Origin of the sequence: Halorubrum kocurii JCM 14978, from assembly GCF_000337355.1 — an archaeon.
GTDB lineage: Archaea > Halobacteriota > Halobacteria > Halobacteriales > Haloferacaceae > Halorubrum > Halorubrum kocurii.
The window spans coordinates 1-55,126 of record NZ_AOJH01000057.1 but is presented as its reverse complement, the minus strand read 5'-3'; the positions used below and the strand labels follow the sequence as shown (position 1 = coordinate 55,126).

General features: G+C 68.3%; 60 protein-coding genes, 2 tRNA genes and 1 pseudogene (1 of these 63 cut by a window edge). 29 read left to right on the top strand and 34 right to left on the bottom strand.

All coding sequences use genetic code 11. The features are described 5' to 3' along the window. Position 1, top strand: a 1-nt sliver of a protein-coding gene (locus tag C468_RS08705) for a YIP1 family protein (protein WP_008848522.1). The gene continues 614 nt to the left of window position 1, outside the view; just 1 of its 615 coding nucleotides falls inside the window; the start codon falls outside the window, past its left edge; only part of the stop codon is in view: it crosses the left edge, with 1 base visible at position 1. Between the two features lie 143 nt (positions 2-144). Further along, positions 145-2,367 carry a DHH family phosphoesterase gene (locus C468_RS08700; RefSeq protein WP_008848521.1) on the top strand — a complete coding sequence of 741 codons (2,223 nt, stop codon included), beginning with the start codon at positions 145-147 and terminating at the stop codon, positions 2,365-2,367. A gap of 44 nt (positions 2,368-2,411) precedes the next feature. Here the strand turns inward: C468_RS08700 and fer are convergent, their stop codons facing one another. Beyond that, positions 2,412-3,068, bottom strand: a complete 657-nt coding sequence (gene fer, locus C468_RS08695) for a ferredoxin Fer (RefSeq protein WP_008848520.1) — start codon at positions 3,066-3,068, stop codon at positions 2,412-2,414. Positions 3,069-3,241: 173 nt separating this feature from the next. On the opposite strand from fer, the gene fen reads away from it, so the two are divergent. The 4 genes from fen (at position 3,242) to gcvPB (ending at position 7,688) form a co-directional block, all read left to right on the top strand. Then, on the top strand, positions 3,242-4,219 hold the full coding sequence (gene fen / locus C468_RS08690) for a flap endonuclease-1 (RefSeq protein WP_008848519.1): 978 nt from the start codon (positions 3,242-3,244) through the stop codon (positions 4,217-4,219). A gap of 182 nt (positions 4,220-4,401) precedes the next feature. After that, positions 4,402-4,785 carry a glycine cleavage system protein GcvH gene (gcvH, locus tag C468_RS08685; protein ID WP_008848518.1) on the top strand — a complete coding sequence of 128 codons (384 nt, stop codon included), beginning with the start codon at positions 4,402-4,404 and terminating at the stop codon, positions 4,783-4,785. 143 nt (positions 4,786-4,928) lie between these two features. Continuing rightward, positions 4,929-6,257: an aminomethyl-transferring glycine dehydrogenase subunit GcvPA gene (gene gcvPA, locus C468_RS08680; RefSeq protein ID WP_008848517.1), complete on the top strand. Its 1,329-nt coding sequence runs from the start codon at positions 4,929-4,931 to the stop codon at positions 6,255-6,257. Further along, entirely contained in the window at positions 6,258-7,688 is a 1,431-nt protein-coding gene (gene gcvPB / locus C468_RS08675; RefSeq protein ID WP_008848516.1) for an aminomethyl-transferring glycine dehydrogenase subunit GcvPB, read from the top strand. Positions 7,689-7,875: 187 nt separating this feature from the next. Here gcvPB and C468_RS08670 read toward each other — a convergent pair whose 3' ends face one another. Continuing rightward, positions 7,876-8,427: a helix-turn-helix domain-containing protein gene (locus C468_RS08670; protein ID WP_241431002.1), complete on the bottom strand. Its 552-nt coding sequence runs from the start codon at positions 8,425-8,427 to the stop codon at positions 7,876-7,878. A gap of 322 nt (positions 8,428-8,749) precedes the next feature. Between C468_RS08670 and C468_RS08665 the strand changes: the two genes are divergently transcribed. The 5 genes from C468_RS08665 (at position 8,750) to C468_RS08645 (ending at position 13,770) form a co-directional block, all read left to right on the top strand. Then, positions 8,750-10,021: a threonine synthase gene (locus C468_RS08665; protein WP_008848514.1), complete on the top strand. Its 1,272-nt coding sequence runs from the start codon at positions 8,750-8,752 to the stop codon at positions 10,019-10,021. Between the two features lie 104 nt (positions 10,022-10,125). Then, the gene (locus C468_RS08660) at positions 10,126-11,043 is read left to right on the top strand and encodes a decarboxylating 6-phosphogluconate dehydrogenase (protein WP_008848513.1); all 918 of its coding nucleotides are present in this window, start codon (positions 10,126-10,128) and stop codon (positions 11,041-11,043) included. 102 nt (positions 11,044-11,145) lie between these two features. Then, positions 11,146-11,934: a helix-turn-helix transcriptional regulator gene (locus C468_RS08655; RefSeq protein WP_008848512.1), complete on the top strand. Its 789-nt coding sequence runs from the start codon at positions 11,146-11,148 to the stop codon at positions 11,932-11,934. Positions 11,935-12,016: 82 nt separating this feature from the next. Continuing rightward, a complete protein-coding gene (locus C468_RS08650) occupies positions 12,017-12,361 on the top strand; it encodes a DUF5802 family protein (RefSeq protein WP_008848511.1) in 345 nt (114 codons plus the stop codon). 479 nt (positions 12,362-12,840) lie between these two features. Continuing rightward, positions 12,841-13,770, top strand: a complete 930-nt coding sequence (locus tag C468_RS08645) for a Vms1/Ankzf1 family peptidyl-tRNA hydrolase (protein ID WP_008848510.1) — start codon at positions 12,841-12,843, stop codon at positions 13,768-13,770. Positions 13,771-16,160: 2,390 nt separating this feature from the next. Here the strand turns inward: C468_RS08645 and C468_RS08635 are convergent. The 4 genes from C468_RS08635 to C468_RS18995 all read right to left on the bottom strand — a co-directional run bounded on the left by C468_RS08635 (position 16,161) and on the right by C468_RS18995 (position 18,388). Further along, the gene (locus C468_RS08635) at positions 16,161-16,589 is read right to left on the bottom strand and encodes a rhodanese-like domain-containing protein (protein WP_008848508.1); all 429 of its coding nucleotides are present in this window, start codon (positions 16,587-16,589) and stop codon (positions 16,161-16,163) included. Beyond that, entirely contained in the window at positions 16,589-16,915 is a 327-nt protein-coding gene (locus C468_RS08630; RefSeq protein ID WP_008848507.1) for a cupin domain-containing protein, read from the bottom strand. The genes C468_RS08635 and C468_RS08630 overlap by 1 nt, the downstream gene beginning before the upstream one ends. Before the next feature lie 42 nt (positions 16,916-16,957). Further along, the gene (locus C468_RS08625) at positions 16,958-17,941 is read right to left on the bottom strand and encodes an alpha/beta fold hydrolase (RefSeq protein ID WP_008848506.1); all 984 of its coding nucleotides are present in this window, start codon (positions 17,939-17,941) and stop codon (positions 16,958-16,960) included. 249 nt (positions 17,942-18,190) lie between these two features. Continuing rightward, positions 18,191-18,388: a hypothetical protein gene (locus C468_RS18995; protein WP_241431001.1), complete on the bottom strand. Its 198-nt coding sequence runs from the start codon at positions 18,386-18,388 to the stop codon at positions 18,191-18,193. On the opposite strand from C468_RS18995, the gene C468_RS08620 reads away from it, so the two are divergent. Then, positions 18,366-19,799, top strand: coding sequence for a sulfatase (locus tag C468_RS08620; protein ID WP_241431000.1), 1,434 nt, complete (start codon positions 18,366-18,368; stop codon positions 19,797-19,799). The genes C468_RS18995 and C468_RS08620 overlap by 23 nt on opposite strands. Continuing rightward, positions 19,799-20,221 carry a GtrA family protein gene (locus tag C468_RS08615; protein ID WP_008848504.1) on the top strand — a complete coding sequence of 141 codons (423 nt, stop codon included), beginning with the start codon at positions 19,799-19,801 and terminating at the stop codon, positions 20,219-20,221. The genes C468_RS08620 and C468_RS08615 overlap by 1 nt, the downstream gene beginning before the upstream one ends. 39 nt (positions 20,222-20,260) lie before the next feature. On the opposite strand, the gene C468_RS08610 is transcribed toward C468_RS08615, so the two are convergent. Continuing rightward, positions 20,261-20,962 carry a TVP38/TMEM64 family protein gene (locus tag C468_RS08610; protein ID WP_008848503.1) on the bottom strand — a complete coding sequence of 234 codons (702 nt, stop codon included), beginning with the start codon at positions 20,960-20,962 and terminating at the stop codon, positions 20,261-20,263. A gap of 219 nt (positions 20,963-21,181) precedes the next feature. Between C468_RS08610 and C468_RS08605 the strand changes: the two genes are divergently transcribed. Then, positions 21,182-22,150: a phosphoribosyltransferase family protein gene (locus C468_RS08605; RefSeq protein WP_008848502.1), complete on the top strand. Its 969-nt coding sequence runs from the start codon at positions 21,182-21,184 to the stop codon at positions 22,148-22,150. Positions 22,151-22,296: 146 nt separating this feature from the next. Here C468_RS08605 and C468_RS08600 read toward each other — a convergent pair whose 3' ends face one another. From C468_RS08600 to C468_RS08585, 4 genes are all read right to left on the bottom strand, one after another. Then, positions 22,297-22,593 carry a DUF3006 family protein gene (locus C468_RS08600; protein WP_008848501.1) on the bottom strand — a complete coding sequence of 99 codons (297 nt, stop codon included), beginning with the start codon at positions 22,591-22,593 and terminating at the stop codon, positions 22,297-22,299. Continuing rightward, positions 22,590-24,035, bottom strand: coding sequence for a lamin tail domain-containing protein (locus tag C468_RS08595; protein ID WP_193788252.1), 1,446 nt, complete (start codon positions 24,033-24,035; stop codon positions 22,590-22,592). Before C468_RS08595 ends, C468_RS08600 begins: the two co-directional genes overlap by 4 nt. Positions 24,036-24,386: 351 nt before the next feature. After that, positions 24,387-25,460 carry a tyrosine-type recombinase/integrase gene (locus tag C468_RS08590; RefSeq protein ID WP_008848499.1) on the bottom strand — a complete coding sequence of 358 codons (1,074 nt, stop codon included), beginning with the start codon at positions 25,458-25,460 and terminating at the stop codon, positions 24,387-24,389. Further along, positions 25,457-25,654: a hypothetical protein gene (locus C468_RS08585; protein ID WP_049912146.1), complete on the bottom strand. Its 198-nt coding sequence runs from the start codon at positions 25,652-25,654 to the stop codon at positions 25,457-25,459. Before C468_RS08585 ends, C468_RS08590 begins: the two co-directional genes overlap by 4 nt. Positions 25,655-25,751: 97 nt before the next feature. Here C468_RS08585 and C468_RS08580 point away from each other — a divergent pair, with 97 nt between their 5' ends. The 3 genes from C468_RS08580 to C468_RS08575 all read left to right on the top strand — a co-directional run bounded on the left by C468_RS08580 (position 25,752) and on the right by C468_RS08575 (position 27,908). Further along, entirely contained in the window at positions 25,752-26,063 is a 312-nt protein-coding gene (locus tag C468_RS08580) for a hypothetical protein (RefSeq protein WP_049912145.1), read from the top strand. A gap of 295 nt (positions 26,064-26,358) precedes the next feature. Further along, a complete protein-coding gene (locus tag C468_RS18060; protein WP_152422902.1) occupies positions 26,359-27,267 on the top strand; it encodes a hypothetical protein in 909 nt (302 codons plus the stop codon). Between the two features lie 155 nt (positions 27,268-27,422). After that, positions 27,423-27,908 carry a hypothetical protein gene (locus tag C468_RS08575; RefSeq protein ID WP_049912144.1) on the top strand — a complete coding sequence of 162 codons (486 nt, stop codon included), beginning with the start codon at positions 27,423-27,425 and terminating at the stop codon, positions 27,906-27,908. Between the two features lie 69 nt (positions 27,909-27,977). On the opposite strand, the gene C468_RS08570 is transcribed toward C468_RS08575, so the two are convergent. The 6 genes from C468_RS08570 to C468_RS08545 all read right to left on the bottom strand — a co-directional run bounded on the left by C468_RS08570 (position 27,978) and on the right by C468_RS08545 (position 32,905). Further along, positions 27,978-28,937, bottom strand: a complete 960-nt coding sequence (locus C468_RS08570; RefSeq protein ID WP_008848495.1) for a hypothetical protein — start codon at positions 28,935-28,937, stop codon at positions 27,978-27,980. Beyond that, positions 28,930-29,769 (bottom strand): hypothetical protein, encoded by an 840-nt coding sequence (locus C468_RS08565; RefSeq protein WP_241430999.1) that lies wholly within the window; start codon positions 29,767-29,769, stop codon positions 28,930-28,932. The genes C468_RS08570 and C468_RS08565 overlap by 8 nt, the downstream gene beginning before the upstream one ends. After that, complete coding sequence (locus C468_RS08560; protein ID WP_241430998.1) at positions 29,766-30,263, bottom strand: hypothetical protein; 498 nt, start codon at positions 30,261-30,263, stop codon at positions 29,766-29,768. The genes C468_RS08565 and C468_RS08560 overlap by 4 nt, the downstream gene beginning before the upstream one ends. Before the next feature lie 41 nt (positions 30,264-30,304). Beyond that, on the bottom strand, positions 30,305-32,056 hold the full coding sequence (locus tag C468_RS08555; RefSeq protein ID WP_241430997.1) for a hypothetical protein: 1,752 nt from the start codon (positions 32,054-32,056) through the stop codon (positions 30,305-30,307). Between the two features lie 85 nt (positions 32,057-32,141). After that, positions 32,142-32,543, bottom strand: a complete 402-nt coding sequence (locus C468_RS08550) for a hypothetical protein (protein ID WP_008848491.1) — start codon at positions 32,541-32,543, stop codon at positions 32,142-32,144. Beyond that, a complete protein-coding gene (locus tag C468_RS08545; RefSeq protein ID WP_049912143.1) occupies positions 32,543-32,905 on the bottom strand; it encodes a hypothetical protein in 363 nt (120 codons plus the stop codon). The genes C468_RS08550 and C468_RS08545 overlap by 1 nt, the downstream gene beginning before the upstream one ends. Before the next feature lie 351 nt (positions 32,906-33,256). Here C468_RS08545 and C468_RS18055 point away from each other — a divergent pair, with 351 nt between their 5' ends. Continuing rightward, positions 33,257-33,592, top strand: coding sequence for a hypothetical protein (locus C468_RS18055; RefSeq protein ID WP_152422901.1), 336 nt, complete (start codon positions 33,257-33,259; stop codon positions 33,590-33,592). 11 nt (positions 33,593-33,603) lie between these two features. Here the strand turns inward: C468_RS18055 and C468_RS18050 are convergent, their stop codons facing one another. The 5 genes from C468_RS18050 to trmY all read right to left on the bottom strand — a co-directional run bounded on the left by C468_RS18050 (position 33,604) and on the right by trmY (position 37,741). After that, on the bottom strand, positions 33,604-33,924 hold the full coding sequence (locus C468_RS18050) for a zinc ribbon domain-containing protein (protein ID WP_152422900.1): 321 nt from the start codon (positions 33,922-33,924) through the stop codon (positions 33,604-33,606). Between the two features lie 136 nt (positions 33,925-34,060). Continuing rightward, positions 34,061-35,884, bottom strand: a complete 1,824-nt coding sequence (locus C468_RS08540) for a hypothetical protein (protein ID WP_049912142.1) — start codon at positions 35,882-35,884, stop codon at positions 34,061-34,063. A gap of 569 nt (positions 35,885-36,453) precedes the next feature. After that, a tRNA-Pro gene (locus C468_RS08535) sits at positions 36,454-36,526 on the bottom strand. A gap of 92 nt (positions 36,527-36,618) precedes the next feature. After that, positions 36,619-37,086 carry a CHY zinc finger protein gene (locus C468_RS08530; protein WP_008848487.1) on the bottom strand — a complete coding sequence of 156 codons (468 nt, stop codon included), beginning with the start codon at positions 37,084-37,086 and terminating at the stop codon, positions 36,619-36,621. Beyond that, entirely contained in the window at positions 37,067-37,741 is a 675-nt protein-coding gene (gene trmY / locus C468_RS08525; RefSeq protein WP_008848486.1) for a tRNA (pseudouridine(54)-N(1))-methyltransferase TrmY, read from the bottom strand. Before trmY ends, C468_RS08530 begins: the two co-directional genes overlap by 20 nt. 50 nt (positions 37,742-37,791) lie before the next feature. Between trmY and C468_RS18580 the strand changes: the two genes are divergently transcribed. Then, entirely contained in the window at positions 37,792-37,935 is a 144-nt protein-coding gene (locus tag C468_RS18580) for a hypothetical protein (protein WP_152422899.1), read from the top strand. A gap of 36 nt (positions 37,936-37,971) precedes the next feature. On the opposite strand, the gene pyrF is transcribed toward C468_RS18580, so the two are convergent. From pyrF to C468_RS08500, 5 genes are all read right to left on the bottom strand, one after another. Further along, the gene (gene pyrF / locus C468_RS08520) at positions 37,972-38,802 is read right to left on the bottom strand and encodes an orotidine-5'-phosphate decarboxylase (RefSeq protein WP_008848485.1); all 831 of its coding nucleotides are present in this window, start codon (positions 38,800-38,802) and stop codon (positions 37,972-37,974) included. Positions 38,803-38,870: 68 nt separating this feature from the next. Further along, positions 38,871-39,656, bottom strand: coding sequence for a class I SAM-dependent methyltransferase (locus tag C468_RS08515; RefSeq protein ID WP_394295472.1), 786 nt, complete (start codon positions 39,654-39,656; stop codon positions 38,871-38,873). After that, positions 39,614-40,381, bottom strand: a complete 768-nt coding sequence (locus C468_RS08510) for a hypothetical protein (RefSeq protein ID WP_008848483.1) — start codon at positions 40,379-40,381, stop codon at positions 39,614-39,616. The genes C468_RS08515 and C468_RS08510 overlap by 43 nt, the downstream gene beginning before the upstream one ends. A gap of 100 nt (positions 40,382-40,481) precedes the next feature. After that, entirely contained in the window at positions 40,482-42,110 is a 1,629-nt protein-coding gene (locus tag C468_RS08505; protein ID WP_008848482.1) for a succinic semialdehyde dehydrogenase, read from the bottom strand. Positions 42,111-42,217: 107 nt separating this feature from the next. Continuing rightward, positions 42,218-43,237 (bottom strand): AI-2E family transporter, encoded by a 1,020-nt coding sequence (locus C468_RS08500; protein WP_008848481.1) that lies wholly within the window; start codon positions 43,235-43,237, stop codon positions 42,218-42,220. A gap of 151 nt (positions 43,238-43,388) precedes the next feature. Here C468_RS08500 and C468_RS08495 point away from each other — a divergent pair. From C468_RS08495 to speB, 4 genes and pseudogenes are all read left to right on the top strand, one after another. After that, a pseudogene (locus C468_RS08495) lies at positions 43,389-44,477 on the top strand (aminotransferase class I/II-fold pyridoxal phosphate-dependent enzyme). Position 44,478: 1 nt separating this feature from the next. Beyond that, positions 44,479-44,760, top strand: coding sequence for a hypothetical protein (locus C468_RS08490; RefSeq protein WP_008848480.1), 282 nt, complete (start codon positions 44,479-44,481; stop codon positions 44,758-44,760). A 116-nt stretch (positions 44,761-44,876) separates the two neighbouring features. Then, a complete protein-coding gene (locus tag C468_RS08485; RefSeq protein ID WP_008848479.1) occupies positions 44,877-45,254 on the top strand; it encodes a translation initiation factor IF-5A in 378 nt (125 codons plus the stop codon). An 8-nt stretch (positions 45,255-45,262) separates the two neighbouring features. Next, positions 45,263-46,093, top strand: coding sequence for an agmatinase (gene speB, locus C468_RS08480; RefSeq protein ID WP_008848478.1), 831 nt, complete (start codon positions 45,263-45,265; stop codon positions 46,091-46,093). A 7-nt stretch (positions 46,094-46,100) separates the two neighbouring features. Here the strand turns inward: speB and C468_RS08475 are convergent, their stop codons facing one another. Further along, positions 46,101-46,352 carry a hypothetical protein gene (locus tag C468_RS08475; protein WP_008848477.1) on the bottom strand — a complete coding sequence of 84 codons (252 nt, stop codon included), beginning with the start codon at positions 46,350-46,352 and terminating at the stop codon, positions 46,101-46,103. A gap of 85 nt (positions 46,353-46,437) precedes the next feature. Then, positions 46,438-48,051 carry an amidohydrolase gene (locus tag C468_RS08470; RefSeq protein WP_008848476.1) on the bottom strand — a complete coding sequence of 538 codons (1,614 nt, stop codon included), beginning with the start codon at positions 48,049-48,051 and terminating at the stop codon, positions 46,438-46,440. 81 nt (positions 48,052-48,132) lie between these two features. Between C468_RS08470 and C468_RS08465 the strand changes: the two genes are divergently transcribed. Further along, entirely contained in the window at positions 48,133-48,582 is a 450-nt protein-coding gene (locus C468_RS08465; RefSeq protein WP_008848475.1) for a universal stress protein, read from the top strand. Positions 48,583-48,626: 44 nt separating this feature from the next. Here the strand turns inward: C468_RS08465 and C468_RS08460 are convergent, their stop codons facing one another. Both C468_RS08460 and C468_RS08455 read right to left on the bottom strand, forming a co-directional pair. After that, a complete protein-coding gene (locus tag C468_RS08460) occupies positions 48,627-48,998 on the bottom strand; it encodes a hypothetical protein (protein WP_008848474.1) in 372 nt (123 codons plus the stop codon). Between the two features lie 70 nt (positions 48,999-49,068). Then, complete coding sequence (locus C468_RS08455; RefSeq protein ID WP_008848473.1) at positions 49,069-50,034, bottom strand: alpha/beta hydrolase; 966 nt, start codon at positions 50,032-50,034, stop codon at positions 49,069-49,071. A 49-nt stretch (positions 50,035-50,083) separates the two neighbouring features. Between C468_RS08455 and C468_RS08450 the strand changes: the two genes are divergently transcribed. Next, on the top strand, positions 50,084-51,496 hold the full coding sequence (locus C468_RS08450) for a DEAD/DEAH box helicase family protein (protein WP_008848472.1): 1,413 nt from the start codon (positions 50,084-50,086) through the stop codon (positions 51,494-51,496). 8 nt (positions 51,497-51,504) lie between these two features. Here the strand turns inward: C468_RS08450 and C468_RS08445 are convergent, their stop codons facing one another. Beyond that, positions 51,505-51,900, bottom strand: a complete 396-nt coding sequence (locus tag C468_RS08445) for a hypothetical protein (protein ID WP_008848471.1) — start codon at positions 51,898-51,900, stop codon at positions 51,505-51,507. Positions 51,901-51,985: 85 nt separating this feature from the next. After that, entirely contained in the window at positions 51,986-52,684 is a 699-nt protein-coding gene (udk, locus tag C468_RS08440; RefSeq protein ID WP_008848470.1) for a uridine kinase, read from the bottom strand. A 211-nt stretch (positions 52,685-52,895) separates the two neighbouring features. On the opposite strand from udk, the gene C468_RS08435 reads away from it, so the two are divergent. From C468_RS08435 to C468_RS08420, 4 genes are all read left to right on the top strand, one after another. Next, on the top strand, positions 52,896-53,540 hold the full coding sequence (locus tag C468_RS08435) for a CBS domain-containing protein (RefSeq protein WP_008848469.1): 645 nt from the start codon (positions 52,896-52,898) through the stop codon (positions 53,538-53,540). A gap of 107 nt (positions 53,541-53,647) precedes the next feature. After that, complete coding sequence (locus tag C468_RS08430; RefSeq protein ID WP_008848468.1) at positions 53,648-54,259, top strand: GNAT family N-acetyltransferase; 612 nt, start codon at positions 53,648-53,650, stop codon at positions 54,257-54,259. Between the two features lie 78 nt (positions 54,260-54,337). Next, a tRNA-Thr gene (locus C468_RS08425) sits at positions 54,338-54,411 on the top strand. 72 nt (positions 54,412-54,483) lie between these two features. After that, positions 54,484-54,687: a hypothetical protein gene (locus tag C468_RS08420; protein ID WP_008848467.1), complete on the top strand. Its 204-nt coding sequence runs from the start codon at positions 54,484-54,486 to the stop codon at positions 54,685-54,687. Positions 54,688-54,841: 154 nt separating this feature from the next. Here C468_RS08420 and C468_RS08415 read toward each other — a convergent pair. Then, positions 54,842-55,126 (bottom strand): CinA family protein (locus tag C468_RS08415; RefSeq protein WP_008848466.1); only part of this gene is annotated, 285 nt, incomplete at its 5' end.

The following is a 55,126-nucleotide window of genomic DNA, read 5'->3' as shown; positions in this document are numbered from 1 at the left end:
ACGCTCTGTGGGGTGGCGCCGTGGGCGATCACCGGCGGCGCCGGAGCGGTCCCCACCTGTACCGCCGGGACGCCCGCATTCGGCCGTTCGCTCCCGCGAGGCTTTCGACAACCGTTTTAAGCCCGAGACTCTCGTTGTACTCAAATGGGATCCTGTATCATTTGTGGCGTCGACGTCGACGGTGGCGGTCGCATCTGTGACCCACACCAAGAGGACGTCGTGTTCGACTTCCGAGGCAATTCCCCGAAGCAGCTCGTTCCGAACAGATTCTACCGGGGCGTCGTCGACGGCTACGCCGAATTCGGCGTGTTCGTCGACCTCGCGCCGGGCGTGACCGGACTCCTCCACCGGTCCGAGCTCGACCGTCGGCTCGACTCCCTCGACTGGGAGCCGGGCGACGAGGTGTTCGTGCAGGTGAAAGGCGTCCGCGACAACGGGAACATCGACCTCGCGTGGTCGATCCGGCAGGCAGACCGCGAGTTCCGCGGCGTGCTCGTGCAGGACGGCGACACCGAATTCCTCCCCGATGAGGACGGCGAGGAAGCCGACGAAGCGCCGGACGCGGAAGCCGACGCGGAGCGGGACGACTCCGACACGGGCGACGACTCAGACGCGATCGACGACGAACTGGCAACGGAGAGCGACGACGAACTGGCAACGGAGAGCGACGACGAACAGGCGGGCGTGGGAGACGATATCGTTTCCGAGGAGCCGACCGAGGCCGGCGACGCGGACGAGGCCGTCTCGGCCGATGCCGAGGTTGATGCCGACGACGCCGCTGTCGACGACGTCGATGCCGACAACGGTGACGAAACCGCCGATGCCGACGACGCAGACGACGAGACCGCCGAAGACGACCTCGCCGACGACCGCGAGCGCGTCGGGATCGGCACCCTCTCAGACGCCGTCGGCGACGCGGTTCGGATCGACGGCGAGGTCGTGAGCGTCCGGCAGACCGGCGGCCCGACCGTCTTCGAGGTCCGCGACGAGACGGGCGTCGTCGACGTGGCCGCGTTCGTCGAGCCGGGCGTCCGCGCGCACCCGGACGTCGAGGTCGGCGACGCGGTGCGGATCGACGGCGAGGTCGAGAGCCACCGGGGCGACGTGCAGGTCGAGTCCGAGGCGCTCGTGCTCCTGGCGGGCGAGGAGGGCAAGGCCGTCCGCCGTCGGCTCGCCGAGGCCCTCACCGCCGAGGCCCGCCCCGAGGGGCTCCAGCCGCTCGCTGGCGACGAGGCGGTCGCGGAGCTCGCCGACGGCCTCCTCGACGCCGCCGAGGCGGTCCGCCGCGCGGTCCTCGAATCGCGCCCGATCGTCGTGCGCCACCCGGCCACCGCCGACGGCTACGTCGCCGGCGCCGCGGTCGAGCGCGCGGTCCTCCCGCTGATCCGCGAGGAGCACGCGAAAAGCGACGCCGAGTACCACTACTTCACTCGTCGTCCGCTCGACGACCCCGTCTACGGGATGGACGCGGCGACGAACGACGCGACCCGCATGCTGCAGGACCGCGACCGCCACGACGAGCAGCTCCCGCTGTTCCTGCTCGTCGGCACCGGCTCCACGGTCGAGTCCGCAGACGGGATCGACCTGCTCTCCGTCTACGGCGTCGACGCGGTCGTCGTCGACGCCGAGGTCGCCGACCCCGAGACGCGCGAGGCCGTCGACACCCTCGTCTCGCCGCAGATCGACGGCGTCGACGCCGACCTCTCGACGGGGGCGCTCGTCGCCTCGCTGGCGTCCGCGGTCAACGACGAGGTCCGCGACGACCTCCGTCACCTGCCGGCGGTGAGCTACTGGGCGGAGACCCCCGAGCGCTACGTCGAGCTCGCCCGCGACGCCGGCTACGACGCCGAGCGCGTCGCGGAGCTCCGCGAGGCGGTCGCCCTGGAGGCGTACTACCAGTCGTACCAGGACAAGCGCGAGCTCGTCGCCGACCTCCTCTTCGAGGACAGCGGTAACCTCGCGGCTCACGTCTCCGAGCAGTTCCGCGAGAAGCTGGAGACGGAGGTCAAGACCGCGACCGAGAACGTCGTCACCGAGGCGGTCGACGGCGTCGAGTTCGCCGTGCTCGACACCGACGGCTACACCCACCGGTACGACTTCCCGCCGACGCCGCTCCTGCTCGACGACCTCCACCGCCGGAACGCGAACGGGGAGGCGTACGCGACGGTCGGGATCGGCACCGACGAGCTGCACATCCGAACGACGGCGGACGTGTCCGTCCGCGGCGTGGCCGAGCGCGCGGCCGAACTGGCGCCGAACGCCGACGTCTCCACGGCCGGCCTCCGCGAGGGCAAAATCGAGTTCCTCTCCGGCGAGCGCGACGCGGTCGAGGACGCGGTCGTCGCGGCCGTCGCCGAATCGTTCTGAAGCCGGTCTGAGGGTTTTTTCGCGAGTCGGACCGCTCCCGGGAGTCACCGCCGCGTGAACGGTCCCGGCGGAAGGATGAGGTCGTCGAGTTCGGGAAGTTGCTTGACGTTGAACACGATTTTCAGCTCGTCGCTGACCGGATACCCGTTACACGAGAGCCGGAACCCTCGCTCCGCCAGGTCCTCGGGCATGATGTGGTCGGTCGGCTGCGAGAGCTCTCCCTCCACGAGGAAGACGGCGCAGTTCGCGCACGCCCCGCCGCGACAGGAGAACGGCCAGGTGAACCCGCGGTTCTCCGCCCCCTCGAGCAGGCTCTCGTCGGGCTGGACCAGCAGCCGGCCGTGCGCCGACTCGTCGAGGTCGGCGTGCGACGCCTTCCGGAACAGGTCGTCGTCGTCGAGGGACCAGCCGTAGTCGTCGATCGCCTCGTAGTCGAGGAACTCGACGCGGACCGGCTGCGGCGCGTCGGCCGCGCCGTCCTCGTCGGTGAGGTCGATGTCGGCGGGGTCGGTCTCGTCGTCGGCGTCGCCGTTCCGCTCCCGCTCGTCGAGTTCGCGGTAGGCGCGCCTGACGAGCTGGAACTCCTCGAGGGTCCCGCCCTGGTCCGGGTGAGCCTCCTTCACGCGGGCGCGATAGGCGCGCTCGATGGTCGCCTCGTCGGCGTCCTCATCGACGTCCAACACATCGAACGGCGAGACCATTCAGTGTCGATTGGTAGTCGACTCAGACACATAAACGCTCCACAAGCCGGCAGGCGGGGCCGTCCGGTGGCCAGCGGAGGCCGCTTCCGGGGTACAGCGAATCGCCGCGGGAACCGGCCGCAGCGTCGCTGTCGAATCGATCTTTTAAGACCCGCGGCACCGACGGATCGGTGATGGGAAACGCGGACCTGCGCGATCTCGCGGCGATCCGCGACGTCGCCTTCACAGAGATTGAGGGAAGCGTCGTCGCGGTCGACGCGCACAACTGGCTGTACCGGTACCTCACGACGACGGTAAAGTGGACGAGCGACGAGGCGTACACCACCGCGGACGGCGTCGAGGTGGCCAACCTGATCGGGGTGGTACAGGGGCTCCCGAAGTTCTTCGAGCACGACCTGATCCCCGTGATGGTGTTCGACGGGGCGGTGACCGATTTAAAAGCCGATGAGGTCGCCGACCGCCGCGAGAAGCGCGAGGCGGCCGAAGAGCGCCGGGCGGCCGCCGAGGAGCGCGGCGACGCCGTCGAGGCCGCGCGGCTGGAGGCCCGCACGCAGCGGCTCACCGACGCGATCCAGGAGACGACCCGCGAGCTGCTCCGGCTGCTCGACGTGCCGATCGTCGAGGCGCCGGCGGAAGGGGAGGCGCAGTGCGCGCACATGGCGGCGACCGGAAGCGTCGACCACGCCGGCAGCGAGGACTACGACACGCTGCTGTTCGGCGCGCCGACGACCCTCCGCCAGCTCACCAGCAAGGGCGACCCGGAGCTGATGGACCTGGCGGCGACGCTCGACGACCTCGGCTTCGACCGGCAGGGGCTCGTCGACGCCGCGATGCTCTGCGGCACCGACTTCAACGAGGGCGTCCGCGGCATCGGGCCGAAGACGGCGGTGAAGGCGGTTCGGGAACACGGCGACCTGTGGGGCGTGCTCGACGCGCGCGGCGCCGAGATCCCGAACGCCGAGGCGATCCGCGAGCTGTTCATGGACCCGCCGGCGACGGACGTCGACGTCGACACCGCGGTGAACCCAGACGTGGACGCCGCCCGCGAGTACGTCGTCGACGAGTGGGGCGTCGCCGCCGACGAGGTGGAGCGCGGGTTCGAGCGCATCGCGGAGTCGCAGGTCCAGACCGGGCTCGACCGGTGGACGTGAGGCCCCGGAGGACCGCCGCGAACATACCTTTTATCTCCTCGTCGTCAGAAAGGTCACGCACGCGTGTCGCGGATCCCGTTTCGACCCCGAACGCCGGCCGTGACCGACCGATCGGTCGGATCTCCCGCCGGCCGCGCGCTCGTGCGCTCGGGCCGGAGGCGGGCCGCGGCGACACCTGACCAATGAGCTTCGACGTACCCGACGACAGGCGGTACCTGGAATCGCACGAGTGGGCGACGACCGGCGGAGACACCGTTCGAATCGGCGTCTCGGACTTCGCGCAGGACGAACTGGGCGACGTGGTGTTCGTCGAACTCCCCGAGGCCGGCGACGAGATCGCCGCCGGCGAGGCGTTCGGCGTGGTCGAGTCGATAAAGGCGGTCTCGGACCTGTACGCGCCGGTCTCCGGCGAGGTCGCCGCCGTCAACGAGGAGCTGTTCGACCGCCCGGAGCTCGTCAACGAGGACCCGTACGGAGACGGGTGGATGCTCGAAGTGAGCCCCACTGAGGGCGGCGACGCCGAGGAGCTGCTCGACGCCGGCGAGTACGACGACCAGATCGCGTAGCGAATCCCACGACCCGAACCCCGGAGCGGGACCCACAGCGGACACACCATCATGAACACCCCACCTTTCGACCCCACGCCACCCTTCGACGGACGACCCGCGATCGGACGACAGAACGACCACGGACGGGGCGAGACACACCGATGAGCGGCACCGACGGGACGCCGTACGCGCCCCACACCGAGGCCGAGACCACGGCGATGCTCTCGGCGATCGGTGCAGAAGATGAAGCGGCGCTGTTCGACATTCCCGAGGCCGTCGCGTTCGACGGCGAGTTCGGGATCGAACAGCGCACGGAGCGCGAGATCCGCGCGGAGTGTTCCCGGATCTTCGCGCGCAACGACGACCTCGTCGAGTTCCTCGGGCGGGGCCACTACGGCCACTACGTGCCGAGCGTCGTCGACCACCTCGCGGATCGCGCGGAGTTCCTCACGAGCTACACGCAGTACCAGCCCGAGATATCGCAGGGGTTCCTGCAGGCGCTGTTCGAGTACCAGTCGATGCTCGTGGAGCTCACCGGGCTCCCGGTCGCGAACTGCTCGATGTACGACGCCGCCACCGCGCTCGGCGAGGCGGCGACGCTCGCGGACCGCGTCCGGTCGACCTCGGGCGACGTGGTCCTCGTGCCCGAACACCTCAGAGAGGGCAAGCGCGCCGTGCTGGACAACTACTGCGCCGGCGCCGGCCTGGCCGTCGAACCGTACCCGATGGCCGACGGGAACGCCGACATCGACGCGCTCGCCGACCGCGTCGGCGACGACGTGGTCATGGTGTTCGCCGAGAACCCCACCGTTCGCGGCTGCGTCGAAGAGGGGCTCGCGGCGATCGGCGACCTCGCGGCCGAGGCCGACGCGCTGTTCACGCTCGGGTCGGACCCGGTGTCGCTGTCGGTGCTGCAGGAGCCGGCGAGCGTCGGCGCCGACGTGGTCGTGGGCGAGGCCGGCGCGCTCGGGCTCCCCACCGCCTACGGGATGGGACTCGGCCTGTTTGCCTGTAGCGACGAGTTCCTCCGGCAGGTGCCGGGGCGGCTCGTCGGCGCCGGCGAGGACGCCGCGGGCGACCGTGCGTTCACGCTGACGCTCCAGACGCGCGAACAGCACATCCGGAAGGAGCGGGCGACCTCGAACATCTGCACGAACCAGGCGTGGGTCGCCCTCCGCGCGGCGATCCACGCGGCGACGCTCGGCCCCGACGGGCTCGTCGAGCTCGCGAACGACTGCGTGCGGGAGGCGGAGGCGCTCGCCGCCCGGATCGACGAGCTCAGCGGCGTGGCCGCACCGGTCCACGACCGCCACCACGTCCGGGAGTTCGCCGTGCGCGTCGACCAACCCGCGGCGGCGATCGCCGAGGACCTCGAGACCGCCGGGTTCGCGGTCCACGCGATCGACGAACACCTCCTGCAGGTGTGCGTCACCGACCTGAACGCGGGGCGGACCGACGGCCTCGTCGCTGCCTTCGAGGAGGTGATCTGAGTGATCCACAATCAGGCCGACTACGCCCGCGAGGACGACGAGGTACACGAGCCGCTGCTCTCGGAGAAGGACGAGACGACCGTCGACGTGCGCGAGGCGTCGCCGCTCCCGGACGACCTGACGCGCGACGAACTCACGCTCCCCGCGCCCTCGGAGCCGGAGATCGCCCGCCACTACACCCGGCTCTCGCAGATGAACTGGGCGATCGACTCCGGGCCGTACCCGCTCGGGAGCTGCACGATGAAGTACAACCCGAAGTTCACCGAGGACGTCGCGGCCGACCCGAACGCGGCGATCCACCCGGACCGCTCGGCGCGGTCCGCGCAGGGGAACCTCGAACTGCAGTACCGGTTACAGGAGTACCTGGGCGACATCGGGGGGATGGACGCGGTCACGCTCCAGCCGCCCGCGGGCGCCGCCGGCGAGTTCACCGGCATCGCCGTCGCGAAGGCGTACCACGAACACCACGGCAACGACCGGTCCGAGGTCGTGATCCCGGCGTCCGCGCACGGGACGAACTTCGCGACCGCCGCGATGGCGGGCTACGACGTGGTCGAGCTCCCCTCGGGCGACGACGGACGGGTCGACGTCGAGGCGCTGGAGGCGGCCGTCGGCGACGACACCGCCGCGCTCATGTTGACCAACCCGAACACGGTCGGGCTCTTCGAGCGCGACATCACGGAGATCGCCGAGATCGTCCATGATGCCGGCGGGCTGCTCTACTACGACGGCGCGAACCTCAACGCCCTGCTCGGCCGCGGCCGCCCCGGAGACATGGGGTTCGACGTGATGCACTACAACGTCCACAAGACGTTCGCGACCCCGCACGGCGGCGGCGGTCCGGGCGCCGGTCCGGTGGGCGTCGTCGACGAGCTCGCCGAGTTCCTCCCCGCTCCGCGGATCCGGGAGGCGGAGGAAGGGAGCGGCTACGAGCCCTTCGAGCCGGCGAACACCATCGGGAAGGTCCACGGGTTCGGCGGGAACTGGCTCGTGCTCGTCAAGACGTACGCGTACATCGCTCGCCTCGGCGACGAGGGGCTCGCGGACGCGGCCGCGAAGGCGGTGCTCAACGCGAACTACCTCGCCGAGCGGATCGACCTCGACGTGCCGTACGGCCCCTTCCACCACGAGTTCGCGGCGACCGCGGGCGACCGCGACGCCGCCGACGTGGCGAAGCGCATGCTCGACTTCGGCGTCCACCCGCCGACGACGAAGTGGCCGGAGATGGTGCCCGAAGCGATGCTGACTGAGCCGACCGAGATCGAGGGCCAGTCGTCGCTGGACGACCTCGCAGAGGCCTTTAACCTCGCGTATGCCGACACAGAGGAGGCGCTCGACGCGGCCCCGAACCGCACCGCCGCCAGCCGGATCGACCAGGTGAGCGCCGCGCGAGACCCGCGCCTCTCGTGGCAGGCGCTCGACGGAGAGTAGCGGGCCCGCGACTCGGCGGTCCCTCGCCTACGATAAACGACCGGCGTCGCCGAGCGCCGCTGGCCTCGACCGATGCCGTCAGGTTAGGATCCGCACTCATCCGGCGCCGTCTGGTCGGAAACCGCACTCGGCTGACGGGGAGTACAGCGCAGAGAAGTCCGCGCGCCTTTTTAAACAACGAACGCCGTCACGGGCCCGGGGCGGCCGCCTCGGCCGACTCCGCTCGGTCGCGCTCGCGGTCCGGATCGGCCTCGTCGCCGATCGCTCGCTCTCCGTCGAGTGCTTGCACGGGGTCGTCGCCAGCGCACTCGCCCGCCACGAAGCGGCGTAACACCTGGCCTTCGGCGCGGTGGAGGGTCTCGCTGCACGTCGACTTCGCGAGGCCGCGCGCCTCGGCGAGCTCCGTGAGCGTGCACTCCCGCGGGGTGTCGTAGTAACCGGCCGCGACGGCGGCGAGGACGAGTTCGCGCTGCGCGTCGGTGAGGACCGGTTCCGCGTCGGCGTCGCTCGCCTTTATCGCCACGGTGATACCCTCCGCCGTGAGCCGCCGGCCGAAGGCGGTGAGCCGCGACCGCTCTCCGACGGCGTCGAGCGACGCGCGCCCGTCCGTCACCGAGACTGGCGCCTCGATCGGAAGGCCGACCTCTCGCGCGGCCGCGACGTGCGGCGGCGGCGCGTCCGAGACGAGCCGCACTCGCGTCGCAGGACCCTCTTTATCGACGACATCGACTCGGTCCACGCGGTCGTGCTCGCGCAGCGCCGCCACCGTCGTCGCCCGGTCGGCGCCGGCGACGAAGAGCGACNCCCTCGACGGCGGCGATCGTCTCGGTCGCGCGGAGGGTCGCGTCGGGGTGCGCCCGCGACACGTCGCCGAACCACGAGCCGCTCGGGAAGTCGAGCCGCAGCGTCAGTCTGGACATGCTCGGGGAGAAGAGCCGCCCGTCCCTCTCGCTGCCCCTTCATACGTTTCAGGTTTAAATAGGGGTCGCGGCGGAACCCCCGGACCCGGAACGCACCCCCGGGACCGGTGGAGCAAAGGCGCGCGTGTGCGATCGCGACCCATGGAAACGACGGACGCGTTCGTCGGCCTCTCGTGTGTCGACTGCGACGGGACGTTCGACCCGGCCACCGCGACCCACCGGTGTCCCGACTGCGGCGGGGTCCTCGACCCGGCGTACGACCTCGATCGGATCGACCTCGCTCCCGACGACCTCGCGGAGCGCCCGTACGAGTCGATGTGGCGGTACGCGGAGCTGCTCCCGTTCCCGGCCGAGGCCGCGGTGTCGCTGGGCGAGGGCGCCACGCCGCTGGTCGACTGTCCGGCGCTCGCGGACGCGATTGGCGTGGGGCGGGTCCTCCTGAAAGACGAGGGATCGAACCCGACGGGGACGTTCAAAGACCGCGGACAATCGCTGGCGATGACGGCCGCGCGCCAGCACGGCGCCGCCGACGTGGCGCTGAACAGCGCCGGCAACGCGGGACAGGCGGCCGCCGCGTACGCCGCGCGGGCGGACCTCGACGCGCACGTGTTCCTCCCGTCGCGGGCGGGGTTCACCCAGACGGCGATGACCGAGGTCCACGGCGCGGACCTGACCGTGACCGACCCGATCGACGGCGACTCGCAGATCGGCGACGCCGGGCGCGCGTACGCGGCGGCGATGGAGGACCACCCCGACTGGTACTCGACGAAGACGTTCGTCACCCCATACCGTCACGAGGGGAAGAAGACCATGGCCTTCGAGCTCCTCGAACGGCTCGACTGGGAAACGCCCGACGCGGTCGTCTACCCCACCGGCGGCGGCGTCGGGCTCGTGGGGATGCACAAGGCCGCCCGCGAGCTCCGCGAGCTGGGGTGGACCGACGAGCTCGTCCCGATGTACGCCGCGCAGGCGGCGGGCTGTTCGCCCGTCGTCGACGCGTACGAGGCGGGCGCCGACCGCCACGAGCCGGTCCCGGACGACGAGATCGACACGGCCTGCAACGGGATCGCGATCCCGGACCCAGGCGCGAGCCCACTTATTCTCGACGCGATCCGGGAGTCGAACGGGGGCGCGGTGGCGACGACGGACCGCGAGATCCTCGACGCCGCGATCGAGGTCGCTCGGGCCGAGGGGCTGGAGGTGGGCGCGACCTGTGCGGCCGCCGCCTCGGGGGCGTTCGCGCTGGCGGCGGCGGGCGAGTTCGGCCCCGACGACACGGTCGTGCTGTTGAACACCGGTGCGGGCAACAAGGACGTCGACGCGCTGCGGGCGCACCTCGGGGAGCGCGAGGTAGACGAAGCGGCGGCGAAGACGGACGGGGCAGGGGGGACGACCGAAACGGCGGGCGAGTGAGCTCGGGGCCGGACCGTCCGACTCGGGGCCGGACCGTCCGATTCGGGGTCTGCGCCGCTGTCCGAACCGGAACCACTACGGCGAGCGGTCGCCACCCCTCGCCCATGGAACTCGGCGTCATCGGACTCGGACGGATGGGGCAGATCGTGGTGAATCGCTCGTTCGACGCGGGCCACGACGTGGTCGCGTTCGACCTCTCGGCGGAAGCGACGGCGACCGCGGCGGAGGCGGGCGCGGAGCCCGCGGACTCGGTCGCGGACCTGTGCGACCGGCTCGACGAGTCGGGCGAGGGCGACGGCAAGCGCATCTGGCTCATGGTCCCCGCGGGCGACGCGGTCGACGCCACGCTCGCGGACCTGGAGCCCCACCTCGACGCCGACGACGTGGTCGTCGACGGCGGGAACTCGCAGTTTCAGGCGTCGGTCCGGCGCGCCGAGGAGACGGACGCCGCGTACCTCGACTGCGGCACGTCGGGCGGCCCGGCCAGCGCCGAGGAGGGCTTCTCGCTGATGGTCGGCGGTCCCGAGTGGGCCTACGAGGCGCTCGTCCCGGTGTTCGACGCGGTCGCGACCGGGCCTGACGGCCACGACCGGATGGGCGCGTCGGGGTCGGGCCACTACGTGAAGATGGTCCACAACGGCGTGGAGTACGCGCTGATGCAGGCGTACGGCGAGGGGTTCGAGCTGCTCACCGAGGGGCGCTACGACCTCGACATGGAGTCGGTCGCGCGCACGTGGAACAACGGCGCCGTGATCCGGTCGTGGCTCCTGGAGCTGTGCGAGGAGGCGTTCCGCGAGGAGGGGTCCGACCTGGGCGACGTGGCCGACCACGTCGCGGGCGGGTCGACGGGAACGTGGACCGTCGAGGAGGCGCTCGAACAGGAGGTCCCCGTTCCGATCATCTATCAGGCGCTCGCGGAGCGGTTCGACTCCCGGAACGAAGGGCGGTTCTCGCGACGGCTCGCGAACCGGCTGCGGTACGGGTTCGGGCGCCACGAGGTCGCGCGGCGCGACGACGCGTAACCCGCCCGAGCGCCGACGGCGTCGGTGCGGTCGCGCCCGTGTGCGGCAAGACCCCTTCGCTTAGCAACACGTATTACTGACGGCAGTCACACGGTTACACCCGTGCTCGACCTCGCCTTCGCCCGTCGGCAGTACCTCGTCCGGCTCTCAGACGGTCCGGCACGGATCCGGGATCTCGTCGAAGAGTTCGAGCACTCCAGGTCGACGGTCAATCGCGCGATCCGGGCCCTCGAAGAGGACCGACTCGTCGAGCGCGGGGCGGACGGCTACAAGACGACGTTCGCCGGTCGGATCCTCTTAGACACCGTCGACGAGGCAACCGCGGTCGCGGAGGCGGTCGAGTCGGCGAACGACGTCCTCAACGAGCTCCCGTCGTCGTTGCGGAACCACCGGTTCCTCGCGGACGCCGAGGTGGTGACGATACCCGATACGTCGCCGGCGGCAGTGCTGTCCCGGCTCCACCGCGTCGCCGAGACGGCCGACCGGTTGCGGGGGGCGTCGATCGCAGCCAACGACGAGCAGTTCGTTTCGTCGCTGTATCGCCGCACCGTCGTCGAGGAGTCGCTGGAGCTGTCGTACGTCGTGACGGAGTCGGTCGCGGACTACCTGGCAGTGGAGAGCCCCGAGCGAGCGCGTTCCGTCGTCGACGCCGGGGTGGACATGAGCGTCGTCGCCGACCTCCCGTTCGCGTGGTACCTGAGCACCGTCGACGATCGGACGACGGCGTACCTCGCGATCCACAGCGACAAGGGCACGCTCCTCGGGTACGCGGCTAACGACGACCCGGGCGCCGTGGAGTGGCTCGCCGAACTGTTCGACGCCCAGCGCGACCGCGGCACGTCGCTGGCGGCGTACTACCGCTCGAACGACGGCGACGCGATCGAACTGTGACGGCCGCCGCGGCCGAATCTCAGGGCGCGTGAGCCGCGGGAAACCCTTATATACTGTCGTGGTAGAGGATATCACGCATAGAATGTTCGAGCGATTCTCAAGCGGTTACTACCTGGGGGAACTGTACGTGGAACCCCATGGCGGCGATCGCGCCGTCATCCAGCGGGCGGACCACGAACACGTCAACGAGCAACTGTACGCGGACGGCGAGGGGGTCGAGCGACTCGACGCCCCGCTCGTGATGAAGGTCGACGGCGGCCACATCCCGGTCGGCGGCGACGACGACGTGCCGAGCGGCACGCTCGCGATTCCTCAGGAACTCGCCGACGAGACGCTCCCGGACCGGCGGAACGTGCTGCTGGCGGACGCGGACCGGGCGGAGACGCTGCTGCGATGGGAAGGGTGGGAACCGTTCGTGAACGCGTGATACGAGGAAAGCCACTCCGTTTTTCTCGTCGATTGTGGCCGCTACTTATAAATGGGCAGTTGGGTACAGATTGAGCGTGCTCCCGAACCCCCAGCCGCTCGCTTATAAGTGACTGATAGCGGATCAGCGGCGAACACCTCCAAAGCCCCAGCCGGGAGGACTCGCACGACTCGCTGCGCGCTTCACTCGGTCGCTCACTACGTTCGCTCCCTCGTTCCAGTGCTTACGTCGTCGGGCGTCGCCCTCCCGGCTGCCCCTTTGAGTCCCACCCCGCACGACACCGCACAGCACCTCACCCCTCCCCAGCCTCGCCGCTCACGCCCTCCGGGCGTTCGCGGCGTCCCTCGCGAGTGCGGTTCGCGGCCTGTCGGCCGCTCACCGGCACGCGCCACCGCACAGCACTCATTTATAAGCGGGATTGATAACGTCGTCGCCGCCACAGACGCACCTTTTAGGTCGCAGGGAGTCGCGGATTCGGTATGATCGACAGGCTGCTCGGGCGCGCCGAGCTGAAAGAGCGGATCGAGGAGTTGGAGGAGGAGAAGCGCCACCTCGAACGCCGCGCCGAGGCCGAGGAGGAGCGCCGGTCGGACGCGGTCGCCGACCGCCAGCGCGCCGAGGAGCGCGTCAACGAGCTCGAACACCGGATCGAGTCGCTGGAGGAGCGCCTCGACCGCACCGCGGGCGAGGAGGCGTCGGTCGAGTACCGCCGCGTCAGCGACGCCCGCGGCCCGCGGCTCGCGGACGCGCTCGGTCGCTTCCGGGCGGTCGAGAGCGACGACCCCGAGGGGCTCCTCACCGCCTTCGTCCCGGACGACGACGCCGTGCCGTCGAGCGTCGCGGAGTGGTTCGGCGACCGGACGCGGCTCGTCAGGCGGGCGGCCCCCGCGGTCGTCCTCGCAGACGACACCGGCGCCGTGAGCGCGGCGCTGACGCCCCCGATCGAGCCGGCGCCGTTCGACCGGTGGAGCGACCGGTTCCGACTCGACGAGTCGTGGTTCCGCCCGACGGGGCGGTTCGCCTTCGCGCTCCTCCGGTCCGACACCTTCGCGCTCGGCGTCTACGAGGGCGCCGAGCGGGTCGAGTTCGAGGGGTTCACCTCCGATGTGAAGGAGGCCCACTCGAAGGGAGGCTTCTCGCAGGGCCGCTTCGAGCGCCGGCGCGAGGGACAGATCGCCGACCATCTTAAAAAGGCGACCGCGTCGCTGGCGGACCTCGCCGACCGCGGAGTCGGCGACGGCCCCGCCGCCCCGATCGACCGGACGATCGTCGTCGGCGAGCGCAGCGTGCTCGGGGAGGTCCGCGAGCGCGCCGACGTCACCGACGTCTCCGACGCGACCGGGAAGCCGAAGGCGGCGCTCGACGACGCGTTCCGCGACTTCTGGACCACGCGTATCCGGGCGATCTGAGGTCCCCGACGACGCCCCACAAGGACCGCATAACTATCCCCGCTCCTCGACACTGACCACTCGGAGGGACCTGTCACACGCTCCCTCCCCCCTCCCCATTCTCGAACCGCTCGGCGTCGCGCCGCGATCCCGGCGCGACGACCGAGTCGTGTCAACGCGCCCACGGACAGTCCTAAACCCGGCGCGTCCGGTACGGCACACATGGATCGGGCCGAGTCGTCCCCCGGCGTCCGAGTCGCCGTCGCCGCGCTCGCGACCCTCGCGCTGCTGGCGGTCGCGCTGACGGTCGCGGGGGGCGCTCCGGCCGCCGTCGCCGCGGACCACGCGGGACCAGTCGAGTCGAGCCACGCCGCCGAGTCGTTCTCGGGGAGCGCCGGCGCGGGTCCGGCGCCGCAGACCGACGACGACGCCGACGTGATCCGGCTGCGCAGCGAGCTGACGCAGACCGACGAGCGCGGGAGCGTCGGCGTCACGACCCGGGCGACGGTCCCCGACCGCGTCACGGAGCTCGAACTGACGCTGCTCAGCGCCCGGGAGGACCCCGACGTCGAGGCCGACGGGTTCACTCGGGTCGACGACGCCGGGAGCGAGGAGTCGGTGTGGGAGTGGGACGGCGAGACCGCCGACCCCTCGCTCACCTACGCGATCGATGCGAACGACACGGTCGAGGAGGCGGGACCGCTCGCCGCCGGCGGCGCCTACCGCTTCGTCGACGCGGGCGAGTGGGCGCTCGTTCGGACGCCCCGCGTCTCCGCCGCGTGGTCGTACACCGGCCAGTACGAGGCACAGGTCCGTCTGCAGCGCGAGACGGTCGTCGCGGGCGAGGGCGTCGCCTCGCAGTCGATGGCGTTCCTCGGGCCGCACGAGGAGCGCGTCCGCGAGGCCGCGGGCCAGCGCTACCGGCTGATCGTCCCCGACGCCGCGGACCCGGTCGCGTCGCCCGACGAGGTGTTCGGGGTCTTCGCGGACGCCTCGACCGCGCTGCAGGTCGGCGCTCGCGACGACGAGGTGGTCGCGTTCACCGCCCCCACCGACGAGGTGTCCTGGGCCGTTCGCGGGCTGCAGACCGGCGACGCGGACCTGTGGGTCCGGGACGGCGAGCCCGCGGGCACGGCCGCGGACGTCTGGACCCACGAGTACGTGCACACCCGGCAGGCGTACCGGGCCGAGGCGAGCGGCCGGTGGATCACGGAGGCGAGCGCGACCTACTACGCCGCGCTGTTCGCGCTCGACCGCGGCGCGGCGGACTTCGCCGACTTCGAGCGCACGCTGGCCCGCGGCGAGCGCGACCCCGCCGCGTCGGCGGTGCTCTCCGACCCGACGACGTGGGAGGGGAATCCGGACTACACGAAGGGCGCGCTCGTCGCCGGAGAGCTCGACCGCCGACTCCGCACCGAGACCGACGGCGCCGCGTCGCTCGCGACGGTCCTCCGCGACCTCAACGAGGCCGACGGGCGGATCACCAACGAGGACATCCTCGACGCCGTGGCGACGGCCGCCGCCGAGGGGGCCGACGACGCGACCGCGGCAGAGCTCCGCGACGAGGCGGAGGCGCTCACGACGACGCGGACGACCGCCGAGACGTGGGACCGAGACGCGCACGCGGCGGCGTTCGGCGAGACCCCCGCGCAGGTCGGATACGGCCTCGCGGACGAGGGCGTCCGCGTCGACGGCGAGTACCGGAACCGGACCGTCGCCCGCGACCCGGTCGAACTCGTCGTCGGCGAGTCGCTCGACGTGGCGGTCGTCGCGTCCAACACCGGCGGCGCGGTCGGGAGCTACGACCTGTCGCTCACGGTGGACGGCGAGCCGGTCGCGAACCGGTCGGGGACGCTCGACGCGGGCGAGGAGACCGTCGAACGCTTCGGGCACCGCTTCGACGCCGCGGGGGAGTACGAGGTCCGGATCGGCAGCGAGCGGCTGACCGTCTCNCGTCTCGGTCACCGAGCCCGCCAGGCCCCTCGTTCGGGGCGTCTCGACCGACCGGGACCGGGTCGCGGCGGGCGAGTCGGTCGTCGCGACCGCGACCGTCGGCAACGACGCCGGCGTCCCCGCCGGGGGCGACATCGAGTTCCGCGCGGACGGCGAGACGGTCGCGACCGCACCCGTTCGGTTGGACGCGGGGGAGGAAGCGACGGTCGACCGCGAGATCCGGCTCGACGGCGACGGGGGAGGGCTCGGCGTCGGCGGCTCCGAGAACGCGACCGTGCGCGTCGTCGGGCCGGTCGACGAGGCGTCGACGACGGTGGCCGTCGAGGGCGACGGTCCGATCCCGACCGACGCCGTCCCCGGGTTCGGGCCGGCGGTAGCCCTCGTCTCGCTGGTCGTCGCCGGCGCGACCCTCGCTCGGCGGGGTCGGCGGGGAGAGTAGCCGGCGAGCGCGCTATCGATTAAAAGGGCGCCTCCGGTCCCTCGTCGGCGGTCTCACCCGGGGCCGTCCCGTCGTCGGCCTCCTCGGTCGGCGTCCGGACCAACGCGCCCGGTCCGCGCTCCCACGCCTCGATGCCGCCGTGGAGGCTCTCGACGCGCGCGTCCTGCGTCCCCGCGTAGCTCCCGATCAGTTGGGCCGCCTGTCGGCTGGAGATCCCGTGCGGACAGACGGTGACAACTCGGTCCGCGCCCTCCAGCTCCGTGATTCGAGTCGTCAGCTCTGGGAAGGGGATACACTCGCTGCCGGGGATGTGACCGCGGTCGTAGGCGCGACGGTTGCGGATGTCGACGACGCGAAGCGCGTCGTCCGCCGGCCGTTCGGCGTCCGGGCCGGCCTCGGCGCCGTCGAGCAGTGCCGCCAGCCCGTCGGGGTCGATCTCGCCGTCCATCAGGGGAGCGGACAGAGGCTCGCCGTGATGACGGCACGCTCGTCGGTGTCGTTCCGCGCGCCGTGGACGGTTCCGCGCTCGTTCAAGACGACGGCGGGCGCCGCGAGCGTCTCCTCGTCGTCCCCGCGGATCAGGGTCGGCTCCCCCTCGAGGACGTGGAACACGTTGGTGGCGTCGCCGTGCTCGTGCGGCTCGACGACCGCGCCCGGTCCGAGCGCGAACGCCTTGACGAGCACGTCGTCGGTGACCGCTAACTCCGCCGTCTCGACCTCGCCGGCGTCGGGCGCGAGCCCGCCGACGGCATCCGCGTATCGATCGATCGTCATACCGTGTGGTCGCCGTCGTCGATATAAAAGGCGTTTGGCGGGCTACTCCCGCGCGCCCGGCGGCAGCGGGTCCGCGTGGTCGGCGATCGCCTCGGCGACGCGGTGCGGCTCCTCGTGTATGACCCAGTGGGTCGCCGTGTCGAGGGTGAGGAGCCGGCCGTCGGTACAGCGGTCGACGCTCTGACCGGCCAGCCGCGTCGAGAGGAAGCGGTCTTTCGCGCCCCAGATCACGAGCGTCGGGACCTCCACGGTCTCCGTCTCCGGGGTGGGGCGGTCGCGGACGATCGCCCGGTACCAGTTCACCATCGCCTCGAACGCGCCGTCGCGGTTCCACGCCCGGCGGTAGCGCCTGATGTCCTCGTCGCCGAACGTCCCCGGGTCGCTGGAGTCCCGGAGCCCGCGAACGGCGAGGCGCCAGTTCCCGGCGCTGGCGACCGCCTCCGGGAGCTTCGGCAGCTGGAACGCGAGCACGTACCAGCTCTTGAGCCGCTGGTCCCACGAGGTCCGGAGGGCTCGCTCGAACACGGTCGGGTGCGGCACGTTGACCGCGACGAACTCCGAGACGCGGTCGGCGTGGTGGAGGGCGAGCCACCACCCCACCGCGGCTCCCCAGTCGTGACCGGCCACGGCGGCGGTCTCGCGGTCGTACGCGTCGATCAGCCCGACCACGTCCCACGCCAGCGCGTCGATCCGGTAGTCGCTCACGGCGGGCGGTTTCTCCGAGCAGTTGTAGCCGCGCTGGTCGGGGACGACGACGCGGTAGCCGTCGTTGACGAGCGGCGCGATCGCCTCGTGCCAGCCGTACCAGAACTCCGGGAACCCGTGGAGCAGGACCAACAGCTTCCCGTCCTCGGGCCCGGCCTCGACGACGTGGAGCCGGACCTCCCCGACGTCGACCGCCCGCGACTCCCCCGGCACTCCCTCGGGTATCTCGTCCGGCGGCACGGGCTCGTCGAGCGCCTCGACTCCGAGGCGTCGGGGCGCGGCCGGCTCTCCCTCGCTTGCTTCGGTCGGCGCGTCGCTCATACGTCACCCTCGGGCCGCGAGCGTCAAATAGCTACGTTCGGTCGGAACGGGTCTCTCGGCCGTCGCCTCCGGAACCGAAATCCTCAAGCCGCTGGCAATCCGCTGTCGGGTATACTAGTGATCCTGACGTTCGGCCCGGCGAGCCGGTGGGCCCCTACCGGCCTCTCGGCTCGGCGGACGCCCGCGTCCAGTTTCGTTCGGACGGGGGGACCAGCGCGACCGGTCGGGCCGAGCCGCGGTTCGGCGACGTCAGACCCAGCTTTCGCATAATATGGTATCGGACACGTCGACCTCGGACACAACCGCATCGACCTCGTCGTCAGATTCGGCCGGATCGGATTCGACGGCGTCGAACGAGACGGACTCGTCGAACGAGACGGACTCGTCGAACGAGACGGATTCGCCAGCGTCGTCGGACGGAACGGTGTCGAACGTCCTCCTCGTCACGATCGACTCGCTCCGAGCGGACGCCATCGCCCCGTACGACGAGGATCGGCACTCGCCGGTGCTCTCGGATCTGGCCGCCGACGGGACGGTATTCGACCGGTCGTTCGCGACCGGCAACTGGACTCCCTTCTCGTTCCCCTCGATCCTCGCCTCCGAGCCCGTCTTCTCACGGAACGGCGACATCGGCGTGAAGGGCGCTCGGACGCTCGCCTCGGTGCTCTCCGAGGCCGGCATCGCGACCGGTGGGTTCAACGCCGCCAACGGCTTTCTCACCTCCCACTGGGGGTATCCCGACGGGTTCGACGAGTTCGAGCCGTTCGTCACCAGCGTGGGGTCGAGCCGCTACAGCCGCTACCTCGCGGCCCATCCGACGGTCGAGGCGTGGATCCAGCTCGCTACGTCGCCGTTCCGCCGTCTGGGGTCCAAGATCCGGGGCACGGGCGACGATCGGCCCTTCCTCGACGCCTCGCGGATGTTCGACGTCGAGGACGCCGCCACCGACTTCGTCGACGACACGGACGACCCGTTCTTCCTGTGGGTCCACTACATGGACACCCACACCCCGTACGTCCCGGCGCCGCGGTACATCCGCGAGGTCTCCGACGGGCTGGTCGGCACCCACCGGATGCTCCACGCCCACACCCGCACGAGCCTCGGCTGGGAGGTCGGCGAGCGGACCCTCAACGAGCTCCGGACGCTGTATCAGGCGACGGTGCGACAGGTAGACGCCAGCGTCGGGCGACTGCTCGACACGCTCGAGGCGGCCGGGATCGCCGACGAGACCGCGATCGTCGTCGCCGGCGACCACGGCGAGGAGTTCCAAGAGCACGGCCACCTCGCGCACTACCCGAAGCTGTACGACGAGCTGATCCGAGTGCCGCTCATCGTGAACGTCCCCGGCGAGGACGGTGGCCGCCGCGTCTCCGAACACGTCGGGCTCGACGCGATCCCGCCGACCGTCGCCGACCTGCTCGGCGTCGACTCGCCGCCGGAGTGGCACGGCGAGTCGCTCGTGTCGACGGTCAGCGACGGCGAGTCGCCGGACCAGGACCCGGTCGTCTCCGTCACCGTTCGAGGCGAGGAGGTGACCGACCAGCCGATCCCGCGGTCGCTCTCCGACGGCGACCTCCTCGTGAGCGTCCGCGACGACGAGTGGACGTACATCGAGAACGCGGACGCGGGGGAGACGGAGCTGTACCACCGGCCGTCGGACCCGACCCAGCAGGAGGACCTGTCCGCGGACCCGTCGGACGAGGCGCTCGCGGTCGTCGAGCGGTTCGCGCCGATCGCCGCGGCCCACGTCGCGGAGCTCCGCGACCGACAGGCGGAGGCGGAGTCGGCCGGTGACGGGGCGGACGAGGAGGTCGACGAAGACCTCGAAGCCCGCCTCGAAGCGCTCGGCTACCGGTGATGATACGGGCCGTTCTCAGAGACCTCAAGAGCGGGCCGATCGCTGTCCAGTTGCGTCGGTTCGTCGTCGTCGGCGCGATAACCGCCGGCATACAGATGGCCCTGCTGTGGCTGTTCGTCGATCGGGCCGGGGTGAACTACCTGATCGGCGCGACGGTCGCGATCGAGATCACGATCATCCTATCGTACGTGTTCAACAACGCGTGGACGTTTCAGGCGAGTCAGAACACGGGCACCGCGGAGTACCTCGGCGGACTGCTCAGGACGAACCTCGTCCGCGGGACCGCGATCCCGATCCAGATCGGCGTCCTGTACGCGCTGGTGGAGTGGGCGAGCGTTATGTACCTCGTCGCCAACGCGGTGGCCATCTTCCTCAGCGGGGTCTACCGATTCGTTCTCGACCACCAGTGGACGTGGGGTTGAGTCGGTAGCGGTCCCGGCCGGCGCCTCGACGGACGGGATTTAAAAGGGGAGCCGCGGCTCGATGCGGGCGACGAGGTCCCTGACGGTCTCCTGTTTGTAGTAGCCGACGACCGACGCGAGGACGACGAGGAGGATGATCACGAGGCCGGAGAGGAACCGCCCGCTCGCCAGCTCGCCGCCGGCGTAGACGGTGAACACGTACGCGGGGAGCCGGCCGACGCTGATCACGGCGATGAACGTCGGGAGCTTCCACTTCGTGAGCCCACTTAAAAAGCAGATGGCGTCGTCGGGAAGTCCCGGGATGATCACGAACGCGAACAGCCCCGGAATGCCGACCGTGTCGACGAACCCGTCGAACCGCGCGATCACGTCCTCGTGGATCACGTCCTCGACGAACGAGCGGCCGTACCGTTTCGCGAGCGAGAACGCGATCGCGCTCCCGATGAGGACGCCCGTGAGGCTGTAGACGGTGCCCCAGAACGGGCCGAAGAGGTAGCCCGCGACGAGCGCGACGACCTGTCCGGGGATCGGGGCGACGACGACTTGGAGGGCCTGAATGGCGATGAACACGAGGGGGGCGAGGACGCCGAACTGCCGGAGCCACGTCCGCAGCGCCTCGACGTCCATGATGAACGCCGCGTACTCCCGGACGAAGAGGTAGAGCCCGGCGAACGCGACCGCGACGGCGACGATCGCGAGGATGCCTCGCCGTCGGTCTGCCGCCGAGGCGAAGAGTCTCATTCGTGTTACACCCGGCAAGCGGTGGACTTGAACCTTGCCAAAATCGCAGTCGGAGCGATCGGTCTCGTCGTCCTCTTCGGTCGTTGCCGTCGGGCTGTTTCGAGGACGGTGACACCGCGGACGCGCCTCCCGCGGTCCCTGACGCGGCCGTTAATAGCCGCATACTAATACTCTACTCGGCGGTATCATATCTAAGTGAATTACAAATCCGTAGAGGATATGAACGCCGACACCCGTCGTCTCACGAAGCGCCTCCCGCGCGACATCGATCTGGTGGCCGGCATTCCGCGAAGCGGACTCCTGGCCGCGAATCTCCTGTGTCTCCACCTCGACGTCCCGATGGTCGACATCGACGGGCTCTGCGAGGGGCGACTGTTCGACACCGGCTCCAGGTTCGACCACCGGGACTCGCTCGACGAGTTCGATTCCGTGCTCGTCGTCGACGACTCCGTGTTGACGGGCGGACAGATGACCGAGACTCGCGCCCGGCTCGCGAACCACGACTTCCCGTTCGACGTCACGTATGCCGCCGTGTACGTCTCCCCGGAAGGGCACCAACACGTCGACTACTGGGAAGAAGTCGTCCCCGCGCCGCGCATCTTCGAGTGGAACATCCTCCATCACACGAAGCTGTCGGACTTCTGTGTGGACATCGACGGCGTGCTCTGTCGCGACCCGACGCCGGAGGAGAACGATGACGGGGACAACTACCGCGAGTTCCTCGCGGCAGTCGAGCCGAACTTCGTTCCGAAGCGACGAATCGGCTGTCTGGTGACGTCGAGATTGGAGCGATACCGCCCCGAGACGGAGCGCTGGTTAGCCGACCACGGTATCGAGTACGACAGGCTCGTCATGATGGACGTGCCGGACATGGAGACCCGCCGGAAACAGGGCAAGTACGGCGAGTACAAGGCCGACGTGTACGACTCGACCGATGCGGACCTGTTCATCGAAAGCGATCCGAAACAGGCGGCAGAGATCCGTCGTCGAACGAACCGGCCGGTGTACTGCTACGAGACGAACGAGATGCTGAACCCGGGGTTCCTCGGGCGGTCGCGCCGGCGCGTTACCGAGGGCGCGTCTGCTTTCAAGTCGGAGCCCCTGTTGGCCCCGGCACGAGCCGCGTTCACCTTCTCTCTCCGGAGTTACCACCGACTGTGGCGATCGCGGCGAACGAAGAACCGCTGAGGGCCGGACGGGCGGTCGCGAGACACCCCCGAACCGAGCACCCTCGTCCTGCAACACGCCGATTCGCGTGTGTACGGGCCCGACGAGCCGCGAGCAAGGGCTGAGTGCGGTCGCACACCTCAACGTCGAGCGCCCTACCCGCCGAGCTACCCGTCCTCGTCGGACGGCGGTCGCCTCGAGAGGCGATCGAACCGGTCCTGTGCCGCCTCCGCTCGGGTCGTCGTCTCTTCGGGCTCGTACGACGCGGCCTCGATGCGCCCGCCGCTGAGCGTCACCGCGAGAACGGCGTCGGCGTGCCGCGCGTCCGACGGGAGCCGGGCGGCCTCCAGGACCGCGTTCCCGACCTCCTCGCCGTCGCGCTCGAAGAACACGGTCGCGAGCCCGTCTTCGACGCCGTCGACGACCGCGGTGTACTCGCCGTCCGGGAGTCCGATATCGCTCATTCGTAGCTCACCTCGAGGACGCGTTCACCGTCATCCGCCGTGAGTATCACCGTGTCGCCGTCGTTGTTCCAGACCGGCGAGCCCGACCCCCAGTACAGCTCGGTGGCGGTGTCGGTGCCGCTTCCGGTTCGGAGCGTCACCGTCGCGCCCGCCTCGAGCGTGAACCCCTCCGGGAACTCGTAGCTCCGGCCCGCCTCGTCTTCGACCGTCCATCCCGAGAGGTCGACCGCGTCGTCGCCGGCGTTCTCGAAGACGACGTACTCGTCGATGAGGTTCTCGCGGTCGTCGCCCTCGGCGTCCGCGTTGATCGTCGCGACCTCCAGCGCCGCGCCGGGGTCGGTCGCCGTCGTTTCGTTCTCGTCGGCGGCATCGTCCGCCTCGCCGTCCGTCCCGTCGTCGGCGTCGGTGTCGCCCTCGGCCGGACCGTCGCCGAGCCGCGTACGCTCGACGACGTCGCCGCTCGTGCCCGGCTCGATCGGCTCGCCGTCGCGGATCGCGCGCGGGTCGGTGGGCGCGTCGCGTTGGGTCTGCACGGAGACGCCGCTGCCGTCGCTCACGAGGACGACGTCGCCGTGCGTCGCGGTCCAATACGCCGGGATCGACCGATCCGACAGCCGCTGGAGGACCTCCTCGTGCGGGTGCCCGTACTGCGAGTCGTACCCGCTCGAGACGACGATCGCCCGCGGCTGCACCGCGTCGAGGAACGGCTCGCTCGACGAGCTCGACGAACCGTGGTGGCCGGCCTTCAGCACGGTCGACCGGAGCTCCGCGCCGTACGCGTCGATCAGGTACGCCTCCTGATCGTCCTCGGCGTCGCCGGAGAGGAGGAAGCTCGTCCCGCCGTGCGTGAGCTTCAGGACGATGCTGTTCTCGTTGCGGGCCTCGTCTTCGAGGTACGGCTCCGGCGGTCCGAGCACGTCGACGTCGACGTCTCCGAACGAGAGGGCGTCTCCCTCGCGGGTCTCGTACAGCGTCACGTCGTGCTCCTCGACGGCGTCGAGGTACTCGCCGTACGTCTGCGTGCTCGCCGCGATCCCCGGATCGTAGATCGCACCGATCCCGTCCGCCTCGGTCTCGTAGTACTCGATGACCGCCGCGTTGCCGCCGATGTGGTCCGCGTCGTTGTGCGAGGTGACGAGGTGGTCGATGCGAGTGATGTCGTGTCGTCGGAGGTACTCCAACACGTACTCGCCGTCGTCGTTGTAGTGCCCCGTGTCGATGAGCATCGTCTCCCCCTCGGGACCGACGACGAGCGTGCTGACCGACTGGCCGACGTTGATATAGTGGACTTCGACGGTTCCGTTCGCCGCTTCGACCGTCGAATTGCCGTTCGCGTCCGAGTCCGCCAACCCCTGATCGCCGGGGACGGCGCCCGCACAGCCAGCGAGCAGAATGATCCCCACGGTCAGGAGGATCTGTAGCTTTCCCCCAGGTCGTTTCATATTGTGTTAAAATCTTACACTGATAAAGAGATGTGGGCCCGTTACCGTTTCACAGCGGCCTATCTCGCACCCGGTTCGGTTCTGAGGTGCCTTCGAAACGGTCGCTGAATGTTGCTACCCGTCCGTAGGGGTCGAAAACGAATGCGGGAGAAGTGGGCCGGCACGAATATTGAATCACGGTCGCAAATCAGAGATTTGCTCCCTGATTCAAATTCGCCCGTCGGCAGCTTCACCCCACTACGGACTCCTCGCTAGCGCTCGTCGTTGCGAAGTGGGGTGAAAATGGGCCGGCACGACGGCGACTTAGGGCTTTGAGCAGCCCGCTCGGTAGTGTCTATTTCTCGATTCATCTTACTGGGTGTTGAAATCAAGTTCATCGTCTAAGTCGAGTTTCTGGAGGTGATCGCGACGGCTGTTCATCTGGTCGTGGTAGCGCGACCACCGCTGGGACTCGGTCGCCCAGTCGTAGTGATCGCGGATAGTCTGGACCGAAGCGTTGACGCGCTGCGCGACGACCTCGGGCGGAATCCCCGCGTTCAGCATCCACGTCACCGCGCCCGTTCGAATCCGGTGCGGAGATCGGGACGACGGGCACTTGCTCGCGTGCTTGAACTCGGTGTACTCGCAGCTGGTCCGCTGCTTTCCGTGCGGGCAGTCCGAGTGAAGACACGGGAGGGTCGCGACGTACGACCAGGTGCGTATCGTGTTCTCGGTCGGGCGCCCGTATCGGCTCGCGAGGTAGGGCTGCCGATCGTGTTCGTCGCGAACGTCGTAGCGGTTCCCGAGGAACTCGCGCAGAACGCTCGCGGTTTCATCAGGGACCGCGACCGCACGTTCCCCGTGCTGTTTGTTCTTGAGCGGGGTACTCGTCTCCGGGCGGTGATGGAACTCGACGTACCCCTCGCTGGGGTACACGTCGTGAACGTCGAGCGCGCGGAGGCCCCCCTGCCGCGCGCCGGTGTGCCACGCGAGTTCGAGGAAGGTGTGCTGTCGGGTCGCTCGGTGGAGTTCGGAGTCCCGGTAGTAGTTGAGCAGCGAGAGCGCCGCCTCGGTCGATAGACTCTCCGAGTTCGCGCGTTCAGACGCGTCAATGTCGGGGACCCGCACCGAATCGGAGAGGTCGTCGACGGCGCCGATCTGTTCCAGGTACTCGGTGAACTTCTGGAGCGTCCACATCTCCCCTTCGAGGGTCGCCGGTGCGACCGCGCCGCTGCGCAGCTCGTAATACTCGTCGAGGTCGTAGCCGCGGAGGTCTCCGATCCGGTCGACGCCGATTCCTTGGCACCACTCGACGAACAGCTTCAGCCGGTACTTCCACGATTTGACGCTGGCGTCGGTCGAGTCGGAGCGCCGTCGACGGAGGTAGCGAGTAACTGCCTCCCGGGGATGGAGATCGCCGGGGTCGCGCGAGCGGTCCCGGCTCACAGGTAGCCCTCCGGAGCGTCGAGGATCGGGTGATCCGGGTGCGCCTCGGCGAAGTGGTCGAGGTAGCCGGCCACCTGTCGCGCGTACCGGGTGAACCCATCCGGCGGATCGGGTTCAATGGAGGCTCCACATACCTCACATCTGGAGAGATCGCGGGCGTCGGTCGCCGCGATCAGTCGAGGATTATCTCTCATCACGACCTGCTATTCTGATCCTACCAAAATATAGTTTGTCCCTGTAGCGAACGTTTCTTATCTCGGATTATATAATATCGCGCCCTCGATAGCGGGTATGCGAAAATCCGGGAAGTGGATGGTTCTCCTCGACGAGCGGATTCTAGAGCTGTTCGTCGAGTCTGACGAGGATTACATGTCCGTCTCCGAGATCGCGGAGCATCCCCGGATTCCGTACAGTTCACAGTACGTAGGCCAGCGAAGCAGAAAACTCGCGAATCACGGACTACTGTACGCGGTCGGGAACGGGATGTACACGCTGACCGACGAGGGAGAGGCGTATCTCAAGGGGGAGTACAATGCGGCAGAGAACGGGAACGCGGAAGTATCGACAAGTGAAGGCGCTGGTGAGACGCAGGACGAGGCATAAATGACACAGATGCGTCGGATGGGTAGGTGGATGTACACCGTCGATGAGCGAATCCTAGAGCATCTGTCTGAAGAAGCGTGGGCTTCTCCTTCAACGATGGAAGCTGAGTCTGAATTTCAACAACTCGGAGCCGATTCAGAGTATATTGAGCAACGTTGTGGGCAGTTGGTTGAGAGAGAACTGGTCGCTCCAATTATTAACGGGGGAAGAATGTACGAAATAACAAGATGGGGACTGGCATACCTGCGTGGGGACCTAGACGCGAGCCACTTACAGAAGTGGGGTAGGTACTAATATGGAATCAAAAGAAGATGAATTTAAATTAGATAGTGAGACAGCGTCAAACATCGTTGCTTCTCAATTGACTGCGTATCATGAACTACAAAATAGGGCGAAAAGTATCGTCAGAATAACTCTAGCTGCAATCTCTGTCGTAATTGCTGCCATTGGTTCTGGTGTTCTAGAACTCTCCAGAGTAGGTATTCCAGAACCACAGCAATTTGAGGGCCCATTTACTGTGAGTACCGACCTAATTTCTAATACTATTGCCGTTTCCTTACTAATTTCCTTTTTACTAATTGTACTTGGCACCTACACCATTGCGTATGCCTATGCTGATCTCCTGAGATTGCTCAAACCGCGAACATTGAAGCCAATATTCTCATCAGGATCGGAACCATATGAAGTAACCACGTCAACCTCTCAGAACCATCTTACGGAGATACTTAATAACAACAATAGAATATTAAACAAGATGCAGAGCGACATCTCAACAGCGTACAATTCCTTCTTAATCACTTTTGTAATTGGAATGTTTATATTCTTAGTGGCTGTTTCGTTAACTACTGGCGACATCACATCAATAGTACTAGTTCTCATCTTTTTATTCTGGACCACGGTCGCGATCCTCAGTATCTCGATTGGCGGGATTTTGGTGAGGGTAGGCGGAGACCTGCTCGCATACATCTCTAATATTGACAAGTATGCGAAGCTAGGACACCTTTCAGTCGCAGTCTCTTACATTCTCAGAAATATTAAAACGTTTATCAAGAGAAATTACAAAAAAGCAAATGATTTGACAGTGAATAATGGTGTTATTGGAATAGGTGGCTTCATATTACTAATCTTGTCACCTGCTGTAGGGATATTATCCTGGACTTGGACTGTCGAATTTGTGAGAAATATTATATTGCCGCTTACATAGCTTCTCGCGCGACCCCCCGCAAGGAGGGGTCGCGCAGGCTCCCGCCCACTGAAATGGGTGGGTGGGTTGGTGGGTCGATCACTGTGTTTCGACGGGATTATCACTTGTGTTCAATAAGCAGATAGCTTTATTTTCCATGTATCTGAGCGGGATGTATGAAGTTGAATGAGTACCTGATTGACAAGGAGAGTGCGTCGGTGGAAGTCGGCGCGTCTCGGAGCGCAGAACAGGTCAGGAGCGGCGGAAGCGGCACGTTGGCCTGTACACCGTATCGGCTCGTGTATGTCGACGGGAACGACGTGACGGACATCTCTCTGAAAGGAGTAAATTCGATTCAGTACAGAGGGATGGAGTATCCGAAAAGCTACCTCGTTTCTGGAGTGGGAGCGACGATCTTCGGATTATTTGTGGCGCTGGTCATGCGGGGAGCATCAGGTGTTGAGCCGATACCAGAGGGTGCCGTTTGGGGCGTAGCAGCACTTTCTATCGCTGCTGGAATACTCACACTAGTCTGGGGCCTATTCATTAGAAGAGCTAGTTTGAAGGTTCACACACCAAACAAGACGTACAGATTCTTCTCGACAGATAGCAGTCTGAAGGAGATCGGCCACGCGGTGCGCGGCCACGAGATGAAAAATTGAGAGGAGTTGCTGACTGGACCAGGTGACCAGCCTAACCAGAGTTTCGAACGCAGCCTACCAGCAGCAACATCACTCGGTCGGACCACGATCGCGGAGTTCCTCCAGCAGCTCGGGCCAGTCGAGGTCGAGCGCGAATAAGTCGGGTTCGAGGTCCCACCTCCACGGCGCCGCGTCGTCCGGATCCGGTTCCGCGGTCGCGGGTTCGAGGTTTTCGACGGTCCCGCCGAACAGCTGGTTCGTCGGCTTGTCAGCGTCAGCCGGCCAGTCAGCGAAGAAATCAACTTCCTTCTTTGAGTGTTTGAAGTACGCGGTCGTGAACAGCCGCTTCAGCTCCGGGTGGCAGTCCTTGCCCGTGTGGAACACCGTTCCGAAGACGTCGACGTTGATCTTCGCCATCCGCTTCGCCAGCGGAGAGAACTGCGCCGCGACCTCGTAGGAGTTGGTCCGCGCGTCGAAGTGAGTCGAGCCCTCGTCGATGAACACGAACTTCGGCCGGTCGCGATGCTCGATGCACGTCACGGCGAGGTCGTGCGCGCTGGTGACCACGAGGTCGGTCCGGGGCCACGTCCGCGAGTTAGAGATCACGAGGAGATCGTCGACGGTCGCCGAGCGGAGTTCAGCCAGCAGCGCCATTAGGTTCGTCTTCCCCGTATTCGGATTCCCGGCACCGCCGATGAACGCCGTCGCGTCGTTATTGGTCATCACGTCGTCGAGCCGCAGCGGGAGTCGGAGCGCGGAGCCGTCTAGGTCCTGCTCGGTCACGCCGACCAGATGCGAGAGCATCAGCGAGTTGCCCGAGCGGATCGCTTCGGACGCCTTCCGCGACTGCTGGGTCCGGTCGACGAGGTCGAGCAGCTGCGAGCCCTGGACAAGCTCCGGGTCGAGGTCGTTGAGGAACACCGACGCCGACACGTCGTCCGGGTCGATCGCACCCGCTCGGGGGTCGAGGTCCCGATGCGTCTCGATGCGGCCGGAGAGCTGTTCCGCGAGCTTGGCCGCGGTCAGCATCCCCTCGTCGGAGTTACCCATTCGGACTCACCTCGGCGGTTTCCGCGTGGCCGTTCCGGTCGGCGTCCGGGTCCTCCGGCGTCGAGAAGTCGAATCCCGACTTGTGATCCATCTCGTCGATCGCGTCGTCGTCGACGAGGTCGGAGAGGTCGGAGTCCGAGGCGTCGTCGAGGCCGAAGTCTTTCAGCTCCTGGTCAACGGCGCGCTCGATCCCTTCGCCGGAGTCCGGCAGGGAACCGTCTTCGAACAGCTCAACAATACGCTCGACCGTGTTCCGGGTTGCGCGCCGGACCACCACGAACGCGGAGCTTTCGAGGATGAATCCTCGCTGCGCGTCGTCTTGGAGCTGGCCGCGACACTCGTGCACGGCACGGAGCGCGCGGGTCAGCTCCCGATCGTCGAGTGTGCCGCGCCAGGTGCCGACGACGGTCATGTCTTCGAGGTCGACCTGTTTCCCGACGTAGAGGTTCGGCGACAGCTGCGTGAGGTCATACGTCGAGTTGACGAACTCGTCGTCGTCGAGGATTTCGAGCTCTCGGAAATCTTCGAGCGGGAGCCGGTAGATCCCGCCGTCGAGAACGCGAGCGTCGAGGTCGATCAGGTAGACCCACGCGGGATTGTAGAGCCACGAGACGACCTTGTTGCCGACGAGGAACCCGAGCGGGGAGAGGCCGACCGCGGCGACGCCGAACACGTACCAGAAGCGCGGTACTTCGAGGTCGAAACCGACGATCGCGGACAGGCCGACGAGCGCGATCACGCCGACGACCAGCTCGGGCGCGTGGCCGTGGAGCCAGTCGAGTACCTTCACGTGGCGGGGCGGCTCGGGTCGGGGTTCTGGTGCGTCTCTCATGCTAACCTCTCAGGTTCCTCGCTGCGTCCGTAGACGACCTTTGCCACGAGGAAGATGGTCACAACGGCGACACCGGCACCGCCGCCGAGTCCGGCGGCCTGGGCGTCGCTGGCGGTGAACGGACCGGCGACTATCGTCGAGGTCGTTTCGAGCGGGACGCCGTAGAGCGTGGTCCCGTCATCGATCGTCACTCCGGCGCGTCCGTTCGACGGTTGAACGGGCATCCGAATCTCGGTCTTCCCGTCGACGATGAACGAATCCCGGCGCAGCTCACGCGACTCGGTCAGCGCGACGGCCTCGGTCACCGTCACCCGGTCGCGGGTGTCGGAGTCGAGCAGTAGGACGGCCTCGCCGTCGACGTACTCTGCGGAGCAGAGGCGGAGCGTTGAGGTGATCTCCTCGGAACAGGTGTTGACCTGTTCACCAGCGGTCGAGTTCTCAGCGGTCGCGTTCGGTGCGTCCTGTGCGGCGACGGCGCCGGACAGAGAGGCCACTACCACGACCGCGATGAGGAAAAATCGGGGAAGCATGGTCGTCAGTTGTTCAGGACGCCGAGCGCGACGAGCGCGGCGACGCCGACAGCGACCATTTCGCCGGGGATACCGAACATGTCGAACTGACCGAGGTCGATACCACCACCGGACTGCGAGTTCTCGTACTTCTCGATCAGCTCTTGGTTCTGCTCTTCGAGGTCTTCCCACTCCTCCTGCGTGATGTAGTTCGAGTCGTCCTGTGGTTCGGAGTTATCGAACGTCGTCGAGGTCACTTCCTCGCCGGACTGCGTGTTCATCAGCTTGTCGACGGTGAACGAGCCGTCCAGTTGGAGCGTCTCGTACTGCGTCTCCGTCGCAGTCGAGACGAAGCGCGCAGAGTCGACTTCGGTAATGTTGGTTTCGAGGTCGCCCGAGGCGTCGTACGTCCACTCCGTGGCGCCGTCGACCGCAGACCAGTCACCGGCAGGGACCGAGACGGTTCCACCGGCAGTCGTCGTCACCTCGATTGCGGTCCCTTCGTACGGCTCGGCGGTGATGGTGATGGTGCCGCCATCAACACTCGTGTTGATCGCGGACCAGTCGCCCTCGACGAGACTCATGTCGGTCGTGAAGTACACGTCGCCGGTGAACGTCGACGGGTCGTACGTCGTGCCCGACTCGATCGGGCCGTCCGACGAGTCGGTCAGCGCGAACGTCCCCGGCAGCGTTGCGCCGGTGTCCTCGATGGTGATCGTCGCCTCGCGTTCGGCGTCGACAGGAACGTTCAGCGCGATGAGGTCGGCAATCGCTTGGCTCATGCCTTCCTCCTCGGCCATCATCGAGGCACGTTCGCGCGGCGTCACGAGGTCGTCGATCTCGATGTCGCCGCTCTGAACGTCGCCGTAGACGCTCGTCACCCACGTCGAGATGCCGTCGCGGACGTTTTGGAACGTGGTTTTCAGCTCATCCCAGACAGGCTGCCACTTGTCAAGCGGCACGGAGCGGATATGATCCCTGTCATCGATTTCCCACCGGTATTCAGCGGGCTTCCATTCAGAGGAACCACGATCACCGATCGCCTCACGTCCGAGCGGGGACCATCGGGCGTCGTAGGTGCTTCCATCAGTGGTGCCGGTCCACACCATTTCAGCCTGCTTTAGGGTGAAAGAACTTCCATCAGGGAGGGAATATGACTTGTCAGCAGCGACCAACTCAGGCCAAATCACCCCATCGTTGAAGTCATCCTCTCGGACGATATTCCTAAGGTCGAGGTCAGAGTGAGCTTTGACGGTATCCACCAGAGAAACCGTCTCCAAGACCGACTCATTCCACGATTTGAGCAAGTTCTTTTCGACGGTTGTCTGATACGTGTCGATAGCAGCGGTTGCGGCATCAAGCACAGCAGATTCAGAGGAACCGGCGTTCAGTTCCTCGATAGCAGCAACCTTGGCATCCGTATAGGCGGTGTGGTTCACGCCGTCGAGGATGTTCTGGTTGTCGATGATGGTGCTTGCGTTGGTGGACTTGCGGGTCGTGGCCGTTTGGTAGACCTGCTGTTTCAGCACGTCAGGAGTCAGCCCCTCGGCAGGGGCATCAGAACCGACGACCTCGAACTCGCGGAGCGCCCAGCCGACGCCGACAGAGCCAGCGATGAGGCCAGCGCCGATGAGCGGCGCGATCGCCTCAGCGTCCTGTGCGAAGCCGTCGTCGACGGAGAGGCCGACCGTAGCAGCGCCAGCAGCGCCGAGGCCCTTCACGAAGGTCCGGCGGCCCAGACGAGCATCGCGGTCGGTATCAGAACCGTCAGCGCCCACAGTAGGCCCATCAGGAGGGCGGTTCGAAGCGGTACGGCTAGTCGGGTCGTCATGGTTAGAACTCATAAGTTGAGGTCGGGGGTGGTTACCGGACAGCGACGCCCCAGGCGACGACCGTCGCGAAGAACGCGAGGATCGGACCGAGGTTGCTGCTCGTGTTGATGATGTCAGCGATCTGTGGAACGTACTGGTAGCCGATGATGACGAGCGGCCCAGCTGCGATCGCGACCTTCTCCCAGTCTTCGTAGCTCTCGAACTGCTTCGTCTCGCTGCTCGCGAAGGCGATCGCGTACGCACCGAGCGCGATGAACGTCGCGTGTTCAGAGGTCAGCGTGTAGTCGAGCCACGTCAGCATGACCTCGGAAATCCCGCCGAACTGGTAGAGCCCGGCGAGTACGAACACGACCGACAGCAGCGCGGGAAGCGTCCGCAGGTGGGTGTAGTCCGAGAGCGTGTCAGACATCGTCCGCGAGTACGACGACGCCATCAGGAACCACCCGGGAACGCGCAGTTCGTCGGATGGTAGTCGTGCGTCGAGCCGTCGTCGCGTTCCAAGGTCACCTCGTCGGTGGCCATCGCGACCCAGATCTGCTCGCCCACCTCGATGCGGTCCTGCGCAGCTGCGCGCTTGACCTCGTCCTTCGCGAAGTACCGCACGACTCCGCGGCTTTCGTCCTTGATCTTCAGGCGGTACCAGGGGCCGTACTCTCCCTCTCCTTCGGTCAGGTCGAGTACAAGACCCTCCAGCACATCACCCGGGCCGAGTTCCACGGTGGGAACATCGGACTCCGGCGATTCTCCTTCGAACCGTTCGTAACCGTCAGGCGGCGTCGGGTTTTCAGTCGACATCTCCAGCTGATTATTCAAAAAAGAACAATAAATAGTGCCAGAGATAGCAGAGTGAAAGTAGTCAAATAATATTCAAACAGGAACTGACTCGACGATCCTGACTTAATGACGTATGAATCAAATATATCGAGCAATAATAAGGAAAAATGACCAAAGAAGGCCAATAGCAAATGTATATCTATTAAGGCCGAACGCAACAGGAATTGTCAGGAAGTATAATACAATGCCAAAAACGGGGACCACGTCTGTTCTATTCATAACTGAACCCAAAACGTCATTCTATTTCTATTTAATTATATTGGATGTGTATTTTCCATTAGTTATTTTATGATTCCTAGTGAGGTACCCAGTATGGCTGGAATAAATACATACGAAGCAATTGTGTACGGAGTCAAACATATGGCGTATTTGTCTATCGTATATATTCTCGGTGGGGTAATATTTTTATTCGGATTGGTTGGTATCGTTGAAGGAGAGCCAGCTGGGATTGTTCCTTCTTTATTGGGATTACTACTGATCGCCGCAGGCCTACACGGGGCAATATACAAAATGGCAGGCGATGCAACCGCGAAAGTAATCCAAGAATCTAATCAGCAAGAATCCAGAATAGCTCGAAAAATTCCTGCGGATTCAGGCGAGAAGGCTGAGAGCGTTGACGGGGCTGAATCTGATAGTCGGTCGCGATAGAAGTATCCAAATTAAATAATCCTGAGAGCCACGGTGACACCAATTACTACAGCTATTATCAGTGACACCAGCAGCCAGATTGTTAGAATAATTGACCGCTTTGTTTCTCCCATTTTGTAGAGCTCTATTATCGATCGTGCTGAGGTAGGAGTATAAACTAAGGAATAGACAATCGCTCTGATAGTGTGATCCCTAACCCCGAGATCATCCTCTTCATTTTCTAAAGAGGAACCAAACGTAGCTCCACAATGAACACAAGACTCTGCTGAGTCACTTACTTTGTTTCCACACTCTGAACATATTACTTCTTGTCCAGACTGGTCTACGGTCATAAGTAAACAATTTATACATCACTTATAATGGTTACTAAACCATCAATAATATTCATCTAACAGACCCTGTTGAAGTGTTTACCATGTGATGCGTGTTGGTCGGTTCTGATCAATATAACGGAACTAGGACTCGGGGTCACTTACTATTCGGATGAACCATACAAGATCGTCGTTCATCTCGATCCATTGTTGGATTAGACACGTGGTAGTCCTCGACAATTAGAAGTCGGTCGACAACTGTTGGATCTGTGATCCCATCCCTAACGAACCCGTTCGCGATAGTTATTGGGTCGTGGCTTGCTACCTCGGTCCGGGCGTCACGAAAAACTTCACCCTGAACAAGATCGTTACTAAGCCGAGTTTTCTGGATAATATTCTTTATCGGGAGTTCTAGTGACACCATGTCGACACCGCCACCGCCGGGCTGGTGTTCGTTACCGTCGGCGTCGACGATCGCTTTCAGTTCGTAGCCGAACGCGGTTTCCGTCGAGCGACGGTCGAACGCCTCGGAGTCAGGTTCCGTTTCACCATCCAGTATCTCACCGACGAACTCCTTGTGAGCCGGGTCGATGTTCAGATGCGCGAGCATCGAGGGTAGAGAGACGTTTCGGCCGTGTACATCGAGGTAGTCTTGAACACGCTCGCGAATCAGGCTCTTTCGCGGGGATTCTCCGTAGGCCCATGCGCTGTCGGCACTCGGCCACCGTTCGGCAAGTGACCGATCCGGGTCCGGTTCCGGTGCCGGAGCAGCTGCGTCAGCGGCCCAACGGAGATCGTCGTCGAGGGCAGGTTCGGTCTCGGGCAGGCCGTCGAGCTGGTCCTGGTCAACCGTCCACGGGGAACCGCAGGAGGAGCAGACGACATCGGCGCCGCGGCCGTCGTCCCAACGGATGCGCTCGCCGTGCGCGTCGACCTGTCCGGACTCTTCATTCTCGGCACGCTGTTCGCACCGATCAGCGCGGATGGCCTGATTGACGGTCTGCGAGCGGGTAGTCCGCTGGCGGGCGGCCGACCAGTAGACCGCGCCCCACGCGATGTACTCAATCGGCTTGTCCAGCAGGTCCTCGGTGTAGCCACCCATGTAGGCGGCGAGGTAGGAACCGAGGTTACCGACGTCTGCGTTCATCGAGATACAGCCGTCATCCTCCTGGAGGTAGTCGTCGATCGCATCGTAGTCGTGAGCCGACCAACCGGCTGGGTCACAGACCTCTAGGTGCTTGTCGATCACCCGCTCGAACTCGGAGGCGACCGGACGGAGGTCACCGAATCCGGCTCCGTCGAAGTAGACGCCGACGTGAATATGAGTGTAGCAGGCATTGAGACCGGCGTCTTTCTCGGGGTCCGCGGCGGTACCCATTCCGTGCGGTTCGGCTTGAAGCCAGTAGCCCCACTGCTCCGAGTCGAGGTCGAGGTGATACTCCATCACGTTGCGGAGGGTGTCGCGGACGCCGCCGTAGCTGAACGCGTCGTGAATCGCGTCCATCTGTTCGACAGGCGGGAGTCGGTCGCCGTCAGGGACCGACGAGGCGGTCAGCGTGAGCATCACGGTCACCGGGTCGTCCCACGCGGGTTCCGCTTCGCCACCGGACGGGCGTTTGCCGCCAGACATCTGTCGCTGGAGTGCGCGAGCGCGAGCGTACTGCTTCTTGCTGTACTCTTTCCCCCACGCGTCGGCAAGCGGTACGTCGAACTCGTCGCCCGACTCCCGGTCCTCGAACCGGGCCATCATACCCTCATACTCGTAATGTGCGCGGAGGAAGGCGTGAACAGCGTCGAGCCATGTTCCGGCGGAGCGAGATCGAAGCGATTCGACGGCGAAGGTGTCCTCGAACGGCTGATCGGGGTCGACGAACTCCTGTTCCCACTCAGCTTCCGTGACGATACGCCGAAGCTTCCGCCCGTGCGTCTCAGAGAGCGGTTGATCGGCCAGCTGTGGGTACTCAGTCGCGAACTCGCTCACGCGTTCGACGACGGGATCGGCGTCTTCCTCTAATCCGGTGAGAGAAGCCGTTACAGAGTTAGTCTCCTTGGAAGGCCAAGACGCAGCCGGCTCGTCGGGCGCGCTCATCGCTCACCTCCGAGCGTGCGCGACCGCTCCACGACGGCACCGCCGCTCGTTTGGCGACCTTCGGTCGCCTGTGCGCGGTTGGCGCCGTTCGGTCCGCGTCCGGCGGACCTCACGGACCACAAGGTCGCCAACCGCTTGGAGAGACTGACGGGGCTCGCCTCGAGGGAGCGAGCGAGATTGTGCCGGAGCCGTGGAGAGGTGAACCGGCGCGCGGCTGGCCAGCTCACCGTTCGGGAGTAGCGAGGTCGTCAGGGCGCCGGGGGCAGTCGAGCGCGTGCCCGTATTCGAGCTGGCTCGACGAATTCCGAGTACACCGGCAGCCGCAGGATGGACACCAGAACTCTCCGGGTCCGTCCGTAGTCAGGGCTGGCCCTGTAGAGCCGTCGGATAGGCTCACAGAGACCACCCCGTAGAGACGCTAAGACCTGTCAGTAGAGGCTGGAAAAAGTATAAGAGGGTAGTGGGCCGGCACGAATTTGAATCGTGGTTACGGCCACCCGAAGGCCGAAGGATACCAAGCTACCCCACCGGCCCGCATTTTCAGGAAGGCCGCTCGTTCTTTTAACCTTTCCGAAAATCGGGGGCGGTCGGTGGTGGTCCGTGACGGACCGCCCGAGTCGGCGGCCTCACGCCTCGAAGTACCGGTCGCGGTGCGCCCGACAGCCCGGGTTGAACGCGGCGTCACACCGCGGGCAGGCGTCGTCGGGCTTCGCCCGACTGTCACCGGGCGAAGCCCGGTTGCCAGAGGGACTCTGTCCCTCGCTACCGGAGGCGCGTTGCGCCTCTCCGTCGCCGTCGAGGTACTCGCGGGCGGTCAGGGTCGCCCCGCAGACGCCGCAGAGCACCGCCGGCTCGTCGAACCGGTCGCGGGGCCACGGCGCGGCCTCGTGGTCGGTCGCGGCGTCGTGACAGGCGGCGCACGGGTAGTACGCCTCACAGCAGTCGAACCGGAGCGCGACCACGTCGACGGCGCTGTCCCAGTGGGCACAGCGCGTCTCGGGGTCGACGGCGACGCCCCGGAGCGGGACCGCGAACCGGTCGTCGGTCGCGGGCGCGGTCGTCGTGCGCCGGTCGTCAGTAGGACGCGTAGCCATCGGTGTCGAGCCAGTTGTGGACGACGGAGACGGTGTGGTCGGCGTGGAGGCGCTTCGGCCCGACCCGCACGCGGCGTTCCGCGCGGTCCGCGAGCAGGTCGCGCTCGGCCGGGGCGAAGTCGTTGTGATCGGAGAGCACGAACACAGGGTCGCTGGGGGGCGCGGCCTCCACGAGGGGAGCGCCGTCCTCGTGCAGTTGGACGAGCGTCGGGCCGGCGTCGGCGGGCGCGCCGGCGGCGCCGGAACCCTCAAGCAGCCGATCGAGGGTCGCCTCGAGCCCCATCCGGCGAAGTTCGACGCCGGGCGACACGTCGGCGGGCATGTGTCCGATCGCCTCGTCCCGCGCGTCGAGCGCGTCCCGGATCCGCGCGGCGACGTTGCGCTCGTCGGGATGGAGGTGTCGGAGGCTGTCCGCGTCGAAACTGATCGTGAACTCGTCGGCGGCGACAGCGAGGCGCTCCGCGCCTCTGGCAGTCGGGCGAAGCCCGACGACGAGGTGGACCCGGACCGCCTCGCGGATCCCGTGCGAGAGGAAGACGCCGGCGGAGACACACCGACAGAGGAGGTCGAGCCGACCCGCGCCGGGGATGTCCGACAGCGAGACGGCGTCCGGATCGGTGGGGGCGTCGTGCCCGATGACGACGAACTGGCGCATACGCGGGGGTCGCCCCCGACACTCATAAGCGACCCGACCGGAGAGGGGGTATGAGCGTCACCGGGCTCTGTCAGATCTGCGAGGCAGCGCCGGCGCGACACGGCTGTCCGCGGTGCGGTCGCGCAGTCTGCGATGACCACTGGAGCGAGGCCGTCGGGGCCTGCACGGCGTGCGCGCAGGGGCGCCAGCAGTGAGCCCGATCCGCGTCCGACCCTGACGGCGGCGACGCCCTACCGGTACCGATTCAGCCGTTTTTTCAGGCGCTTCGCGGCGTCGCCGGCGGCGCCGAAGTAGGTCGCCTCGTCGCCCGGGCGGCTCGACTCCTCGCCGGCGAAGATGATTCCGCGCGAGGAGTTGACGAGGCCGGCGCCGACGTCGGCGTCCGGGTGATCCGCAAGCCCGTGCTCGACCGCGGCCTCCGCGTCGCCGCCCTGCGCGCCGACGCCGGGGACGAGGAAGGGGATCTCGGGGACGATCTCGCGGACTGCGGCCAGCTCCTCGGGCGCGGTCGCGCCCACGACGAGGCCGACGTTGCCGTTGCCGTTCCACACGTCGGCGAGCGCCGCGACGCGCTCGTAGAGCGGTTCGCCGGAGGCGAGCTCGAGGTCCTGGAGGTCGCTCCCGCCCGGGTTCGAGGTGCGACAGAGGACGAACACCCCCTTCCCCTCGCGGTCGAGGAACGGCTGGAGGGAGTCGCGGCCGAGGTACGGGTTCACCGTGATCGCGTCGGCGCGGTCGAGCGCCGCGGCGTACTGCCGCGTCGTGTTACCGATGTCGGCGCGCTTGGCGTCGAGGAGGACCGGCACGTCCTTGCCGTGGGCGTAGGCGATCGTCTCCGCCAGCGCGCGCCAGCCGTCGGCGTCCTCGTAGAAGGCCGCGTTCGGCTTGTAGCAGGCGGCGTGCTCGTGGGTCGCGTCGATGATCCGGCGGTTGAACGCCCACCGCGGCAGGTCGGCGTCGGCGACGAACTCGGGGAGCCGACTCGGGTCCGGGTCGAGGCCGACCGAGACGACGCTGTCCGTCGACTCGATCCGGGCCCCGAGCGTCTCGAAGAAGCTCATGCCCACCACTGCGTCCGGGGGCGCGCTAAACGTTGCGTTCCGCCTCGCACCGCGGCCGTCGTCCCGGCTCACTCCGGGCGGTGACCCGCGCGTCCGTGCCCGGCGCACATCGTGACCGTCCCGAACAGGAACCGCTCTTCCGTCGCGGTCGCGGCGTTGTCGGCGATCGCCCGCCCCGCGGCGGCCGTCCGCGCGTCGAGTTGGCCGAGCGGATCGCCTCCAGCCGCGTCGAACAGCCGACCGTTCAGCCGGGCGAACGCGGAGAGGGCGGCGTTCGCGGGGCGGCTCCCCCGCGGCGCGAACGAGGCGACGACGACGCTGTCGGCCAGGTCACACCAGTCGCTCACGACCGCGTACGGGTCCGCGAACAGCGAGGTGACGAACGTCGCGAGGACCGCGTCGGCCGAACGGACCGGCGGGTCGGTCGCGTCGCCCCGCACGAGTTCGACGTTCTCCCACCCCCGCCGCTCGGCCAGCGCCCGCGCCCGGTCGAGCATCGCGCCGGTGACGTCGACGCCGACGACGCGGCCGGTCGGCCCCACGGCCTCGCGCAGCGCGGGGGCGTTGACGCCGGGCCCGCAACCGAACTCGACGACCGTGTCGCCCGGCTCGAGGTCCAACGCTCGCACGCAGCCCGCCCGCACGCCCCCGACCGAGGCGGTCGCCCGCGCGAACCAGTCGTAGGCTCGCGCCCACGCGGCGTACCCCCGCTGGATCCGGCGCACCGCGGGTTCGTCGGCGGTCGCCGACGGGCCCTCGTCGTCCGAGCGCGGTCGCGACGGCTCCGACCGCGGTCGCCGACGGTCCCGGGTCACGAGCGAGCGCGGATCTCGTCGGGTGCGGTCTTCGGCCACCACAGCTCGGGGCCGTCGCGCGCGACGGTGGAGTAACACTGCTCGCTCTCGTCGCAGTCCCGCGGCCGCTGATAGTCGATCCCCCGCTCCGCGAGGTACGTCACGTACCCGTCGTCCACGCGGTCGAGCTTCTCGTGACACACCCACTTCTCGCCGTATATCCGGGCGCCCGCGCCGCGGTACGGGCAGGTGAACGTCGTCCGCTCGGCGCCGCCCTCGGTGGCGGTGTCGTCGATGTCGACGCCGACCGACCGGTACGCCAGTCGGAGCCGGCGAACCACTCGCGCGGGCGACGACGCCCCGAGGAACAGGCCGTGCGCGAGGGCGTAGCCGAAGCCGTGGAGCAGGCGCTCGAGGCGGGTCAGGTCGTCGGGGTCGTCGTCCACCATCGACCGCAGCGTCGCGTACCAGCCGGCGACCTCGGTCACCGCCGCCCCCGTTTCGTCGGCCTCGAAGAGCGCCCGTCGCTTCTCCGGGAGGGGAGCCGCGCCGTCGGAGAGCCGGAACGAGGGCACCGCCTCGACGTGTTCGAGCACGTCCTCGCGGAGGATGTCGCCGTCGCGGTACGCCTCGGTGACGGTCTCGAGCTCCGGGTACCAGTCGCGCCTCAGCCTCCCGTAGGTCCCGTCGAGGAGGTCGTCGACGCGGTCGGCGGCCTCGACATCGGCCGCCTCGGGGAACGCGTCGACGACCCGCCGCAGTTCGGCGGGGTCCGGTCCTGCCATGGTCTCACGTGGCGGGCGACGGTCTTGAATCCGCAGGTCGGGAGGAGTCAGGGAACCTCGACGCTCGCGGAGCCGGCCGTCCACCGCGCCGGATCGGTGGTTACCGACGGCGGAACCGGCGTTTCACCCGCCGAACGCCGCGGCTCGCACGCCGTCCGAGCGAGAGGGCCGCGAACGCGCCGCGAACGAACCAGTCGGTCGGGATCCGGTCCGGGAAGCCGAGGGGACCGACGCGCGAGACGCCGATCGTCCGCGACTCGACGTACCGGCGGATCCCCTCGGGGCCGTGCCGGCGGCCCAGCCCGGAGTCGCCGAAGCCGCCCATCGGCGCGTCGGCGGCGCCCCACGTCGCGAGGAAGGCGTCGTTGACGTTGACGGTGCCGCAGTCGATCTCGCGGGCGACCTCGACGCCCCGGTCGCGGCCTCCCGTCCACACGCTCGCGTTGAGCCCGTACGGGGAGTCGTTGGCGGCCGCGACGGCCGCGTCGGCGTCAGACACTGACGTCACGGCGGCCACCGGCCCGAACGTCTCCTCGCACGCGAGCGTCGCGTCCGGCTCCACGTCGACAAGGACCGTCGGCTCGTAGCAGTACGGCGCCACGTCGGGGCGAGCGCGGCCGCCCGTCAAGGCGGTCGCGCCGCGCTCCCGCGCGTCGTCGACGTGGCTCTGGACGCGGTCGAGCTGGGCGGCGTCGATGAGCGAGCCGACCGCCGCGTCGTAGTCGTACCCGGTCCCGAGGGTGAGCCGCTCCGTCTCCCGGACGAATGCGTCGAGAAACGCGTCGTAGACGGGCTCTTCGACGTAGATCCGCTCGGCCGAGAGACAGAGCTGCCCGGCGTTCGAGAAGCAGGCCTGCACCGCGCCGCGAGCCGCCTCGTCGACGTCGGCGTCGTCGAGAACGACGAGGGGGTTGTTGCCGCCGAGCTCCAGCGAGCAGTCGATGAGGTTCCGCCCCGCGCGCTCGGCCACGACCCGACCGGTCTCGGTGCTGCCGGTGAACGCGACGTAGTCGACCGCGTCGACGAGCGCGGGCCCGACCGTCGCCCCCTCGCCCGTGACGACCTGAAACAGGTCGTCCGGGAGGCCGGCGACCTCGAGCAGCTCGCCGAGCGCGAGCGCGCCGTACGGCGTCTTCTCGTCGGGTTTGAGTACGACCGCGTTGCCAGCGGCGAGCGCGGGGAGCGCGTCCGCCATCGACAGGGTCAGCGGGTAGTTCCACGGGGAGATCACGCCGACGACGCCGACCGGGTCGTAGGTGACGGTCGCGGTCGTGACGCCCGGCGCCACGCCCGAGCGCCGCTCGTCGGCGAGGACGCCGGGCGCCTCGTTCGCGAGGTAGCCGCACCCCGTCGGCACGTCGAACAGCTCTTCGACCGCGGTCCGGCGCGACTTCCCGGTCTCCGCTTGGAGGAGGTCGAGCAGCTCCTCGCGGCGGTCGACCACGAGGTCGCCGAACCGGTCGATCACGGTCGCGCGCTCGCTCGCGGGGGTCTCGGCCCACTCCGCCTGGGCCTCGCGGGCGCGGGCGACCGCGGCATCAACGTCGCTCGCCTCGCAGGCGGGCACCGAGCCGATCCGCTCGGCGGTGGCCGGGGCGAACACGTCGAGCGCGTCTCTCGCGGCGTCAGCCGAACCCGAGCGCGGCACGCGCTCGGAGAGGTCGGCGAGCCGCCGCGCCGCGAGGGCCGGGGCGTCGCCGAGCGCGGCGGGGGGATCAGTCGAGGGCATTGAACACGGAGTGAACGGTCGGGCGAGGGAAAGCCGTGCCGGTGGGGTCGGTGAAGAAGGTGGACCCGGCGAGGAAGGTGGACCCAGAGCGGGAGCGCCGCCGGCGCTCACTCCGTCGAGTCGCCGGCGGCGCCGACGCGACCCGGCGCGGTGTCGCCCTCGGCGAACATGTCGATCACTTCGAGCAGCAGCGACACGAGAAGCGGGCCGACGATGAGGCCGATCGCCCCGAGCGTGAGTATCCCGCCGACGAACCCGACGAAGTACAGCCCCGGAGAGATCCTGCCGGTCCAGTCGGCGAGCTGCGTTCGGATCACCGCGTCGGGAACGAAGGAGACGACGACGAGCCCGAGCGCCAACACGGCGATCGCCCGCGTGGTCTCGCCGAGGAGGAGGTCTCCCGCGGACAGCGCGACGACGAGCACGCTCGGGCCGATGACGGGGACGAACTGGAGGACGGCCGCGATGACGGCCAGCAGGGCCGGGGAGCCGTAGCCGAGGGCCCAAAACACCACGAGCGCGAGCCCGAACGTCGCCGTCGCCGTCGCCGCCTGCAGGACGTAAATCGAGTACAGCGTCTCCCGCGTGCGCTCGTGGAGCCGCGTCGGGATGTCGTGGTACTCGGGCGGAACGACGCCGTAGACGGCGGCCCCGACCGCCGTCGGTCGGCGGAGGATCCCGTAGACGAGAAAGGTGAACACGACGAGCTCGAGGACGAGCCGCGGCGCCGCGGCCGCGACCGCGAGCGCGACCTGCCGAACCCACACCTCGGCGGCCGCCACGTACGGCGCCATGTCGATGACCAGCTCGAACCCGCTCACGCTGAGGGGGACGACGTCGGGGATCTGCCCGAGGATCTCGATCAGCTCCGACCGGCGGCGATACAGCACGTAGAGCAGCGGCACCACGAGGAGCACGGCGGCGAAGAAGGCGACAACGGTGGTGGCGACGCACGCGAACCGAACGGACGTCCCCCGGCCGACGAGGCGCTGCCGGACCGGATACAGGACGTACGCGACGGTGACCGCGAAGACGACGGTCCGCAGCACTTCCGCCAACACGACCGCCGTGAGCGCGGCCACCGCGACGAGCAGCGCCGTCAGCAGTCGCCGCCGGTTGCGTAACATGGTATCGAATCTCAATCGCAGCAAAAAGCCGTTGCGGTGGCGCCGCCCCGGACTGGTTCGACCGCCGTCGGCGGCCGTCCGCGGTGCGCGTCGCTCCCGAGACAGCGCGAGAGACCGTAGCACCTAACCTCGCTCCACTCCCACTTCCGGTATGCGCATCGACCCGTTCGGCCTCGAACGCTGGTTCGCGGAGTACGAGCACGAGGCCGACATCATGTTGGCCGAGAGCGGGATCCGCTCGCTGGACGCGAGCCGGTTCGACCTCGATCCCGGTCGGCTCGACTACGTCATCCCGACGAACGGCGACCCCGGCTTCCGGTCGGCGGTCGGCGAGCGGTACGGCCGGAGCGCCGACGAGGTGCTGTTCACCTGCGGGACGCAGGAGGCGAACTTCCTCGCGTTCCTCTCGCTGCTCGGAGACGAGAACGCCGTGGGCGGCGAGGGGTCGACGGTCGGCTCCGGCGCCCACGCGGTCGTCGTCACCCCGACGTATCAGGCCCTCCACGCGGTCCCGGAGGCGTTCGGCGAGGTGACTCGCGTCGAGCTGGAGCCGCCGGAGTGGGAGCTCGACCCCGACGCGATCGCGGACGCCGCCCGCGAGGACACTGCCGTGATCGTCGTGAACAACCCGAACAACCCCACCGGTCGGTACCACGACGAGGCGGCGATGCGGGCGGTCTACGACGTGGCCGTCGACCGCGACGCGTACCTCCTCTCCGACGAGGTGTACCGCCTGCTGACCGAGGAGCCGCAGCCGCCGGTCGCGAGCTTCGGGTCCCACGGGATATCGACGACGAGCCTCACGAAGGCGTACGGGCTCGCCGGACTCCGGTTCGGCTGGATCGCCGGCCCCGAGGCGGTCGTCGAGCGCGCGTGGCAGTGGAAGGACTACACCACCATCTCGCCGAGCCTGTTCGGTCAGCACCTGTCTCTTATACACATCTCTGATGGCGCGNCCTCGCGCCATCAGAGATGTGTATAAGAGACAGGGCTCGACCGCCACGGGCTCGACTGGTACGACCCGGTGGCGGTCAACGGGTTCGTCAGCGTCCCCGACGGCTTCGACGACGGGGAGTCGTTCTGTCGGACCGTCGTCGAGGAGGAGAGCGTCGTGCTCGCGCCCGGCGGGCTGTTCGGCTTCCCGGACCGCTTCCGGATCGGGTTCGGACTCCCGACCGAGGAGCTTGAGGAGGGGCTCGACCGCGTGAGCCGCGTCATCGAGGAGACCGGAGGTGCCTGAGATGGGATTCTTCGGCGACCTCAAGGAGGACGTGGTCGGGTTCGTCCGCGACCCCACCGACGAGCAGAAGGCGCTGTTCGTCGCGGTCGTCGTGATGTTGATCGCCGACCGCGCGCTCTGGTGGGTCGACTTCCCGTTCGTCGTTCGGACGACCGCCGCGGTCGGCGTCGGCTTCATCGGGCTCTTCGTGGCCAGCTACATCCTCACCGGGCAGTTCGTCCCCCCGGACGGCGACGCCGACGAGGACGAGCCAGAGGAGTACGTCGACGAGATGGACCCCTGATCGGCTCGCCGGCTGACCCGCCGGTCGGGCCGGTTCCCGCCCACCGATCTCTGCCTCCCGATCGCCCGCAACGCCGTTCCAAACCGTTTATACCCGCGCCGGGGAAAGTAGCGCTCATGCCGCGAGAGCAGAAGCAGGTTCGCGAACTGCAGGAGGGGAGCTATGTGATGATGGACAGCTCGCCCTGCAAGATCAATCACTACAGCACAGCCAAACCCGGGAAACACGGGAGCGCGAAGGCGCGCGTCGAGGGGAAGGGCGTCTTCGACGACAAGAAGCGCTCGCTCTCGCAGCCGGTCGACGCGAAGGTCTGGGTCCCGATCATCCAGCGGAAGCAGGGCCAGGTCGTCTCCGTCTCCGGGAACGACGCGCAGGTCATGGATCTGGACACCTACGAGACGTTCACCATGCGCATCCCCGAGGGCGAGGACTTCGCCTCCGACGACAACATCGAGTACCTCGAGTACGAGGGCCAGCGCAAGGTCGTCGGGTAGTCAAGCCGATGTTCCCGGGAGCGACGGCGGACCGCGACGCTGCTTCGTACGTGGTCGTCGGTGCTCCCCTCGACGCCACGACCACTTTTCAGCCGGGCACCCGGTTCGGACCGGACCGGATCCGGCGTTTCGCCGAGACCTACGACGACTACGACCGCAGAACGGAGAGCCGCTTCTCCGCGCTCGACGTCGCAGACGCCGGCGACGTGCGACCGTGGGACGACACGGAGGAGTACCTCGACCACCTCGCCGCCGAACTGCGGAGCGTCACGTACGACGGCGCCGTCCCCCTGACTCTCGGCGGCGAACACACCGTCACGCACGCCGGCGTCGAGGCGGTCGATCCGGACGCCCTCGTCGTCTGCGACGCCCACCTCGACCTGCGCGACGCCTACGACGGGAACCCGCTGAGCCACGCCTGCGTCACTCGGCGCGTCCTCGACGACCTCGGCGTCGACCGCGCCGTGATCGTCGGCGCGCGCACCGGCTCCGAGGCCGAGTGGGACCGCGCCGCCGACGCCGACGTGACCGTCGTCCCCCCCGAGGACGCCCGGACGTGGATCGACGGGACCGACGCGGACGCATTTACAAACGAGTCGGTGTACTGCTCGGTCGACGTCGACGGGCTCGACCCCGGCTTCGCGCCGGGAACCGGGACGAAGGAGCCGTTCGGGCTCGACCCGCGAGAGGTCCGCGACCTCGTTCGCGCGGTCGCGCCCGCGACCGACGGGTTCGACGTCGTCGAGGTGAACGACCGCGACGACGGGCAGGCCGCGGCGCTGGCGGGCAAGCTCCTCCGGGAGTTCGTGCGGTCGCACGCGACGGCGCGGACCGAGTGAGCCGCGGTCAGGACAGCTCCGAGAGCCGACGGCGGACCGCGGTCACCGCTTCCACGGCGTCGATCCACTCGCGCGGGTCCGTACACCAGATGCGGTCGCCCTCGACGCTGACGCAGAACACGGACTCGCTGGAGGGCGAGAGGGTGACTCGGTCGACGTCGGAGCGGTCGCCGAGGTAGGAGTCGATCAGTCGTCGAGCCGTCTCCGCCTCCGAACGGAGGCGACTGCCGGCGGCGTATTCGATGGCGATCTCTGCCATGCCCCAGTGTAGAACCTACACGATTAATAACTAACGTTTTCTGGCAGCGCTTGCGTCGTTTCCGCACGGCCCACGAGAGCCGCCGTCACCGTCCGTCGTACACGACCTCGCCGTCGACGACCGTCATCGCCACGCCGATATCCCGGATCGCCTCGGGCTCGTCCCACGGCGACGAGTCGAGGACGGCGAAGTCGGCGCGCTTGCCGGGCTCGACCGTGCCGAGCCGGTCCTCGTCGAACCCCGCGTACGCCGCCCCGAGGGTGTACGCGCGCAGGGCCTCGGTCACCGTGAGCCGCTGCGCCTCGGCGGGGGCGTTGACGGCGTGGTGGACCCCGAGTAAGGGGTCCATCGGCATCCCGTCGGAGCCGAACGCGAGGCGGACGCCCGCGTCGAGCATGTCGCGGTAGCGGTTCGTCTCGGTCCGGCGGTCGCCGAGCCGGGCGTCGTAGAGCCCGTCGTCGCCCGCCCACTTGAGGAAGTTCGGCTGGACGCTGGCCACGACGCCCGTCTCCGCGAGCCGCTCGATCGCCGCGTCGTCGGCGAGCTCGACGTGTTCGATCCGGTGGCGCGCCTCGCCGGGGTCGGTCCGGGAGTCCGCCTCGTAGGCGTCGAGGACGGCGTCGACCGCCTCGTCGCCGATGGCGTGGGCGGTGAACTGGTAGCCCGCCGCGGTCGCCTCCGCGACCGTCGCCGCCAGTTCGTCCGGGTCGACGACCCACTGGCCGGTCTCCTCGGGGGCGTCCGCGTACGGCTCGGAGAGCCGCGCGGTCCGGCCGCCGAAGCTCCCGTCGGTGTACGACTTGATCGCGCCCGTCTGGACCATGTCGCTCCCGGCGTTCGTGGACAGGCCGACCTCCCGCAGCGCGTCGAGGTGGTCGCTCCAGTAGTTGACCCGGACGCGCGCGGTCAGTTCGCCGGCGTCGTCGAGGTCGCGGTAGACGCGCGGGGCGCGGGAGCCGCGCACCATGTCGTGAAAGCCGGTGATCCCCTTCGCGGCGCAGTCGTCGAGCGCGGCCGTGACGGCCTCGCGGGTCCCCGCCGGCCCCGGCTCGACCGCCTCGTAGATCGGGTCGATCGCGCTCTCGAAGAGGACGCCCGTCGGCTCGCCGGCCTCGTCGCTCGGCACCGTCTCCTCGGGGACGCCGGCCAGCTCGTCCGCGAACCGGTCCAGGACGACGCCGTTGACCGCGGCGACGTGCATGTCCTCGCGGAACGCCGCGACCGGCCGCTCGGTCGAGACGGCGTCGAGGTCGCCCCGAGTCAGGTAGCGCTCCTCGTCCCACGCCGACTCGTCGTAGCCGTAGCCGAGCACCCAGTCGGTCGCGGACCCCGAGGACCGGGCCTCGACCGCCGCCGCCCGCTCCGCCAGCAGCCCGACCGCCTCACCGGGCGAGTCCGCCGACGAGAGGTCGGCGTGGACGAGGTAGCGACCGACCGTCGTCAGGTGGGTGTGCGCGTCGACGAAGCCGGGGAGGAGCACGCGCCCGTCGAGGTCGATCACCTCGGTGTCGACCCCTTCGAGGAACCGGACCTCGCGGCTCCGGCCGAGGCGGACCACTTCGCCGTCTCGCACGGCGACGGCCTCGTGGATCTCGTCGGGGACGCCGTCGGGTCCGTCCGTCGCGCCGTGCCCCCCCTCGAGGCTCGCGAGCGTGTGTACGTCCCCGTTCACGAACAGCCGGTCCGCGGCGTCGGTCATGCGCCAGTCCGGGGGTGGAAGCGTGTTAACCGTTCGGGAAACGGCGACCGATTTATTCGGTGACGGAGCGAACTGTCAACTATGTACGACCGAGTACTCCTCCCCACCGACGGCAGCGAGGGCGTCGACCGCGCGATCGACCACGCGATCGACGCCGCCGACCGCTACGACGCGACCCTGCACGTGCTGTACATCGTCGACAGCGACATCGTCAACGCGTACTCCGGCGACGAGTTCGTCGACGGCTCGGAGGGCGCCTCCGAGACGCTGGAGGACCGCGGCCGCGCGGCGCTCGACGAGGTGGCGTCGCACGCCGCGGACGCCGGCGTCGACACGGTGACGGACCTGGTGTACGGCGTTCCCCACGAAGAGATCCTCGCGTACATCGATAACGAGGACATCGACCTGACGGTGATGGGGTCGAAGACCCGGTCGGGCGATTACCGCCGGATGCTCGGCTCCGTCACCGAGCGCGTCTCGCGGCGGTCGACCGCGCCCGTGAGCATCGTGAAGACGACCGTCTCGGAGTGAGCGACCGCGGCGATCGTTTATAAAAGCGACCGCGGCGGCGTCCGTCAGACCGCGCCGAGCGACCGGACGAACGGCACCCCGACCGCGTCGGTGACGCCCGCGAACGGGAGCACCGCCAGCACGAGCACGGCCGACGCCCAGGCGATGAACCCGATGATCCCCGCGTGTACCCACGAGGCCCCGTAGCGCGCCCGGATGACCCAGATCCACGCGAGGAGCGGGATGAAGTCGCCGATCAGCGGGACCCACGAGAGAAAGAAGGCGGCGAGCCCCCAGACGACCGCGCCGACGAGCGCCGTGAACACGGCGTGGCTGTAGTCGCGCGTGCCGGTGACGACCGTGGCGGCGATGAAGATGGCCAGTCCGCCGACGAGGAGCCCGACGACGAACGTGACCGCCGATCCGATGAGACTCATGGCGCTCCTTTAGGAGCGAGCCACTTGGGGGCGTCGCCGTCGCGGCGTCGGCGACGGCCACTCGCTGCGCTCAGAGGCGCTCCCGCACGTCGCGAGCGACCGCCGACAGCGCCGCCTCCGCGGCGGCGACGCGGTCGGAGAGGCTACAGAACCCGTGCGCCATCGCCGGGTAGTGGCGGTGCTCGACCGGGGTCCCCTCGCCCTCGAACCGCTCCGCGAGGGCGACGCCGTCGTCACGGAGGGGATCGAAGCCCGCGGTGACGACCGTCGCGGGCGGGAGGTCGCCCAGGTCGGCGGCGCGGAGCGGCACGGCGAACGGGTTGCGCGCGTCGACCGGGCTCCGGAGGTACCGCTCGAAGAACCACCGCATGTCGGCGCGGGTGAGGAGGGGACCGTCGGCGTTCTCGCGGTACGAGTCGGTCTCGAAGTCGTTGCCCGCGATCGGGTAGAGGAGGAACTGGCCCGCCGGCTCCGCGGACTCCTCGAACTCCCGCGCGTGCAGCGCCGCCGCGAGCGCGAGCGTCGCGCCCGCGCTGGTCCCCGAAACCCCGAGCCTGTCCGGGTCGGCGCCGAACGCCGCCGCGCTGTCCGCGACCCACGCCACGGCCGCGGCCGCCTCGTCGACCGCCACGGGGAAGGGGTGTTCGGGGGCGAGCCGGTAGTCGACGGAGACGACGACGGCGTCCGCGCGGGTCGCGAGCTCCCGACACGGGCCGTCGATCGAGTCGAGCGTGCCGAGCGTCCACCCGCCGCCGTGGAAGTGGACGAGGGTGCGGGCGGGAGCGGTGTCGCCGCCGCCGACCGAGGCGTCGACCGCCGCGTCGGGCCGGTACACCCGTACCGGCACCTCGCCGTGCGGCCCGTCGAACGCGAGGTCGCGGACGTCCGCGACGGGCGGCTCGGGGGCGCCGGAGAACACCTCGTCCTCGACGCGCCTCGCCGCCTCGACCGAGAGCTCGTGCCACTCGGGGAGCCCGAGCGCCCCGATCTCGTCGACGACGGCGGCCATCTCGGGGTCGAGTTCGTCCGCGCGCATGGCGGACGGAGGCGGTGGCCCTTTGTAAGTCGGTCGGCAACGTCCGGCGATGGACGTCCGGCTGACCTACGAGGACGGGACGATTCGGGTCGTCCCCCGCGGGAACGGTGCCGGCGGCGACGCGGACCGCGAGCCCGACCCGCTCGCGCCGCTCCCGCCGCTCCCCGGCGTCGAGAGCGATCCGCGGTCGGGGACGGGCCGGGCGCCGGCCTACCGCTACGCCGCGATCCGGCGCGCCTTGGAGGTCGCCGGCGCGAGCGTCGAGGACCGCGTGCTGGACGCGAGCGACCGTGCGGGGGCGGAGGGCGGGCTCGACGAGGGCCTCTCGACCGACTACGACCTCCGGGAGTACCAGCGCGAGGCGCTCGACGCGTGGCGCGACGCCGGCGACCGCGGCGTGCTCGAGCTCCCGACCGGGGCCGGCAAGACCGTGATCGCGATCCGAGCGATGGTCGAACTGGGCGTGCCCACGCTCGTCGTGGTGCCCACGGTCGACCTGCTCGACCAGTGGCAGCGGGAGCTGGAGGCGGAGTTCGACGTCCCGATCGGTCGGTTCGGCGGCGGCGAGCAGCGCCGGGAGGCGGTCACGGTGTCGACGTACGACTCCGCGTATTTGAAGGCGGCGGACGTCGGCGACGCCTTCGAGTTCGTCGTCTTCGACGAGGTCCACCACCTCGGCGGCGAGGGGTACCGAGACGTGGCGCGGCTGCTCGCGGCGCCCGCGCGGCTCGGCCTGACGGCGACCTTCGAGCGCCCCGACGGCGCGCACGAGACCGTCGCGGAGCTGATCGGCGACCGGGTGTACGCCCTCGACGTCGACGACCTCGCGGGCGACCACCTCGCGCCCTACGACATCCGGCGGATCGAGGTGGAGCTGACGCCCGACGAGCGCGAGCGCTACGACGAGCGGCAGGGTACCTTCGTCGAGTACGTCCGGGACGCGGGGATCACGTTCACGAGCGGGAGCGACTACCGGGAGCTCGTCAAGCGCTCGGGCAACGACCCGGCCGCGCGGGAGGCCCTCCTCGCGAAGCAGGACGCCCGGGAGATAATGATGAACGCGCGCCGGAAGGTCGACCGCCTCGAGTCGATCCTCGACCGCCACCGCGAGGACCGGGTGATCGTCTTCACCGCCCACACCGACCTCGTCTACCGACTCTCCGAGCGGTTCCTGCTGCCCGCGATCACCGCCGAAACGGGGGCGAAGGAGCGCCGCGAGATCCTGGAACGCTTCCGCGAGGGGACCTACGGCCGGGTCGTCGCCGCCAACGTCCTCGACGAGGGCGTCGACGTGCCCGACGCGAACGTCGCCGTCGTGCTCTCCGGGTCGGGCAGCGAGCGCGAGTTCACCCAGCGGCTCGGGCGGGTGCTCCGCCCAAAGGAGGACGGCGGCCGGGCGATTCTCTACGAGGTCGTCAGCGCGGAGACCGCGGAAGAGCGGGTGGCGAGTCGGCGGCGGTAGGGGCGGAGCTACTCCGCTCCCCGTCGACGGCGGAGCTCCCGAAGCCCCCACAGCACGTATAGCGCGCCGACGGACCGGAGGACGCGATCGAACCCGGCGTTCCATTCGACCGCGTCCGGGTCGTCGTAGACGAACCGCGCCGCGACCTCGCGGTACAGCCGCGGGAACGCGAGCAGGAGGGCACCGAAGGCGCCGGAGACGTACATCGTCCACGCGTAGGCGCGACCGCCGGTCAGGGCGATCGCGACGATGAACGCGCCTTCGGCTCGGAGCGTCGGGAGGAGCCTCGACCGCGGTTCGACTTCGTCCGGATTCGCGACGGCGACGCGCTCGAAGGCGTCGACGATCCGGTCCGGAACCACCGCCGTGAGCCCGCCGAGGACTCCGAGGATCGCTCGTATCATGGCCGGAGATACGCGAGCGGGGCAGTTAGTCGTACCTGCGATTCCACGTCTGCGGGAGCGGTGGCGTCGGTCGCCGCCGTCGGTATCAGTCGTCGCCGTCCATGTCGAGCGAGCGCTTCTCGCCGAGCTCCTCCTCCAGGCTCCCCCGCTCCCAGCTCCGGACGGCGTCGCCTTCGACCTCGGCGCGGAGCTTCTCCTCTAAGAGGTTCACGGCCACGCTGTTCGCCCCCTCGGGGATGATCACGTCGGCGTGCTTCTTCGAGGGCTCGATGAACTGCTCGTGCATCGGCTTCACCGTCGAGAGGTACTGGTCGATGACGCCCTCCAGGTCGCGGCCGCGGTCGATCACGTCACGTCGGATCCGGCGGAGGATCCGCACGTCGGCGTCCGTCTCGACGAACAGCCGGAGGTCCATCATGTCGTTTATCTCCTCGTCGTACAGCGCTAAGATCCCTTCGAGCACGATGACGTCGGTCGGTTCGACGTCGACTCGCTCCTCCTTCCGGTTGTGGATCTCGAAGTCGTACTGCGGCATCTGCACCGACTGCCCCTCGAGCAGGGCTTCGAGGTGCTCTCTGAGCAGTTCCCACTCGAACGCGGCGGGGTGGTCGTAGTTGACCGACTGCCGCTCTTCGAAGTCGAGGTGCGAGAGGTCCTCGTAGTAGTTGTCCAGCGGGATGCGGGTGACGCTGTCGCCGAGGTCGCGGGTGACGAGCCGGGAGACGGTCGTCTTCCCCGCGCCGGTCCCCCCCGCGATCCCGATCACGAACGAGGGTATGGTCATGCCCTCCGCTCGGACGCCGGAGGGTTTGAAGCCTCCTTTTCGTCGCCACCGCCCGCGCGCTCGCGACCGCGTTCGTCACGACGGGGTCCTCGCTTTACGACGGGGTCCTCGCTTTAGCCCGTCGTTTCTCGGCCGATCAGCAGTCTACGCCGGGAATACGTATAACGATACCGGGGGCACCTTTTACTCGTTCGCGGCGGATCCACGTCTCATGCGAACAGACACCACGGTTCGCGACGTGATGCACCGCGAGTTCCTCGGCGTGAGCGAGTCGGACCCGCTGCGCGACGCGGCGGCGCTGTTGGTCGACGAGGGGACGAACTGCCTCGTCGTCCTCCGCGGCGGCGAGCCGGTCGGCCGACTCGGCTGTCGAGACGCCCTCGGCGCGCTCCTCGACGGCGGCGTCGGAGCCGACGACGGTTCGTCGGCCGACGTGGGCGGCGACCGCACGGTCGGCTCGGTCATGAGCCCGCCGCTTCCCACGGTCGCGCCGGACGACGCGCTGGCCGCCGTCGAGGAGCGGCTCGTCGCGGAGGGGGTCGACCGCGTCGTCGCCGTCGAGGACGGCGAGGCGGTCGGCGTCGTCACCGCCGGTGACGCGCTCGCCGCGGGCGCGCCCCGGACCGGAGACGGCGCCCGCGACCCCATCGCGGACGAGGGGACGACCGGCGATCCGCGGCGCGGCGACGCGGCGACGCTGGGCGCCGACGGCGGCGTCGACCCCGCCGTGGAGGCGTCCTCCACCGACGCCTCCGGCTCGCCGACCCAAGGCGTCTGCGAGAGCTGCGGGGCGCTCGTCCCCGACCTCGTGACCGCGAACGGACAGGCGGTCTGCCCGGAGTGCCGCGACGTGTGAGGGCGCCGCGATCCGCGCTCCGCCGCCCCGTCGCGGACGCCCCGCCGCCCTCCCGGTCGGCGCCCCGCCGGTAGGCTCAAACGGCCGGCGCGCCGAAGCCCGAACGAATGGCCGACAGCGACCGCGCGCGCGTCACGCCCGCCACAGTCGACGACGTCGATCCCGTGACCGACCTGTGGATCGCGCTCGCCGAGAGCCAGCGGGCGTTCGGGTCGACGCTGCTCGCCGAGGGGAACCGCGGCGCGGTCCGAGAGTGGGTCGCGCGCTCGGTGGTCACCGGCGAGCTCCTCGTCGCGCGCGACGGCGACGGCGACCCGATCGGGTTCGTCGGGTTCGCGCTCGATCACGGCGGCTACGAGCGCGACCGGACCCGCGGCGTCGTGAGCAACCTGTTCGTCGTCCCCGAGCGCCGCGACGAGGGGATCGGCTCCGACCTGCTGGACGCCGCCGAGCGAGCCCTCCGCGAGACTGGCGCCGAGACCGTCGCGCTGGAGGCGCTCGCGGCCAACGAGCGCGCCCGCGAGTTCTACGCGGCGCACGGGTACGAGCCGCACCGCGTGGAGCTGAGGAAGTCGCTGGCGGCGGGTGGCGGAGAGAGAGGCGGCGATGGCGACGACAGGCGCGGAGAGAGAGGCGGCGATGGCGACGACGGGCGCGGAGAGGGAGGCGGCAATGGCGACGACAGGCGCGGAGAGAGAGGCGACGGCCCGATCGACTGACCGCGGTACCGTGCCGCCACCCGTCACCTTCGCGGAAAGCGACACGCACTCATAGGAGGACCGAGTACGACCGCCTGCGCCAGGGGAGCATGGGCGGTTCATGCACTCGACTTGTAATCGAGACTTCCGGGGTTCAAATCCCTGCCCTGGCTTTTCTTCCCCGCGTCGCTCCGTCGGAAGCGCCGCGGAGATCCGTTTATGTTCCTCCCCCGCCGAACCGGGGTATGGACCGGACCGACACGCTGCTCCTCGGCGTCTCCGGCGTCGTCGCCGCGCTCGTGTTCGCGGGCGCGCTGTCGGCCGGGGCGCTGTTCGGCTTCGATGAGTCCCCCGTTCGCCCGATCCGGCTGCTCGCCGCCGAACCGCTCGCGTGGATCGTCGTCGCCGCGCTGCTCGCCGCGGTCGTCGGGCACGCGTACCTCGATTGAGCGAGGGTTGCGACCGACCGAGAGGATGCGGACGGCCGGGGGTCGCGACCGACCGAGAGGATGCGGACGGTCGGGAGGGCGCTACCGACCGAGAGGATGCGGACGGCCGGGAGGGCGCTACCGATCCGAATCGCGGAGCGGCGGCGCGGTCGACTCACTCCCCGCCGCCGACCTCGCGGACCGCCCGGACGAGCGCCCCCAGCGCGGCGTCGACCGCCTTGCGCTTCACCGCCGCGCGGTCGCCGTCGAGGACGACTCGCTCCGCGCGGACGAACGACTCCTCGGTCCCCCACGGCGCGGCGTAGGCCACGCCGACGTACACGAGCCCCACCGGTTTCTCCGCCGTCCCGCCGTCCGGCCCGGCGATTCCGGTCGTGGCGACCGCCCACGTCGTCCCGGCGCGGTCGCGGGCGCCCGCCGCCATCTGCTCGGCGACCGA

Bases quoted from the DNA above. Each gene is read 5' to 3' on its own strand.
- C468_RS08700 (WP_008848521.1), top strand. From the start codon at position 145: ATGGGATCCTGTATCATTTGTGGCGTCGACGTCGACGGTGGCGGTCGC.
- fer (WP_008848520.1), bottom strand. From the start codon at position 3,068: ATGGTCTCGCCGTTCGATGTGTTGGACGTCGATGAGGACGCCGACGAG.
- fen (WP_008848519.1), top strand. From the start codon at position 3,242: ATGGGAAACGCGGACCTGCGCGATCTCGCGGCGATCCGCGACGTCGCC.
- gcvH (WP_008848518.1), top strand. From the start codon at position 4,402: ATGAGCTTCGACGTACCCGACGACAGGCGGTACCTGGAATCGCACGAG.
- gcvPA (WP_008848517.1), top strand. From the start codon at position 4,929: ATGAGCGGCACCGACGGGACGCCGTACGCGCCCCACACCGAGGCCGAG.
- C468_RS08665 (WP_008848514.1), top strand. From the start codon at position 8,750: ATGGAAACGACGGACGCGTTCGTCGGCCTCTCGTGTGTCGACTGCGAC.
- C468_RS08660 (WP_008848513.1), top strand. From the start codon at position 10,126: ATGGAACTCGGCGTCATCGGACTCGGACGGATGGGGCAGATCGTGGTG.
- C468_RS08650 (WP_008848511.1), top strand. From the start codon at position 12,017: ATGTTCGAGCGATTCTCAAGCGGTTACTACCTGGGGGAACTGTACGTG.
- C468_RS08645 (WP_008848510.1), top strand. From the start codon at position 12,841: ATGATCGACAGGCTGCTCGGGCGCGCCGAGCTGAAAGAGCGGATCGAG.
- C468_RS08635 (WP_008848508.1), bottom strand. From the start codon at position 16,589: ATGGACGGCGAGATCGACCCCGACGGGCTGGCGGCACTGCTCGACGGC.
- C468_RS08630 (WP_008848507.1), bottom strand. From the start codon at position 16,915: ATGACGATCGATCGATACGCGGATGCCGTCGGCGGGCTCGCGCCCGAC.
- C468_RS08625 (WP_008848506.1), bottom strand. From the start codon at position 17,941: ATGAGCGACGCGCCGACCGAAGCAAGCGAGGGAGAGCCGGCCGCGCCC.
- C468_RS08615 (WP_008848504.1), top strand. From the start codon at position 19,799: ATGATACGGGCCGTTCTCAGAGACCTCAAGAGCGGGCCGATCGCTGTC.
- C468_RS08610 (WP_008848503.1), bottom strand. From the start codon at position 20,962: ATGAGACTCTTCGCCTCGGCGGCAGACCGACGGCGAGGCATCCTCGCG.
- C468_RS08605 (WP_008848502.1), top strand. From the start codon at position 21,182: ATGAACGCCGACACCCGTCGTCTCACGAAGCGCCTCCCGCGCGACATC.
- C468_RS08600 (WP_008848501.1), bottom strand. From the start codon at position 22,593: ATGAGCGATATCGGACTCCCGGACGGCGAGTACACCGCGGTCGTCGAC.
- C468_RS08595 (WP_193788252.1), bottom strand. From the start codon at position 24,035: ATGAAACGACCTGGGGGAAAGCTACAGATCCTCCTGACCGTGGGGATC.
- C468_RS08585 (WP_049912146.1), bottom strand. From the start codon at position 25,654: ATGAGAGATAATCCTCGACTGATCGCGGCGACCGACGCCCGCGATCTC.
- C468_RS08580 (WP_049912145.1), top strand. From the start codon at position 25,752: ATGCGAAAATCCGGGAAGTGGATGGTTCTCCTCGACGAGCGGATTCTA.
- C468_RS18060 (WP_152422902.1), top strand. From the start codon at position 26,359: ATGGAATCAAAAGAAGATGAATTTAAATTAGATAGTGAGACAGCGTCA.
- C468_RS08575 (WP_049912144.1), top strand. From the start codon at position 27,423: ATGAAGTTGAATGAGTACCTGATTGACAAGGAGAGTGCGTCGGTGGAA.
- C468_RS08570 (WP_008848495.1), bottom strand. From the start codon at position 28,937: ATGGGTAACTCCGACGAGGGGATGCTGACCGCGGCCAAGCTCGCGGAA.
- C468_RS08565 (WP_241430999.1), bottom strand. From the start codon at position 29,769: ATGAGAGACGCACCAGAACCCCGACCCGAGCCGCCCCGCCACGTGAAG.
- C468_RS08550 (WP_008848491.1), bottom strand. From the start codon at position 32,543: ATGGCGTCGTCGTACTCGCGGACGATGTCTGACACGCTCTCGGACTAC.
- C468_RS08545 (WP_049912143.1), bottom strand. From the start codon at position 32,905: ATGTCGACTGAAAACCCGACGCCGCCTGACGGTTACGAACGGTTCGAA.
- C468_RS18055 (WP_152422901.1), top strand. From the start codon at position 33,257: ATGGCTGGAATAAATACATACGAAGCAATTGTGTACGGAGTCAAACAT.
- C468_RS18050 (WP_152422900.1), bottom strand. From the start codon at position 33,924: ATGACCGTAGACCAGTCTGGACAAGAAGTAATATGTTCAGAGTGTGGA.
- C468_RS08530 (WP_008848487.1), bottom strand. From the start codon at position 37,086: ATGGCTACGCGTCCTACTGACGACCGGCGCACGACGACCGCGCCCGCG.
- trmY (WP_008848486.1), bottom strand. From the start codon at position 37,741: ATGCGCCAGTTCGTCGTCATCGGGCACGACGCCCCCACCGATCCGGAC.
- C468_RS18580 (WP_152422899.1), top strand. From the start codon at position 37,792: ATGAGCGTCACCGGGCTCTGTCAGATCTGCGAGGCAGCGCCGGCGCGA.
- pyrF (WP_008848485.1), bottom strand. From the start codon at position 38,802: ATGAGCTTCTTCGAGACGCTCGGGGCCCGGATCGAGTCGACGGACAGC.
- C468_RS08510 (WP_008848483.1), bottom strand. From the start codon at position 40,381: ATGGCAGGACCGGACCCCGCCGAACTGCGGCGGGTCGTCGACGCGTTC.
- C468_RS08505 (WP_008848482.1), bottom strand. From the start codon at position 42,110: ATGCCCTCGACTGATCCCCCCGCCGCGCTCGGCGACGCCCCGGCCCTC.
- C468_RS08500 (WP_008848481.1), bottom strand. From the start codon at position 43,237: ATGTTACGCAACCGGCGGCGACTGCTGACGGCGCTGCTCGTCGCGGTG.
- C468_RS08490 (WP_008848480.1), top strand. From the start codon at position 44,479: ATGGGATTCTTCGGCGACCTCAAGGAGGACGTGGTCGGGTTCGTCCGC.
- C468_RS08485 (WP_008848479.1), top strand. From the start codon at position 44,877: ATGCCGCGAGAGCAGAAGCAGGTTCGCGAACTGCAGGAGGGGAGCTAT.
- speB (WP_008848478.1), top strand. From the start codon at position 45,263: ATGTTCCCGGGAGCGACGGCGGACCGCGACGCTGCTTCGTACGTGGTC.
- C468_RS08475 (WP_008848477.1), bottom strand. From the start codon at position 46,352: ATGGCAGAGATCGCCATCGAATACGCCGCCGGCAGTCGCCTCCGTTCG.
- C468_RS08470 (WP_008848476.1), bottom strand. From the start codon at position 48,051: ATGACCGACGCCGCGGACCGGCTGTTCGTGAACGGGGACGTACACACG.
- C468_RS08465 (WP_008848475.1), top strand. From the start codon at position 48,133: ATGTACGACCGAGTACTCCTCCCCACCGACGGCAGCGAGGGCGTCGAC.
- C468_RS08460 (WP_008848474.1), bottom strand. From the start codon at position 48,998: ATGAGTCTCATCGGATCGGCGGTCACGTTCGTCGTCGGGCTCCTCGTC.
- C468_RS08455 (WP_008848473.1), bottom strand. From the start codon at position 50,034: ATGCGCGCGGACGAACTCGACCCCGAGATGGCCGCCGTCGTCGACGAG.
- C468_RS08450 (WP_008848472.1), top strand. From the start codon at position 50,084: ATGGACGTCCGGCTGACCTACGAGGACGGGACGATTCGGGTCGTCCCC.
- C468_RS08445 (WP_008848471.1), bottom strand. From the start codon at position 51,900: ATGATACGAGCGATCCTCGGAGTCCTCGGCGGGCTCACGGCGGTGGTT.
- udk (WP_008848470.1), bottom strand. From the start codon at position 52,684: ATGACCATACCCTCGTTCGTGATCGGGATCGCGGGGGGGACCGGCGCG.
- C468_RS08435 (WP_008848469.1), top strand. From the start codon at position 52,896: ATGCGAACAGACACCACGGTTCGCGACGTGATGCACCGCGAGTTCCTC.
- C468_RS08430 (WP_008848468.1), top strand. From the start codon at position 53,648: ATGGCCGACAGCGACCGCGCGCGCGTCACGCCCGCCACAGTCGACGAC.
- C468_RS08420 (WP_008848467.1), top strand. From the start codon at position 54,484: ATGGACCGGACCGACACGCTGCTCCTCGGCGTCTCCGGCGTCGTCGCC.